This is a genomic window from Bradyrhizobium sp. USDA 10063, from assembly GCF_054063735.1.
In genome coordinates, this window is sequence record NZ_JBSSGP010000002.1 from 8,654,505 (window position 1) to 8,712,175 (window position 57,671).

General features: G+C 58.6%; 49 protein-coding genes (2 of these 49 cut by a window edge). 27 read left to right on the forward strand and 22 right to left on the reverse strand.

Annotated features, from left to right (window positions below; genetic code table 11):
• The 6 genes in view from ACVJGD_RS42475 to ACVJGD_RS42500 are tightly spaced (at most 8 nt apart) and all read right to left on the reverse strand, a layout consistent with a single transcriptional unit that may run on beyond the window.
• Positions 1-263 carry the 5' portion of a Na+/H+ antiporter subunit G gene (locus ACVJGD_RS42475; protein WP_456639644.1) on the reverse strand. 58 nt of this gene lie to the left of the window's left edge, so 263 of the gene's 321 nt are visible here — the first part of the coding sequence; the start codon lies at positions 261-263; its stop codon lies beyond the left edge, outside the window.
• Positions 264-271: 8 nt separating this feature from the next.
• The gene (locus ACVJGD_RS42480) at positions 272-541 is read right to left on the reverse strand and encodes a K+/H+ antiporter subunit F (RefSeq protein ID WP_456639645.1); all 270 of its coding nucleotides are present in this window, start codon (positions 539-541) and stop codon (positions 272-274) included.
• Entirely contained in the window at positions 535-1,032 is a 498-nt protein-coding gene (locus tag ACVJGD_RS42485; protein WP_456639646.1) for a Na+/H+ antiporter subunit E, read from the reverse strand. Before ACVJGD_RS42485 ends, ACVJGD_RS42480 begins: the two co-directional genes overlap by 7 nt.
• Complete coding sequence (locus ACVJGD_RS42490; protein ID WP_456639647.1) at positions 1,029-2,552, reverse strand: monovalent cation/H+ antiporter subunit D; 1,524 nt, start codon at positions 2,550-2,552, stop codon at positions 1,029-1,031. Before ACVJGD_RS42490 ends, ACVJGD_RS42485 begins: the two co-directional genes overlap by 4 nt.
• Positions 2,552-2,878, reverse strand: a complete 327-nt coding sequence (locus ACVJGD_RS42495) for a Na+/H+ antiporter subunit C (RefSeq protein WP_456639648.1) — start codon at positions 2,876-2,878, stop codon at positions 2,552-2,554. Before ACVJGD_RS42495 ends, ACVJGD_RS42490 begins: the two co-directional genes overlap by 1 nt.
• A 5-nt stretch (positions 2,879-2,883) precedes the next feature.
• Positions 2,884-5,685 carry a monovalent cation/H+ antiporter subunit A gene (locus ACVJGD_RS42500; protein ID WP_456639649.1) on the reverse strand — a complete coding sequence of 934 codons (2,802 nt, stop codon included), beginning with the start codon at positions 5,683-5,685 and terminating at the stop codon, positions 2,884-2,886.
• A gap of 366 nt (positions 5,686-6,051) precedes the next feature.
• Here ACVJGD_RS42500 and ACVJGD_RS42505 point away from each other — a divergent pair, with 366 nt between their 5' ends.
• Complete coding sequence (locus ACVJGD_RS42505) at positions 6,052-6,342, forward strand: DUF1488 family protein (RefSeq protein ID WP_456639650.1); 291 nt, start codon at positions 6,052-6,054, stop codon at positions 6,340-6,342.
• Between the two features lie 1,847 nt (positions 6,343-8,189).
• Positions 8,190-8,669, forward strand: a complete 480-nt coding sequence (locus ACVJGD_RS42510) for an MgtC/SapB family protein (protein ID WP_456639651.1) — start codon at positions 8,190-8,192, stop codon at positions 8,667-8,669.
• Between the two features lie 371 nt (positions 8,670-9,040).
• Here ACVJGD_RS42510 and ACVJGD_RS42515 read toward each other — a convergent pair whose 3' ends face one another.
• Entirely contained in the window at positions 9,041-9,478 is a 438-nt protein-coding gene (locus ACVJGD_RS42515) for a hypothetical protein (RefSeq protein WP_456639652.1), read from the reverse strand.
• A gap of 444 nt (positions 9,479-9,922) precedes the next feature.
• Between ACVJGD_RS42515 and ACVJGD_RS42520 the strand changes: the two genes are divergently transcribed.
• Both ACVJGD_RS42520 and ACVJGD_RS42525 read left to right on the forward strand, forming a co-directional pair.
• Positions 9,923-11,266 (forward strand): NfeD family protein, encoded by a 1,344-nt coding sequence (locus ACVJGD_RS42520; RefSeq protein ID WP_456639653.1) that lies wholly within the window; start codon positions 9,923-9,925, stop codon positions 11,264-11,266.
• Between the two features lie 10 nt (positions 11,267-11,276).
• Positions 11,277-12,083: a slipin family protein gene (locus tag ACVJGD_RS42525; protein ID WP_456639654.1), complete on the forward strand. Its 807-nt coding sequence runs from the start codon at positions 11,277-11,279 to the stop codon at positions 12,081-12,083.
• Between the two features lie 154 nt (positions 12,084-12,237).
• Here ACVJGD_RS42525 and ACVJGD_RS42530 read toward each other — a convergent pair whose 3' ends face one another.
• Positions 12,238-13,092: a formate/nitrite transporter family protein gene (locus tag ACVJGD_RS42530; RefSeq protein WP_456639655.1), complete on the reverse strand. Its 855-nt coding sequence runs from the start codon at positions 13,090-13,092 to the stop codon at positions 12,238-12,240.
• Between the two features lie 473 nt (positions 13,093-13,565).
• On the opposite strand from ACVJGD_RS42530, the gene ACVJGD_RS42535 reads away from it, so the two are divergent.
• From ACVJGD_RS42535 to ACVJGD_RS42565, 7 genes are all read left to right on the forward strand, one after another.
• Entirely contained in the window at positions 13,566-14,093 is a 528-nt protein-coding gene (locus tag ACVJGD_RS42535; RefSeq protein WP_456639656.1) for a superoxide dismutase family protein, read from the forward strand.
• Positions 14,094-14,529: 436 nt separating this feature from the next.
• The gene (locus ACVJGD_RS42540) at positions 14,530-15,207 is read left to right on the forward strand and encodes a cytochrome c oxidase assembly protein (protein ID WP_456639657.1); all 678 of its coding nucleotides are present in this window, start codon (positions 14,530-14,532) and stop codon (positions 15,205-15,207) included.
• A gap of 6 nt (positions 15,208-15,213) precedes the next feature.
• A complete protein-coding gene (locus tag ACVJGD_RS42545) occupies positions 15,214-16,371 on the forward strand; it encodes a c-type cytochrome (RefSeq protein WP_456639658.1) in 1,158 nt (385 codons plus the stop codon).
• The gene (locus ACVJGD_RS42550) at positions 16,368-17,372 is read left to right on the forward strand and encodes a cytochrome c oxidase subunit II (protein ID WP_456639659.1); all 1,005 of its coding nucleotides are present in this window, start codon (positions 16,368-16,370) and stop codon (positions 17,370-17,372) included. Before ACVJGD_RS42545 ends, ACVJGD_RS42550 begins: the two co-directional genes overlap by 4 nt.
• Positions 17,373-17,376: 4 nt before the next feature.
• A complete protein-coding gene (locus ACVJGD_RS42555) occupies positions 17,377-18,447 on the forward strand; it encodes a sodium:calcium antiporter (protein WP_456639660.1) in 1,071 nt (356 codons plus the stop codon).
• The gene (gene ctaD / locus ACVJGD_RS42560) at positions 18,444-20,987 is read left to right on the forward strand and encodes a cytochrome c oxidase subunit I (RefSeq protein ID WP_456639661.1); all 2,544 of its coding nucleotides are present in this window, start codon (positions 18,444-18,446) and stop codon (positions 20,985-20,987) included. The genes ACVJGD_RS42555 and ctaD overlap by 4 nt, the downstream gene beginning before the upstream one ends.
• A 63-nt stretch (positions 20,988-21,050) precedes the next feature.
• Positions 21,051-21,368, forward strand: a complete 318-nt coding sequence (locus ACVJGD_RS42565) for a hypothetical protein (RefSeq protein WP_456639662.1) — start codon at positions 21,051-21,053, stop codon at positions 21,366-21,368.
• 107 nt (positions 21,369-21,475) lie between these two features.
• Here the strand turns inward: ACVJGD_RS42565 and ACVJGD_RS42570 are convergent, their stop codons facing one another.
• The 3 genes from ACVJGD_RS42570 to ACVJGD_RS42580 all read right to left on the reverse strand — a co-directional run bounded on the left by ACVJGD_RS42570 (position 21,476) and on the right by ACVJGD_RS42580 (position 23,608).
• Positions 21,476-22,036, reverse strand: a complete 561-nt coding sequence (locus ACVJGD_RS42570; RefSeq protein WP_456639663.1) for a PRC-barrel domain-containing protein — start codon at positions 22,034-22,036, stop codon at positions 21,476-21,478.
• 310 nt (positions 22,037-22,346) lie between these two features.
• Positions 22,347-22,664, reverse strand: a complete 318-nt coding sequence (locus tag ACVJGD_RS42575) for a hypothetical protein (RefSeq protein ID WP_456639664.1) — start codon at positions 22,662-22,664, stop codon at positions 22,347-22,349.
• A gap of 578 nt (positions 22,665-23,242) precedes the next feature.
• Positions 23,243-23,608: a hypothetical protein gene (locus ACVJGD_RS42580; protein WP_456639665.1), complete on the reverse strand. Its 366-nt coding sequence runs from the start codon at positions 23,606-23,608 to the stop codon at positions 23,243-23,245.
• Between the two features lie 490 nt (positions 23,609-24,098).
• On the opposite strand from ACVJGD_RS42580, the gene ACVJGD_RS42585 reads away from it, so the two are divergent.
• The 4 genes from ACVJGD_RS42585 to ACVJGD_RS42600 all read left to right on the forward strand — a co-directional run bounded on the left by ACVJGD_RS42585 (position 24,099) and on the right by ACVJGD_RS42600 (position 27,651).
• Complete coding sequence (locus tag ACVJGD_RS42585; RefSeq protein WP_456639666.1) at positions 24,099-24,281, forward strand: hypothetical protein; 183 nt, start codon at positions 24,099-24,101, stop codon at positions 24,279-24,281.
• A 544-nt stretch (positions 24,282-24,825) separates the two neighbouring features.
• A complete protein-coding gene (locus tag ACVJGD_RS42590) occupies positions 24,826-25,857 on the forward strand; it encodes a DUF4142 domain-containing protein (protein WP_456639667.1) in 1,032 nt (343 codons plus the stop codon).
• Positions 25,858-26,016: 159 nt separating this feature from the next.
• Complete coding sequence (locus tag ACVJGD_RS42595; protein WP_456639668.1) at positions 26,017-27,138, forward strand: AI-2E family transporter; 1,122 nt, start codon at positions 26,017-26,019, stop codon at positions 27,136-27,138.
• A 261-nt stretch (positions 27,139-27,399) separates the two neighbouring features.
• Positions 27,400-27,651: an EthD domain-containing protein gene (locus ACVJGD_RS42600; protein ID WP_456640565.1), complete on the forward strand. Its 252-nt coding sequence runs from the start codon at positions 27,400-27,402 to the stop codon at positions 27,649-27,651.
• A gap of 112 nt (positions 27,652-27,763) precedes the next feature.
• Here the strand turns inward: ACVJGD_RS42600 and ACVJGD_RS42605 are convergent, their stop codons facing one another.
• From ACVJGD_RS42605 to ACVJGD_RS42630, 6 genes are all read right to left on the reverse strand, one after another.
• The gene (locus ACVJGD_RS42605) at positions 27,764-29,134 is read right to left on the reverse strand and encodes an adenylate/guanylate cyclase domain-containing protein (RefSeq protein ID WP_456639669.1); all 1,371 of its coding nucleotides are present in this window, start codon (positions 29,132-29,134) and stop codon (positions 27,764-27,766) included.
• Between the two features lie 311 nt (positions 29,135-29,445).
• A complete protein-coding gene (locus tag ACVJGD_RS42610; protein WP_456639670.1) occupies positions 29,446-30,879 on the reverse strand; it encodes a DUF1254 domain-containing protein in 1,434 nt (477 codons plus the stop codon).
• 504 nt (positions 30,880-31,383) lie between these two features.
• Positions 31,384-33,690, reverse strand: a complete 2,307-nt coding sequence (locus tag ACVJGD_RS42615) for a membrane-bound PQQ-dependent dehydrogenase, glucose/quinate/shikimate family (RefSeq protein WP_456639671.1) — start codon at positions 33,688-33,690, stop codon at positions 31,384-31,386.
• A 220-nt stretch (positions 33,691-33,910) separates the two neighbouring features.
• Positions 33,911-34,297 carry a BA14K family protein gene (locus ACVJGD_RS42620; protein ID WP_456639672.1) on the reverse strand — a complete coding sequence of 129 codons (387 nt, stop codon included), beginning with the start codon at positions 34,295-34,297 and terminating at the stop codon, positions 33,911-33,913.
• A gap of 630 nt (positions 34,298-34,927) precedes the next feature.
• On the reverse strand, positions 34,928-35,590 hold the full coding sequence (locus ACVJGD_RS42625) for a response regulator (RefSeq protein ID WP_456639673.1): 663 nt from the start codon (positions 35,588-35,590) through the stop codon (positions 34,928-34,930).
• Complete coding sequence (locus ACVJGD_RS42630; protein WP_456639674.1) at positions 35,587-37,602, reverse strand: ATP-binding protein; 2,016 nt, start codon at positions 37,600-37,602, stop codon at positions 35,587-35,589. Before ACVJGD_RS42630 ends, ACVJGD_RS42625 begins: the two co-directional genes overlap by 4 nt.
• A 217-nt stretch (positions 37,603-37,819) precedes the next feature.
• On the opposite strand from ACVJGD_RS42630, the gene ACVJGD_RS42635 reads away from it, so the two are divergent.
• The 3 genes from ACVJGD_RS42635 to ACVJGD_RS42645 all read left to right on the forward strand — a co-directional run bounded on the left by ACVJGD_RS42635 (position 37,820) and on the right by ACVJGD_RS42645 (position 41,922).
• A complete protein-coding gene (locus ACVJGD_RS42635; RefSeq protein WP_456639675.1) occupies positions 37,820-38,641 on the forward strand; it encodes a Crp/Fnr family transcriptional regulator in 822 nt (273 codons plus the stop codon).
• 65 nt (positions 38,642-38,706) lie between these two features.
• Positions 38,707-39,930, forward strand: coding sequence for an ABC transporter substrate-binding protein (locus tag ACVJGD_RS42640; protein ID WP_456639676.1), 1,224 nt, complete (start codon positions 38,707-38,709; stop codon positions 39,928-39,930).
• 714 nt (positions 39,931-40,644) lie between these two features.
• Entirely contained in the window at positions 40,645-41,922 is a 1,278-nt protein-coding gene (locus tag ACVJGD_RS42645; RefSeq protein WP_456639677.1) for a cation:proton antiporter, read from the forward strand.
• 266 nt (positions 41,923-42,188) lie between these two features.
• Here the strand turns inward: ACVJGD_RS42645 and ACVJGD_RS42650 are convergent, their stop codons facing one another.
• Entirely contained in the window at positions 42,189-42,398 is a 210-nt protein-coding gene (locus ACVJGD_RS42650; RefSeq protein ID WP_456639678.1) for a PRC-barrel domain containing protein, read from the reverse strand.
• 810 nt (positions 42,399-43,208) lie between these two features.
• The gene (locus tag ACVJGD_RS42655) at positions 43,209-43,397 is read right to left on the reverse strand and encodes a hypothetical protein (protein ID WP_456639679.1); all 189 of its coding nucleotides are present in this window, start codon (positions 43,395-43,397) and stop codon (positions 43,209-43,211) included.
• 435 nt (positions 43,398-43,832) lie between these two features.
• On the opposite strand from ACVJGD_RS42655, the gene ACVJGD_RS42660 reads away from it, so the two are divergent.
• The 3 genes from ACVJGD_RS42660 to ACVJGD_RS42670 all read left to right on the forward strand — a co-directional run bounded on the left by ACVJGD_RS42660 (position 43,833) and on the right by ACVJGD_RS42670 (position 47,659).
• Positions 43,833-45,476: a LuxR C-terminal-related transcriptional regulator gene (locus ACVJGD_RS42660; RefSeq protein WP_456639680.1), complete on the forward strand. Its 1,644-nt coding sequence runs from the start codon at positions 43,833-43,835 to the stop codon at positions 45,474-45,476.
• A 106-nt stretch (positions 45,477-45,582) separates the two neighbouring features.
• A complete protein-coding gene (locus ACVJGD_RS42665) occupies positions 45,583-46,392 on the forward strand; it encodes a class I SAM-dependent methyltransferase (protein WP_456639681.1) in 810 nt (269 codons plus the stop codon).
• Between the two features lie 349 nt (positions 46,393-46,741).
• Positions 46,742-47,659, forward strand: a complete 918-nt coding sequence (locus ACVJGD_RS42670) for a TRAP transporter substrate-binding protein (protein WP_456639682.1) — start codon at positions 46,742-46,744, stop codon at positions 47,657-47,659.
• Here the strand turns inward: ACVJGD_RS42670 and ACVJGD_RS42675 are convergent.
• A protein-coding gene (locus tag ACVJGD_RS42675) for an IS630 family transposase (RefSeq protein WP_456632516.1) occupies positions 47,629-48,571 on the reverse strand; the annotation gives its coding sequence in 2 pieces (ribosomal slippage) (positions 47,629-48,231 and positions 48,233-48,571; 942 coding nt in all). The two genes, ACVJGD_RS42670 and ACVJGD_RS42675, sit on opposite strands and share 31 nt — an antisense overlap.
• Before the next feature lie 159 nt (positions 48,572-48,730).
• Between ACVJGD_RS42675 and ACVJGD_RS42680 the strand changes: the two genes are divergently transcribed.
• From ACVJGD_RS42680 to ACVJGD_RS42690, 3 genes are all read left to right on the forward strand, one after another.
• Positions 48,731-48,943 carry a hypothetical protein gene (locus tag ACVJGD_RS42680; RefSeq protein ID WP_456639683.1) on the forward strand — a complete coding sequence of 71 codons (213 nt, stop codon included), beginning with the start codon at positions 48,731-48,733 and terminating at the stop codon, positions 48,941-48,943.
• A 96-nt stretch (positions 48,944-49,039) separates the two neighbouring features.
• On the forward strand, positions 49,040-49,645 hold the full coding sequence (locus ACVJGD_RS42685) for a TRAP transporter small permease subunit (RefSeq protein WP_456639684.1): 606 nt from the start codon (positions 49,040-49,042) through the stop codon (positions 49,643-49,645).
• A complete protein-coding gene (locus ACVJGD_RS42690) occupies positions 49,642-50,997 on the forward strand; it encodes a TRAP transporter large permease (RefSeq protein WP_456639685.1) in 1,356 nt (451 codons plus the stop codon). Before ACVJGD_RS42685 ends, ACVJGD_RS42690 begins: the two co-directional genes overlap by 4 nt.
• 1,667 nt (positions 50,998-52,664) lie before the next feature.
• Here ACVJGD_RS42690 and ACVJGD_RS42695 read toward each other — a convergent pair.
• Positions 52,665-52,907: a hypothetical protein gene (locus ACVJGD_RS42695; RefSeq protein WP_456639686.1), complete on the reverse strand. Its 243-nt coding sequence runs from the start codon at positions 52,905-52,907 to the stop codon at positions 52,665-52,667.
• Between the two features lie 687 nt (positions 52,908-53,594).
• Between ACVJGD_RS42695 and ACVJGD_RS42700 the strand changes: the two genes are divergently transcribed.
• The 3 genes from ACVJGD_RS42700 to ACVJGD_RS42710 all read left to right on the forward strand — a co-directional run bounded on the left by ACVJGD_RS42700 (position 53,595) and on the right by ACVJGD_RS42710 (position 56,190).
• Positions 53,595-54,047 carry a trehalase-like domain-containing protein gene (locus tag ACVJGD_RS42700; protein ID WP_456639687.1) on the forward strand — a complete coding sequence of 151 codons (453 nt, stop codon included), beginning with the start codon at positions 53,595-53,597 and terminating at the stop codon, positions 54,045-54,047.
• A 7-nt stretch (positions 54,048-54,054) separates the two neighbouring features.
• Entirely contained in the window at positions 54,055-54,660 is a 606-nt protein-coding gene (locus ACVJGD_RS42705) for a glycoside hydrolase family 15 protein (RefSeq protein ID WP_456639688.1), read from the forward strand.
• A gap of 1,323 nt (positions 54,661-55,983) precedes the next feature.
• Positions 55,984-56,190, forward strand: a complete 207-nt coding sequence (locus tag ACVJGD_RS42710) for a hypothetical protein (RefSeq protein ID WP_456639689.1) — start codon at positions 55,984-55,986, stop codon at positions 56,188-56,190.
• A 968-nt stretch (positions 56,191-57,158) separates the two neighbouring features.
• On the opposite strand, the gene ACVJGD_RS42715 is transcribed toward ACVJGD_RS42710, so the two are convergent.
• On the reverse strand, positions 57,159-57,671 hold the end of the coding sequence (locus tag ACVJGD_RS42715; RefSeq protein ID WP_456639690.1) for a sodium:proton antiporter. It continues 903 nt past the right edge of the window; the window shows 513 of its 1,416 coding nt (coding positions 904-1,416); its start codon lies beyond the right edge, outside the window; it ends in the stop codon at positions 57,159-57,161.

Here is a 57,671-nt window from a genome sequence, read left to right on the forward strand (position 1 = left end):
GCCTTGGATATCATGTGGGCGCTGACCGGCGCTGTTATGAACAAGAACAATATGATTGTCAGTTCGCGAAGCGTGAATACCCCATTTGCGTTGAAATGGACCAAGGATCCGATCACCATTGCCCCGACTCCGAGTGTGGTCGCCTTGGTAGGGCCGTGCAGGCGTGTGAACAGGTCGGGCAGGCGTGCGAGCCCAACGGAGCCGAGCAGCGCGAACGCGCCGCCGATCAGCACCAGCGCGGATGTGACGAGTTCGATCAGCATGGCATCTCCTATTCGATCAAGTCGCCAGTCAAGTAAAACTTGCACAATGCGGCCGTTCCCACGAAGCCCATCATTGCGAGGAGCAGTGCGGCTTCGAACGAGATCGCGTTTCCGAAAACGATATCGAAGAGGATGACAAGGGCTATGGCATTGATGGCGAGCGTATCCAGCGCGAGAATCCGGTCGGCGATCCCAGGTCCGCATGCGAGCCGCCACAGGTTCAGCGCCATTGCGGCCATGACCATGGAAAGGGCGGCAACTACCGCGATGTTCAGCATGAGAAGATCTCCCGCAGTGGTGTTTCGTAACGTTCCTTGATGTTACGGACGAGCGCCGGTGCATCTTCCAGGTCGAGCCCATGGACCAAGAGAACCCAGCGCTTACGGTCGATGTCGACGGAGACCGTACCGGGCGTAAGCGAGATCATGCTGCCAAGCAGCGTCGCCACGAATGTGTCGCGGAGGTCGAGCGGCACCTCAATGAAGGACGGGCGTAGGCGATCAAGCGGGCCGATTACGCGCCGTGCGACCGCAAGATTCGCCGCCACAATATCGTAGCTGAAGGCGGCGAACAGATGCAGAGCCGTCAACGGATGCGCTAAAGTGGGTCGTTGCGGCCAGAATGCCTGCGTCAGCCTCGGAATGGTAAATGCCGCTGCGAGGCCGAGAAGGACATGGCCGGCGCTGATGGTCTGCGCGAGCATCAGCCACAATGCCAACACTACAATACTGAGAACTGGGTACGGCAACAGGAGCCGAAAGGCGTTCATGGGCGGTCCTTTCGTTCGATGTGGCGATCGTAGCCAAGCACGCTCTGGATGTATAGTTGCGGCGAACCGAGCTGTTGCGCCGTGGCCTGCGCATATTTGGCGATCGGAGCTGCCAACACCGCAACGGTGATGCTGGCGAGCAGCAAGAGACCCACCGCTACACCACTCAGTCCCACTTGTGATTTTTCCTCGGTAGGCCCGGCATCGCCGGGCTCCCAGAACAACGTGCTCGCCGCCCGCGCCAGGACGAGCGCGGGCAACAAGCTGGACAGAAGCAGCGCCACCCAGACGGCGGCCGCCATCGGCGTGAACATGAGCGCTTGCATGATCATGATCTTGCCGATGAACCCGGAGAACGGCGGCGCACCGCAGATAGTGACCGAGAGAAGGAGGTAAGCACCGCCCAATACCACAGCGTTGCTCGGAGCGGGGCCAGGGCCGAGGAGATCCCCGGCTTTACCGCGCAGCACAGCGATGTGGCCGGCGAGCAGGAAAAAGGCGGCCGATACCAAAGTGGTATGGACCAGATAATAGAGTCCCGCCGCGATGGCCTCCCGCGCATCCACCGCGACAGCGCAGAGTAGTGTGCCGGTGGAGACGAGGACGAGGTTGGCGACAATGCCAGCAAGCCGCTGCGCGGCAAGTGCACCGATCGTGCCGGCGATGATCGTCGCGATCGCCAGCGGCGTCAGCCATGGCTGAAGCAGATCGGACGTGAGTGGCGCGGCTGAGAAGCCGGTCTCGGCCACGCGGAGAATGGCATAGACGCCGACCTTGGTCATGATGGCGAACAACGCGGCGGCCGGTGCAGTTGCCGCACTGTAAACATGCGGCAGCCAGAATGAGAGCGGAAGCAGCGCTGCCTTCAAAGCGAAGACTGACAGCAACAAGGCCGCTGCGGCGCGAACCAGTCCCTGATCGGCGGTGTCCATGCCTGGCAGCAGCTGCGCCACATCCGCAAGATTCAAGGTTCCCAGCGTGCCGTAGAGCAGGGCAAGCCCGACCAGGAATAGCGCGGAGCCCACCAGGTTCAGTACCACGTAAGCAATGCCGGCGCGTGATCGTGCAAGACCGTTGCCGTGCATCAAAAGGCAGTAGGAGGCAAGCAGCAGCACCTCGAAGAACACGAACAGGTTGAATAGATCCCCCGTCAGGAATGCACCGTTGATCCCGGCGAGCTGCAACTGGAATAATGGATGGAAATGACTGCCCGCAGCGTCGTCGCGATCGGCCGCGTAAAGGAGCACCGGGAGCGCCAGTACGGCGCACAACAGCATCATGAGAGCGCCAAGACGATCAAGCACCAGTGCGATCCCGAACGGTGCGCGCCAACCTCCCAGCGAGTAAACGTCAACGCCGCCATGGCTCGCCCGGTGCAGCAGATACGCAGCGATGGGAATCATGATGAGCGCGACAAGCAGTGAAACCAGGCGCTGCGCCTGGATGGTCGAGCGAGGCAGGGCCAGACAAGCGATCGCGGCGGCGAGCGGCAGCACGATGGGAAGTATCATCATGTGCATTATAACTGATCCGTTTCCGCATCCACGTGATCGCTGCCGCTTTCACCTTTTGCCCGCAATGCAAGCGCCACCAGATAAGCCGTCATGCCGAAGCCGATCACGATGGCAGTCAGTACCAGAGCTTGGGGAAGCGGATCGGTGTGATGCTCGATCCCTGCAACGATGAGCAGCGGTGCGTTGGCGAGAACGCGACCGCTCACGAACAGCAACAGATTGACCGCATAGGACAGGAGGGCAAGGCCGAGGATCACCGAAAAGGTGCGCTCCCTCAACAGAAGGTAGACGCCCGTGGACGTGAGAATCCCGATGCCGGTCGCGAGTTCCATGATGTCTATCCGTCTTTGACGTTCGCGCCACCCAGCTCGCGCCGGCTTAGACTCCCGAGCTCGGTGAGCACCAGCAGCGTGGCCGCCACGACCACAACGTACACGCCTATGTCGAATACCATCGCCGAGCCTAGCCCGACGTCTCCAATGAGCGGAAGATCGACGTGGCGGTGCGTGCTCGTGAGGAACGACGCACCAAATGCCCAGCTTGCTGCGCCGGCTCCTGCCGCGATCGCAAGCCCGGCAGCGAGCAGGTTGCAGGGCACGAAGCGCAGCCGAGGGGCGGCGAAATCGATTCCGCTCGCGACATATTGCAGGATCAAAGCAACGGCAGTGACTAGCCCGGCGATGAAGCCGCCGCCTGGCAAATTGTGCCCTCTGAGCAGGAGGTAGAGCGAGACCACAAGCGTGAGCGGCAGCAGCGGTTGGACCAGCATCGCCAGCATGATCGGACGCCGATCCGCATCCGACGCTGCCCGTGCGGCGTGCGGGACTAGGCGAAGCCCGGCGAGGAGAGCTTGCAGGCCGAGCGCGGCCATGGCGAGCACGGTGATCTCGCCGAGCGTATCGAAGCCGCGGAAGTCAACCAGGATCACATTGACGACATTCGTCCCTCCGCCGCCGGAGACGGCATTGTCGAGATAGAACGTCGATATGGTCTTGAAGGGCCGAGTGAGCATGGCATAGGTCAATGCCGTTACACCGCTGCCGGCGATAACAGCGATCCCCATGTCGCGCGCGCGGCGCAGCCTTGACGGTGTGTCTGCGCCGTTTGCCGGAAGGAAGCGTAGGGCCAGGAGCAGCAGCGCGATCGTCGCCACCTCGACCGAGAGCTGCGTCAGCGCCAGGTCCGGTGCCGAGAAGAGCACGAAAGTCATCGAGACGACGAGGCCGACCACGCTTAACAAGATGATCGCCAGGATGCGTTGGCGATGGAGTGCCGCAGCTCCAAAACTGCCGAAGGCGAGCGCCATCAGGCCGGCGAGTGTCACCGCGCTCGCGGGTGTGCCGGAATGCGTTTCCGGCGGGCCTAGCGTCGGGCTGGTCCAATAGGCCCACGCCGACAGTGACAAGGCGAAGACCAAAAACCCCGCTATGTAGCGCTGCAAGGAACGATTGTCCCACACCGCCACGGCCCGGGCGGCCTCCCGGGTCGTCCAGCGATATACGCGCTCGAACGCCACCGCAGTCGGCAGCCTGGGAACGTAGCGCTCGTGCAGCGTGAACAGGAATCGTCGGTTAAGATAATAGATGATGCCAGCGACGAAGGCGGCAATGCTCATCGCCAAAGGCGGAGTGAAGCCATGCCAAAGAGCCAGAGTGTAGTCGGGAACTCGACCCGGCAAGACCGCGCCTGCTGCGGCATGGAGCAGTGGGCCAACTGACCATTGGGGCACGATGCCGACAACGACGCAAAGTAGGACAAGAATGTCGATCGGAAGGCGCATCCAGCGCACCGGCTCGTGCGGCGAGCGGGGCAGGTCAACCGGCTCGCCATTGAAGAATACGTCGTGGACGAAGCGGATCGAATAAGCAACTGTCAGCGCGGCAGCAGCGGTCGCAAAGATCGGCAACAGACCGATCTCCGGCGGAGAATGCTCGATGGTCTCGGCGAAGAACATCTCCTTGCTGAGGAATCCGTTCAGCAGAGGTGCGCCCGCCATCGATCCCGCCGCGACAATCCCGAGCATCGCGGTGTACGGCATGTATTTGAACAGGCCATTGATGCGACGCATGTCCCGCGTGCCGCATTCGTGATCGATGATACCGGCGGCCATGAACAGCGACGCTTTGAATACCGCGTGATTGATGATGTGGAACACGCCTGCGACGGCACTTAACGGTGTATCGAGGCCGAACAGCAGTGTAATCAGCCCCAGGTGGCTGACCGTGGAGTAGGCGAGCAAGCCTTTGAAATCGTGTTTCAGCATCGCCAGATAGGCACCGTACACCAGCGTTACCGCCCCTGTGATGCCGACCAGCCCAAACCACAGGTCCGTGCCTGATAGTGCCGGATAGAGGCGCGCCAGCAGGAATACGCCTGCCTTCACCATAGTTGCCGAATGCAGATATGCACTCACCGGTGTCGGTGCAGCCATCGCGTTCGGCAGCCAGAAGTGAAACGGAAATTGCGCTGACTTGGTGAACGCGCCGATCAAAATTAATATCAGCGTCAGGGGATAAAGCGGATGGACCCGTATCTCTGAGCCGCGCGCCAGCACATCCGAGAGCTCAAAACTTCCGGCGATGTGGCCGAGCAGCAGGAGCCCGGCCAGCAGCGCAAGACCGCCGCCGCCAGTCACCGCGAGTGCCATGCGCGCAGCTATGCGCGCGTCATGCGCTTCGTATTTGTACGCAATGAGAAGGAAAGAGGTGAAGCTGGTGATCTCCCAGAACACCAGCATCAGCAGGAGGTTCTCGGACAGGACCACCCCCAGCATGCCGCCAGCGAAGGCAAGCAGAAGTGCGAAGAGGCGCCCGAGCCGATCGGTTTGCGGCATGTAATAAGCGCTATAGAGCACGACCAGCAGGCCGATGCCGAGGATCAGCAGCCCGAACAGAAGTCCGAGACCGTCAAGACGAAACGCGACGTTGAGCCCCCATTCGGGCAGCCACGCCCAGGTGGCCACCGCGACAGTTCCGGACATGACTCCGTAGGCCGATGGTGCAAGCAGAACGAGTCCCGCCAGCATCGTGGTGGCCGTGAACCACGACGCGTGAGCACGCCCGAGCCTGGCCGCAGCTGGCACAACCGGGACAGCAGCAAACATGAACAGCACGGCAATGAGCAGGAGAGAGGAGGCCATAGCACATCATGCCATCAAAGGTCGCTGCTCGGAATCAAGACCGCCGCCTTACGGATGGGATACATGGCCGCATCGAACTTTCGATCGCCGTGCCCAGATGCCGATCAGACGCGTCCCACGGTTGGGTAATGAGATTTCGTTGGCACTAAGATCGGGCCAGCAGAGCAATCGCACTTGATCCGCATCATGGCAGCTAAGGCTGAAGGAGGGCAATCAAGGCTACTCTTCAGGGCTGGCTGCGACCAATTCTCGCAGCCCGAACTCGGCTATCGAAAACGTTGCAGTTCACAAACTTTCTCTGACATCGATCCTCGCCGGATTGCGTGCGCTTGACCTGATTCGTTCAGAGTTGAAGGAGGAGATCACATGACGCTCACACAGGGTCGCTTCATCAGCTACGAATACGACAGGATGATCGTCCTATTCTCGATGCTTGCCGGTGAAAAGGAGATCTCCTGCGCGATCTCGACCTCCGCTATGGATGAACTGGAAAGCCGAAGCCTGGCGCGATTGCAGCCGGATCAGCGCGAGGCGCAGTTCATGCGGCTGCGCGATCGAATCGAGGCGTGCGCCGTCAGCAAATATATGGCATCTGAGTTGGAGGGAACGCCGCCCGGCATCGTCCTACGCAGCATCGATTTTCGAAAGCCGCGATAGAACGACGATGCTTCCGAATCCGATTATCCAGGGTGACAGGGACAGTCCAACGCCGAGCGAACTAGTCGCAACATCGTACCACGTCGCCCTTGGCCAAGTCTTGATGATCGACCATCCGACGATCGATCGTCACTCATGGCGGCGAGCGCAAGAAGCCGCTGCGATGTGCCGCAGTGCCGCAGCAGGATTGCCGTGCCCATTAATCAGGTGCGCTTGACAGCCAAATTGCAAGCCTCCTACGTTTAGGACATTTTCGAATGCTGTAGTTCAAACGATTTGTGACGAAATAGTTGCAGCAACGCTTCATACGCTACCGTACATGGCAGCGCGCTGCTGCGGTTAGACGGACTTCGCGAGCTGGTCAGGCTGTCAAGGTTGCGCTCTCAGGCACAGCCCAGAAGTTGTCTGACGTCGATTGTGATCATACACCCAATAGGTTTGTTGTGGGGCGAGGCGCTCTTCTGACGATGTACAAGAAGAATGGGGCAATCGTGTTCCGATGCTGGTGGCTTGCCTCTAGAACCGGACGAAGTTGCCGAGAGCACCGCGCGAAACCGCAATTCGAAAGCCGGAGTGGCGCAGACGGTGCGTTCCTAGCTGCAACCGTTGGTGCGTTCCAACGGAAGGGCGGCCGATAAGAAGATGCCGGCCGATGCTTGTCTCTGCGCTCGCTGTTATTGGACTTCAATGAACGATCCTCGCGGCAACTTCCGGCTGACCCATTGCGATCAGGTACTTTCTGCACGATTGCCTCCATAGAAGGTTGAGGATTAATTGCATAATTCGGTCTCCGCACTCCGTGAATGGGGGCAACTATCCTTTCGAGAGCATCTGTAACGCACGATGAGTCTTAAACTATGTCGATCGTTCACTCAGCACCTGGTTGTGTGTGCAAGAGAGCACTGATGGCATTGCGCCCGCAGCGGCCCGTGCTTTTGGTCCTTTCCATCGATCTACCTCTGTGCGCCGCGCTGGCTGACCGTCACAGAGATCAGGCGCCAATGATCAGGCGCGAGAGCGAATGCGAAGAACGCAGGAAGCTCATCTGTAAGTGCGGCGAGCAAACATCTAGCTCTAGTATAGGAATTTCGCGTTCCGGCTGTTCCTTGCTGCGTTTCTGATGTTTGTCCGGAATCGTACAGTTGTAATGATCGTTGGGCGCTAGGCATTGCGCGTTGCGCGGTGCGCGCATCCGCATCACGACTTGAGCTCAAATCAGATCGTGGCGTTGACGTTGAGCACTGGAGGTTAGCAGCCGATCGGCGCCGGTTGACCGCACTGATCTAAGAGCAATGTGTCACAAAACGGCGGCAACGCATTGCCTGCCGTTCTGGGTCCGAAGCAAGGGCAGACCGTCTTCTCCTCCTGCGGCTAACCTTGACGATTATGCCGAGCCACCCGGCGGCCTTGCATATCTGCACGGGCTGTGTCGGCCAAACACCGTCCATGGCTCGGTTATCGCTTTCAGGTCCGGAGAAAAGGCTTCCGAGATGAGCAATCGTTCATGTCAGCATGTGAGCCGTCGAATCCGTCATAGAGTACCGTATCGGACAGTCAGCCGGAACGCGGATGCTATCCGTGCCTTATGTTAAGGCGAAGTGTGTGCCCGCCCCCGTAAGCAGCTGGGCCGGTGCTCACTCAAACCACAGAGATGAGTTGATGATGCGCTCAAACTGGTATGTCCTTGTAGAAAGCCTGACGAGGAAAGCAGCTGCCGAAATAGGCATAGGATGTGTAGTGCGCCGCAAGTCGATCTTTGCGCCGCGACAGCGCATACGTGAGAAGCACATGCATCATATCAGGCGAACTTGGCGCATCAGCGAGCCCTCCGCGGAGCGCGGTGTCTGATGGAACAGGTTCTGCAAGACTCCACGTTCACGACCAGCCAAATCGCCCTTCGCCTCGGCGTCGCACTGCTGCTAGGCTTGATCCTAGGACTTGATCGCGAACTGCGCAGAATTTCTGCGGGGCTGCGCACTCATGCGTTAGTCTGCACCAGTGCATCAGTGATCACGATATCCGCCTTGGATCTTTACGGAAACGTCAGGGCGCACGGCGGAGACGCCGATCCTTTGCGCGTAATCCAAGGTCTCGCCCAGGCAATAGGATTCATCGCAGCAGGAGCAATCTTTGTCAGTCGCGGAACCGTTCAGAATCTCACTACGGCGGCGAATGTGTGGCTCACCACTGGCGTAGGCATCGCGGCCGGCGCGGGGCAGTATCGTCTTGCGGTGATAACCACGGCAATTGGAGTACTGGTTGTGACGGCCATGCGCGTGCTGGAGCGCTTTGTCCCCAGAACAAGGAGTGATGACGAGCGTCGGTAAACTGAAGATTCACGATGCGGCGGTCCCACCTCGGATTCGCGGCGACGATGTCGTTCGGCTTCGAGCGTATCGCCGGCACCTCCGTCGAATAGTCGACATTGAAGGTAACTGCGCCGATGATGGCCGAACTCTCCCTGCTCCGGCTTTTTGGAGTGGGTTTTCGATGAAGTAGCTTAGAGGGAGAACCATCTGCGCCGGTCCCGAGCCCTCGCGAGATGAGACAATGAACGCCGGCTTCGCGTGACCGGATCAAGCTCTGCAGGATGCAACCTGCTGGTACATGCTGGCGCTGCCGAGTCGCATTGCTGATCAAACGACATGCGGGGCAAACTCATTCCACCAGCATGCCAGAGTGAATCTCTGCTGCGGGCCTACTGAATGGAAGTGCGCTTCTCGCGAGGCTGCAACTCTTTGTTCTCTGGAGGGAGCTCCATCGCCGCGAGACGCTCAGCGCAGCGTTCTGCAGCGGCGGTGACCGGCTTGTCCAAGCCAGGCAACGTGGCCCAGCCTCCCTCTTCGATGAAATCATCACGCCGCCAAGAATCCGTTTTCTTTAGTGCCGCGAGCTGAGCGCGCGCATCGGAGGCGTCGACGAAACGCTGAACGCAAACGTTTGCCGCCAGTTCAGCGCGTGCATCTTGAACGGCTTTGCCGACCATCTGCCTCGACGTCGCTCCGGTCACCCAGCCGCCCCACGTGAAACCAATGACCAGCGCGACGAGTACAGAGGCCACGCAGCTCCAGAATAGGGCTGCTTTTGAAGGGCGATACTCTCTCCAACGCTGCTGCAGTGATTGGTAGCCAGCCATATGCTTTTGACCTCCCTCGCTACTGGATCGGTCCTCGTCTGTTTCTTGATGCCTCTTCTATCGACAGACACGTAACCTCTCGGCAGCATAACTCCGATCGCTAAAGAAAGGTCTAGCCTTGTGCGGATAGATCGTCCGCTAGTGTACGCACTGTCACGTCCAACTTAGCCCCAAGCGGAGGGCGGCCGCTGGGCAAGAGAACGCCGGCTAAGAACCTGCATGGCTCGGCTGGTATCCCCAGAGCACAACGGCGGGCTTTCTGATTCGGGATGAGCACTGAGGCCGGTAGACCCGCAGCCGCCAGAGCTCGTCGGACATATCGACGCTCCCACGCATCCGATCCGGCGGCTCGTGCGTTGACCATTTGGTGACCATGTATGAGCTTGGTGATCGTGTATAGGCCGCCGCTCTAGATCAGGCCGAGCCGCGGGGCTGGACAAGTAGATGCTGCAACTCGCCTCCAGTCTCATTGTCGTAGCAGTCCTGGCGTTCTTGCCGTCCCCGGTTTTTGCGCAGGCCACAAAGAGCGCTGCCCTCCTGGAGATCGAGAGGGCGATAGGGCCGGCGACAACCGAGTACATTCGCGACGGTTTTAAGGAGGCACGTGAACGCAACGCAGGGCTTATCGTCCTCCGACTAAACACACCGGGAGGTCTGGCTTTGGCCATGCGTGACGTCATCGGAGAAATACTCGAATCGCCTATCCCCATAATCGCTTACGTAAGTCCAAGCGGCGCACGGGCTGCCAGTGCTGGCACCTATATCGTCTATGCAAGCCATCTCGCCGCGATGGCTCCCAGCACGCACCTCGGGGCAGCCACGCCTGTCCAGCTGGGCGGCGGATTGGGACGCCGAGAGGACGGGAAAGAAGGTGAGAACCCATCACCATCCGCCGCCGAGGCGAAGGCCATCAATGACGCGGTCGCATACATCCGCGGACTGGCGGAACTTCGAGGGCGGAATGCCGATTGGGCCGAGAAAGCGGTCCGGCAAGCAGCGACTCTCACAGCCTCTAATGCGCGTGCGGAGCGCGTGATCGAGATCATTGCGCCGGATGTATCTGATCTGCTGGCGCAGGCTAATGGCCGGTCTGTGCGAGTCAAGGATGAAGAGCAAAGGCTCGACACCAGCGGAATGACTATCACGCCGATCAAGGCGAATTGGCGGATCCGTTTTCTCGAGACGATTACCGATCCAAACATCGCGTACATTCTGATGCTGATCGGACTCTACGGATTGCTGTTCGAGTTCATCAGTCCGGGCGCGGTATTTCCGGGTGTGATCGGCGGAATCGCCCTGTTGGTCGGGCTGTATGCATTGAATCTTCTGCCGATCAACTACGCCGGTGCCGGCTTGTTGCTGCTCGGCATCGCGCTCATGATCGCAGAGGCATTTCTTCCCTCCTTTGGTGTGCTTGGGTTGGGAGGCATCGCCGCGTTCGCAGTTGGCTCGTTGTTTTTGTTCCGTGGCGCAGGACCCGGCTTCCATCTATCATGGCCGGTCGTCGCCACGGCCACAGCGGCCAGCGCGGGATTTCTGGTGATTGCGCTGTCTGCGGTCTGGCGAGCACATCGACGTACCGTCACGACCGGCGACGCGGCTCTGCTTGGCAGCACCGGACAGGTCTTGTCCTGGGCGAACGGGGAAGGGGATGTCGAGGTGAGCGGCGAGCGTTGGCGCGCGAGATCGGCCGCTCAGCTCAGCCCCGGTCAGCGCGTGCGCGTCGTGGAACGACGAAATCTCACCGTGTTTATCGAGCCCGAATCGAACATTACGTCAAAGCCTTAAGGAGTATGCCATGCCTACATTCCTAGCAGATATCCTGCCCTATGCGGTGGTCGTGGCCGTCATCTTGGCGGTTCTCTTGTCTGCGATCCGCATTCTACGGGAGTATGAGCGCGCCGTCGTCTTTACCTTTGGCCGCTTCTCCGGCGTGAAGGGTCCAGGCCTCATCATCTTGATACCGATCGTCCAGCAGCTTGTCCGAGTCGATCTTCGTACCCTCGTGCTCGACGTTCCAAGCCAGGATGTAATCTCTCGCGATAACGTCTCCGTCAAGGTGAATGCCGTGATCTATTTCAGGGTGATTGACGCCGACAAGGCAGTTATTCAAGTCGAAAACTTCATGGCCGCGACGAGTCAACTTGCCCAAACAACGCTTCGATCAGTTCTTGGCAAACACGAGCTCGACGAGATGTTGGCGGAACGGGATAGACTGAATCGTGATATCCAAGGAATTCTAGACAACCAGACCGATGGATGGGGCATCAAAGTCGCCAACGTTGAAATCAAGCACGTAGACATTGATGAGAGCATGGTGCGCGCGATTGCGCGCCAGGCAGAGGCCGAGCGGTACCGCCGCGCCAGGATTATAGGTGCTGAAGGAGAACAGCAGGCCGCGGCGAAGCTTGTCGAGGCCGGAGACATGCTCGCGACAAGGCCGGAGGCCATGCAGCTAAGATACCTCTCAACACTGCAGGACATCGCAGGTGAAAACAATTCAACAATTGTGTTTCCCCTGCCGGACTTTCTGCAGAACCTTGTCACACAGTCGCGAGGTCAGCGTGACACGGCGGCTCGCCGGCCACGAGCGGAAGCCGCATGACGGTGATCACACTTGTCGTGGGTAGCAACCGGTGGTTCAAGGTAGACACGGTGGCGCTTTCTTGAGAGCGACATCGGAGCCGACAAGTTGCAGGCTAACTGAGTGTTGGCAGATGGAAGGTGCGGCGCGAGCAAGCGTGTCGGCATGCGTGACCCTAAATCTCTTTCATGATCTGTGCGTATGAAATCAGGGCGAACAGGGCAGTGCCACCGATAGCGTTGCCGAGCAGGACCGGCACTGTGAAATCGGTGATCATCGTCCAAACTCCCAATTGACCATTTGTTACGAGCAGAAAGGCCTCTACGCTGCCCGCAACGATATGGGTGAAACCGCCGAGGGCGATCAAGTAGGTCATCAGGGTGATGACATGGAACTGCGCGCCATTTGCGCTTGGTATCAGCCACACCATGGCCGCGATCAGGAAGCCGGCGGAGATGGCCTTGAAAAACATCTCGCTCCAGTCGTTTTCCATCATATGGCGGCTAATGTCGATCATATCCGCGCGCAGCTCCGGTGCGATTACGGGTGTAAACGTGCAAAAGCCAGCGGCGAACAGAGTTCCGGTTATATTCGCCACAAGAACGATCCCCCACATTCGAACCAATCGAGCTGCGTTTACAAAGGTCAACTCCGCCATCACCGGGAGCACGACCGTGATTGTGTTTTCGGTAAAAAGCTGCTGACGTGCCAGCACAACCATCAGAAAGCCGACAGAGTAGCCAAAGCTGCTGACGAGAGGCCGCCACGTCTCATCCGGCAAATGCATCTGCAACAGCGCTTGGGCGAGCAGCGAAAAGCTGATTGATAGACCCGCTGCTACCCCCGACCACCACAGGGATGTGATCGGCCGCACCATTTCCTCCTCGCCGTGCTTGCGCACGATTTCATAGATGACGGGCGTGCGCGGACTCGATCGTTCCTCAATATCCTCGATTTCACGCCGCCTGATGTGATCGTTGGAGCCATCTCTTGCGCTTTGCGATCGGCGCGGCGGGCGAGAATCAACCATCGTTCGTCCTCCTCAAGAATGGATGTGCGACCGTACTCGGTCGCGATGGCGCCCAAGACAAGCCGTCCTAGCGGAGTCGCGGCGTACTCCTTCCGCTTAGATGTCTGCGGGTTGTCGCGCTTAGAGGTCTTCGCATCTGAGACCGCCGCAACTCTGTGGGCCCACCGTGAGGACCACCAATGGCGGAGAAGGAGTCCAACCTCCAACATTACTTCACTTCGTCCCAACAGACCTCCCTCCGCCAGCGCGCACGAAATCCGTCATACGCGGTGGAACGGTTGATGGCCGCTGAGTTTAACCGCTGATCTCTGAGCGGCAATCGCCTGGGCGCTTCATGTTGCACGGAGCGGTCGGTCTTGCCTACACAATCGCAGATGGGGGACGTGAGGTCCTCCGCAGGTATACGCACTGCGCCAGACGCTACGGGTCGAATCGGGAACGCGTCAGCAATTTCAACTCGAAAGGAGTAGGTCATGACATCCTGGCTAGCCGGTACGGGGACAGTTGCAGTCTGCGCGATGCTCGCGATGGTCCAAAATGTAAGCGCCGCAACTACTGCAAAGGCGACGTTCATCGGTTCGAAAGGGGACAAGATTGGGACAGCAGTGCTGATGCAAACGCCCAATGGCGTTCTGGTTCAGGCTGACGTGGGCGGCGTACCGCCAGGCGAGCATGCGTTCCACATCCATGAGGTGGGGCGATGCGACCCGTCCACTCAGTTCAAACCTGCGGGCGATCATTTCGCGCCACGCGGCAAGAAACACGGATTTCGAAGCGCAGATGGTCCCCACGCCGGGGATATGCCTAACCAATACGTTGAGTGGGATGGGCGTCTCAAGGCCGATTTGATCAATCCTTATGTGACCCTCGACGAGGGCGAAGCGTCGCTCCTCGATGAAGACGGATCAGCACTCGTCATTCATGCAAAGGGTGACGACTATCACAGTCAGCCGTCCGGCCAGGCGGGCGATCGGATCGCATGCGCCGTCGTTCAGCGATAACAGAGACAGTAGGTGCTGCGCCAGTCGGGGCGTGCATTGCACGCTTGCAGACGGTTACGGGTACGCTCGCGAACCAATCGAACGGGTATCGGTAGCTGCCATGTCCAAGATGGGGAACCTTCGTGGTGCCATTCCGTTGGGGCAGCACCGAGCTGCGAGTGGGAGTGACTCCAACAGGCAGCCGAAGCATTATGAGGCCAGATTCTCGAGCAAGTGGATGGAGCCGGCGGCCTCGCGTGTGGATCGATTCCGACGGCGACCAGGATTGAATGGCGGAGGTCCGTGCTCTAGGCGTCCTTGTCCCGCGATACCGCCATGTATCCGTCGTATGCGGTGGGCTGGCCCCACGGGAGCAAGGGTCAGGTGAGAAAGGCATCGAGTGCGAGCTATGCCCTTGGCCCCGCGCGAAAGATCCTGGCAGGACGTCAGTGGTTCGATGGATCGCAAGGGACACCATCGTCTGCTCGCCATTGCGCTAGCAGGAATGGGCCCGCCGCTTTTCATCGCCATCGAGGCGAGCCCTCTTGCGACGCTCGGTCCGCTGACCGGCCACATGAGCCGACATATCCTGCTTATGAACGTGCTGGCTCCACTGCTGGCGTTGAGCATGCAGGCGGCTAGCCGTACGGCAAGCGGCGTTCCGTCTGTTCAACCAATCGCAGTTGCATCGATCGCTCAGGTCGCTGCATTATGGGCAGCGCACGCGCCAGCCATCTTGAACATCACAATGGCCGTTCCCGCCGCGCACGTGCTTGTTCAAACCTTCCTTTTTGTGACGTCACTGTGGTTCTGGTGGACGTTGTTTGCACAAAGCCGTCAGCAGCTTTGGCGCTCTATTTTCGCGCTGCTGATCACAGGCAAGCTCTTTTGCCTTCTCGGAGTGCTGCTTGTGTTCGCGCCGCGCGAGCTCTATCGGAGCGGCTTTCATTCGGGCGTTTCGCACGAAGGTCTCTCCTCTCTGGCCGATCAGCAAGTGGCTGGGCTGCTCATGCTGATTGCATGCCCGCTCAGCTACGTGCTGGCGGCAACCGCGCTTGCGGCGCGATGGTTGCGAGCATTGGCCGCCGACGGCGAAAGTTCGGATCCGCGACCGGCCGGATGCAACCCGGGTTGAACCAACATGGCGGACGGGAGACTGTGGCATCTCAAACTTGCAGCTTTTTGGATCGGCGGCACTTTGCTCACGCTCGCTGTGATCGCAGCTCTCGGCGTGGCCTCGGGGCTGTACAGTGTCGCGGCGAGTCGTGGACATTTCGCCCTGATGCGCTGGACGCTGGACTTTGCGATGCGTCGCTCCGTAGCCACTCATAGCGTTCTCATTAGGGCGCCTCCGCTCGATCGACCCGACATGGTTAGCCTCGGAGCCGGGCATTTCGACGGTGGATGCGCACCCTGTCATGGATCGCCAGGCGAGCCGAGCAATCCGACCGTCGAGCGCATGCTGCCGCCGCCTCCGTCGCTCTCACAAGCGGCCTCCAGCTGGTCCGACGCAGAGCTGTTTTGGATCGTCAAAAACGGCATCAAATATACCGGCATGCCATCATGGGTTGCCCTCGAGCGGGAGGACGAGGTGTGGGCGATGGTTGCATTCCTGCGAGCGCTGCCGGGAATGCGCGCTGACGAGTACCGAAAGTTAGCGCGCGTGGCCGCACCCGGCGAGGATCGAGCCGGAAGCGAGCTTGCTAAATTCGGGAGCGGCACAAAGGCTATCTCGGTCTGTGTGCGGTGTCATGGCAACGAGTCCCAGCCCCCATCAAGCCGTCTCGTACCGGTGCTTTCCGGGCAATCGGCCGTCTATCTCGAGGCTGCTTTGCGCCAATACGCAAACGGCTGGCGGGTCAGTGGAATTATGCAGCCTGTTACAGCTGAGCTTGGAGATGGTGCGGTTGCAAAGCTGGCTGAATATTATGCAGGTCTGGCTGCATCCCGGGTAGCGCCTCACGCCAGACCGGCGCCGGAGCAGATTGCGCGCGGAAAGTCGATCGCGACGGCCGGAATACCGTCCGAAGGCATTCCCCCTTGCCTTGCTTGTCATACCGGCGCCGCTGCAAGCTTTCCTAGGCTTGTCGGTCAACACGCACCTTACATCACAGAGCAGTTGCGGCTCTGGCAACGCGGATTGCGGAATCGCACGGCTCATGGCGCCATCATGGCTGCGATTGCGCGGCGTCTAAGCGAGCAGCAGATCGAGGATGTCGCGGCGTTCCTCGAAAGCGCAGACGTCGAAGCGACCACGAACGACAGCAGCACTCGCAATCGATTGGAGGCGCCGCCATGATCGCCGCATTCGGCGCTGCCCGACATTTAAATCTCGTGCCCGCCGGCGCCGCCGCGTGCGTGCTTGCCGCCTGTGATGGCGTGCAATCCAGTCTTGCCCCGCAGGGGCCGGAGGCAGAAAGGGTGCTTCTGCTGTTCTCGGTACTGGCTATCGGTGGCGGGATCATACTGCTTGCAGTTATCGCGCTTGTAACTATGGCGCTGTTTGCGAGCGGCGCGCGCGCCTGGCTTGCCACGGAGAAGCTGATTATCGGCGGCGGAATCGTGTTCCCAATCGCAACTCTCACCGCTGTGCTCGGCTACAGCCTCGTGGCGACCCGCGCGGCATCGAACCCTGCTGTCATTGGCGAGCCTCTCCGAATATCCGTTATCGGCGAGCAGTGGTGGTGGCGCGTGATCTATGCCGATGCCGGACGTCGCGTGGAAAGCGCTAACGAACTCCGCATACCGGTCGGACGGCCGGTCGAGATCGAGCTCTCGTCGGCCGACGTGATCCACAGCTTGTGGGTACCGAAACTCGCCGGCAAGCTCGATATGATTCCGGGGCGGAAGACCGTTCTTAACTTGGCCGCCACCACGCCGGGGGTGAGCCGCGGTCAATGCGCCGAGTATTGTGGCGGGGCGCATGCGTTCATGTCGTTCTACGTCGTAGCATTGCCCAAGGCTGAGTTTGAGAGCTGGCTCGATCGTCAGGCAGCGCCAGCCAGAGCGCCGGTGGATGCCGACCAGCGGGCAGGCCAGTTGCTGTTGCTGTCGCATGGCTGCGGCAGCTGCCATACAATCCGCGGCACCTCGGCTGTGGGTACAATCGGCCCTGACCTGACCCATGTCGGTAGCCGGATGTCGCTTGCGGCGGGGGCGCTATCGAACGACGCCGCCGCGATCGCGCGCTGGATAACCGACAACCAACACGTAAAGCCACAGAATCGAATGCCGCCCTTCGGCATTTTCACGGAGAAGGAGCTGACCTGGCTCTCTTCCTATCTCGCAGAGCTGAAATGAGCGCATGGTCGACTTCACTGAACTAAGTTTGTTCACGAATTTTGCGATCTTCTCGGTCGCAGCTTGTTTCGTCTGGGCCGCGGGTACGAGGCTGTCCAGATATGCGGACGTGATCAGCAGTCATACTGGTCTCGGTCATGCGCTGCTCGGTCTTCTCCTTCTCGGCGGCATCACCTCACTTCCGGAAATGGCCGTGAGCGTCAGCTCGGCGCTTTCAGGCAATGCAACGCTTGCGGTAAACAATATTCTCGGCGGCGTTACCATGCAGGTCGCCATTCTTGCCGTTGCCGATTTCGCCATCGGACGTCGCGCTCTGACAGCCGTGGTGCCGGATCCCATCGTCTTGTTGCAAGGTGCCCTCAACATTGTGCTGCTCTGCATCGTGCCGGTTGCGATCCTGGTCGGCGACGTTCCATTGCTCGGGGTCGGTCTCTGGGTCTGGGCGATTGCGGCGCTCGCGATCTTCAGTTTTCGCAAACTTGGAGAATCGGAGGGACGCCGTCCCTGGCAGCCCACCAAAACGGCGCCGGCCCAGGAGTTGGACGGGAAGCCCGGCGGCCAACCGAAAGCCGATCGCGATTCGACGAGGCAAGCCGCGCTGCCTGTCGTCCTCAGCAAGACGCTATTTGCCGCCGGCATCATACTCGTGGCTGGCTTTCTCATCTCGCGCACTGCAGAGGCCATCGCGGAACAGACAGGCCTGGGCTCCAGTTTTGTCGGTGCCGTGTTGGTTGCGATCTCGACGTCGCTGCCCGAGGTGAGCACGGTACTATCGGCTGCTCGCCTTGGGCACTACACCATGGCGATATCCGATATTCTCGGAACCAACCTGTTCGACGTGGGATTGCTCTTTGTGATCGATGCGGCAGCTTCGGGCGAGCCCGTCCTCAACCGTGTCGGTCCGTTTGCTGCGGTGGGCGCCATGTTGGGGATAGCAGTGACCTCGCTCTTCATCGCCGGGCTGGCAGAACGTCGCGACCGGACAGTACTACGCATGGGAGTTGATTCAGTCGCGGTCCTGCTGGTCTATTGCGGGGGTCTGGTCCTGCTTTACAGCCTGCGGACTGCATCATGATCAAGATCGCGGCCAATCAGTTCTTGTCCAATCCGGGACCACGGCCGGACGGAGAAATCGACGAGCTCAAGCAAATCTGGGCCACGCCGCGAGGCTGGCGCATGTTGACGGCAGTCAACAACACGGTCGTGGGGTTGATCTATATCGGCGCGGCGTTTCTGTTCTTCCTGCTTGCCGGTATCCTGGCGCTCGTCATGCGCGCTCAGCTTGCAGTCGGCGATACCCGGCTGGTGAGCCAGGAGCTGTACAATCAGCTCTTCACCGTGCACGGCACGACGATGATGTTTCTGTTTGCTGTTCCGGCGATCGAGGCCCTCGGCGTGCTGTTGCTGCCGCAGATGTTGGCAGCGCGCGACCTGCCGTTCCCGCGCCTGAGCGCATTCGCGATCTGGGCGTACATCATCGGCGGGCTCGTCTTCTTTTCAACCATATTCTACGACCTCGCTCCAAACGGCGGATGGTTCATGTATCCTCCTCTGACGCTCACGGAATATTCGCCAGGCGACAATGCCGATTTCTGGCTGCTGGGAATTGGCTTTATCGAGATCTCGGCGATTGCCGGCGCAGTCGAAATCGTGGTCGGCATCCTGCGGACCCGTCCGCCTGGCATGTCGCTCGACAAGATGCCGATTTTCGCGTGGTCGATGCTGATTTTCGCCGGCATGATCATCTTCGCCTTTCCCGCCGTCATTCTCGCGACGATGTTGCTCGAGATCGAGCGGTCGTTCGGCTGGCCGTTTTTTACCGCCGCGAAGGGCGGAGACCCCTTGCTGTGGCAGCACCTCTTCTGGTTCTTCGGTCATCCGGAAGTCTATATCATCTTCCTTCCGGCAGCCGGGCTCGTGTCGATGATCATACCGGCGATGGCTCGAACGCGGCTCATCGGTTACGAGCTGATCGTGGTTGCTCTGATTGCCACCGGCTTCTTCAGCTTTGGCCTGTGGGTCCATCACATGTTCACCACCGGAATCCCGGCGCTAAGCCTCAGCTTCTTCTCCGCCGCAAGCATGGCTGTGGCCATTCCATCGGGCATCCAGGTGTTCGCCTGGATCGCAACCATTGCCGCCGGCAAGGAACGATTCCGGATAACAACGGCATCGCTCTTTGTCCTCGGCTTTCTGTTCATCTTCACTGTCGGCGGTCTCACTGGAGTCATGGTTGCCGTCGTTCCGTTCGATTTCCAGGTTCACGACACTTATTTCGTGGTCGCCCATTTCCACTACGTGCTCGTCGGCGGGATGGTGTTTCCGCTGTTTGCCACCTTCTACTATTGGATACCGATGGTCAGCCGCACCATTCTTTCGGAGAGGCTTGGGCGCTTCGTTTTCTGGCTGATGTTCACAGGCTTCAATGTTGCGTTCTTTCCAATGCACATCACAGGTCTGATGGGAATGCCGCGGCGGGTATGGACCTATCCGAGCGACATGGGCTGGGACACACTCAACATGATCTCCACAGCCGGAGCCTTCGTACTCGCGGCAGGCGTCTTGCTCTTCGTTGTTGATCTCGCGTTACACTTTCGTCCGGGCGAGCGGAAGAAGGCCAATCCCTGGCAGGCAGGCACGCTCGAATGGCTGCCGAGCGACGTCTACTCGACGCGCAGCATTCCGCATGTCACGAGTCGCGAGCCGCTGTGGGACCGCCCGGACCTGCCCGACGAGATCGAGGCCGGACTTCACTATCTGCCCAATGCCCCCACGGGGAGGCGAGAAACTATCGTGACGTCGGCTATCGAAGCGGAGCCTCAATACATCATTCAGATGCCCGGTCCGAGTTGGATGCACTTTCTAGCCGCCGTGTTCACGGCGGCGTTTTTTTTGTTGCTGACCGTCAAGCTGGTCGTTCCGGCGCTGATCTGCGGTATGCTGGCGATTGCGTGCTGCCTCATTTGGGTATGGGAGCTCGATCCGGGGCCCGGGCGCGGACCGGTGGAGATCTGCGCCAGCATCCGGCTTCCGGTATACATGACGGGTCCGAGCTCCCATTCATGGTGGGCGATGGTCGTGTTGATGCTGGTCGCCGGCTCGCTCTATATCGCCTACGTCTTTTCGTATCTCTATCTATGGACCGTGTCCCCGCACGTGTGGGCATCGGAGGGCTCGCCGTCGCTTCCGTCACCCGGCTGGCCCGCAATTTCCAGCGCTCTGCTGGCGGTTGCCGTCGCTGCGGTGATGCTGGTGGATCAACGGCTGCCCGCCCCGGGATTGCGGAATTTCGGAGTGCCCGTCGGACTTTTTGCAGGTGCGGCGTGCGTGGTTATGGCAGTCGTCGTCGAGATTGCCGGTCATTGGCTATCGGGCCTCCGTCCAACCGGCAATGCGTACGCGGCCATGGTCTACATGGCAAGTGCGCTCACCGGGCAATTGGCCTTCGCGATAGCAATCATGGTAGCTTTCACGATGGCGCGCTATTTCAGCGGCCTGCTGCATGCGCAGCGCCGCGCGAGCTTCGAGAGCACGGCGCTGCTAATCTACTACACGGCCGCGCAGAGCATCGTAGGGCTGCTGCTTGTCCACGGATTTCCCCGATTGATCGGGTGACGAATGCATGGAGACGGATCCCGAGAAGAGTCGCGTCGGCCTGAGGCTCTCACGAAGCAGATCATGTTTCTGTTGGTTGGGCCAGCCGTCTGGGCGCTGCACCTGACGGCGATCTACGGCGCGCATGCCCTTCTCTGCGCGCGTGGAATTGCCGCCGATACTGCCACTGCTGTGATCATGATCGCCACCGGCGTAGCGCTCATTGTTCTGATGTCCGGCGCGGGCGCGGCATGGCTCAAGTTGCGCAGGGGTGGCGCTGAGACTGCCGCATCCTCCTTCCAGGCGAGTGTCATGAGTCTGTTGGCGGTGCTGTCCGCGATCGGCATCGCTTGGGCTGGCGCGACAGCTTTGTTTGTGACGCCGTGCGTCGCCTTGCGCTGACAAAAGGCTATGGAGAGTCCCTTTGCAGGAGCGGAAGCATTCCTCCGAGCATCGCCAGCGTGCCTGAGCGGAACTCAGCAGGATCGCCTGCGGTAGACTGCGCCGCGTCATCCTGCTCCGGTGTCACCGTCGCTGCGGAAGCGTGTCAAATCGACACGGATTGCCGCTGCATCAGCGTGCTCCGCCGTCGCATAGGGCAGGCCATAGTAGGTGGCACCTGCGTTCCACCGCTCCACGGGATGTTCGGGGAAGCCGAACGCGTAGGTTCCGCCACCGGCCTTGGAGTCTCGGGTGATCAAAACGGCTATCAGATCACCGGCACGTGTGAACACGGCATCCGAGACGTAGCCGTAGCCTTGGCCCGCCTGTAGGCGCGCATAGTCGCCGGTGACCTCTGTTACGGCAAACTCTTCCGGAAACTGTTGACCGTCGTTGCCGAAGATGCCGTACAGCGGGTGACCCGCCGGGTTGATATCGGCGATCAGCCGGCCAGGCAGTTTAGCGGCCTCCACGTGCTGCCATGGAATGCGGAACATGAACTCGCGCAGCGGCGTGCTTGGATCGCCCTCAACTATAACCGCCGTGATCTGTCCGTCCTTGCCGAGGATCAGATTGCGTACCGTGCCGAGATTATTGCCGGCTGCTGACGTGATCCGTTTGCCCAGCACTCGTGATGCCCGCCAACCCCGATACAACTTCTCCGCCGATAGCGGGACGATCTGGATCCTCTGTCGCTGCTCCTGACTTAATTCTGGCGCGCCGACTGGCTGATTCTGGGCTGCGCCGACTACCGCCGTTCCAGCGAGGAGAACTACTGTGGAAGCGAGAACGAGACTACGTATAATCATGAGTTCCCTCCTAGCCATGCTCGAGTCGAGCTTCAATCAGACACAGAATTCGCTACTGTCCCGGTGGCATGCTCGCCCGAGCTTGGCTGTGGGAGCGACCGATGCTCGCCGGGGCGGCCGCGGCTTCCGTCTATTTGCTGGATCCCTTTTCGCTTCCCGACGTTTGCTGCCGTCCGCTGTCGTCGGAAGAGACCATGGTGAACACGGTCATTGAGTGCGGCCCCAGGATCATTGTGACCGGATCTCCATCCTTGTCCTTCGCGCTTACCAGGAACGAGCCAGGCACCACCTGCACGTCTGTGAATCCCTGGTCCTTGAGCTTGTTGCGGATCTGCTGTGGCAGGCTCTGCGAACCTGCTTGCGCGCTCTGGCCGTCTGTCGCATTTTTGGCGTCGGATGCGGCGGTCTTGTCCTGAGCGTAGCTCGCCTGCGAGAAAGCGATCGACATTATTGCGGCTGCTGCGAGTCGTCCGTACATCTGTATCTCCTTTCATTGGCTTCGCTCGCCCTTGTCGACCCAACCAGAATCTTGCGCGCCTGTTTCTTCTGGCGTGCGTCGTTCGTTGCGACTGAATGGCGCACGAAGCAAGGCAATGCGCACTCAAGGAGACGCATGGTCGCGCGACCGTACATCACACTGTGCAGATGCAACGAACGCTTGGCACGCTAGCGGACCAACGTGGTGCTCCCGCCAAGAACACGACTAGCGTCCGTCGATCGCCTTCCAAAACAGGCTCTCTCCGTAATGCCTTTGCGTTCTCGCCGAGCCACGGCGAGCAATCGCCAGGTTGATCGCGGTAATCGCTTCTGGCGCACCTTGAGTGCTGGTCAGATCGAAGCTTGCGATTGGGAGATCTCATTCGATTTGATGCGCAGACCACCATCCCCGTGCAGACGGTCAATGAGTTTTGAGCGGGTCGAGCAGTGGACACCTGCGCGCCGCACGTGAGTCGCTTCGTCGTTGCGCCCTGATGCAGCTTCGGGACACATCAAGGGTAAGCACGACCGGCGCTCCGATGCGCCCGATCAGTAAGATGGTCGAATGAGCTTATAGCTGATCGTCTGCATGATGATCTTCCCACTGCGGATCACGAAGCTGTCGAAGCCGTCTTCGACCTTGTAGCGCTCCGATTCTGCTCTCCAGGCCAGAAACGCGTACTCGTCAGCCACTTTTGTTGTGGTGAACGTAAACGAAGCGTTGGGAAGCTGAAGGCCAAGGCGCTTGGCTGAGGTACGAATTGCATCGTGTCCCCGGAGCACCGCAAATTTGCACAACAGCACGATACCCGGCGCGTAGTTGTGTTGCAGGTCCTCCTCGAGCTTGGCTCCTGCGCGTAGTTTCAGGTGATCTTCAAAGACTTCTCGTGTGGTTCTTTCCGATGCTTCTGGCATGCAGCTAACTCCAAAGCAGCCAATCAGCCCTTCTGGGCAAAGCGATCAAGTCCTATAGTCAACCGACGGGCCGTCTCCACCGCGTCGGATATCACGAGGTGTTCCGGTGACGCGCAGCAGATTGATCCCGATCTCCATTGACCTGCGCAGTCTTGAGAATGCATCGCACCGCGGATCAAGATCCAAATGGCGTCTGCATTCCGTACGATAGCGTGCCAGGAATCGTAAGCACCCGTCGGTACGCACTCCCAAAACACTGTTGAGGAAGTTAATTTTCTGAAGTTGGGCGATCAGGGCACGGGACGTCTCAACGGGCAAGTCGAGCCCCCAGAGGCGGTAAGACTCGGTGTTCCTATTCGTTCGACATCAAGAACGGATAGCTGCCACAGCTCGCCCAGAAGACCGGTGCTGGCATCGACGACCTCGACACCGAGTGCGCTGCACGGACGACGGCAGAGATTGGGCGTGGCTCGTTCAAAGGATGATGGATATGGCTTTTGGACTAGGACTGATTATTGCGGCGCTAGGTCTTGTCTATCTCGGAATGCCGGATAGCGATGGCAACAGCCCGCGATTTCTCCGTTCTGGAGCGGCACGGGCTACTTACCCCGCCATCATTCTTGCCTTGTTTGGGTTCGGTGCTGCTGAGTTTGTGTTTTCGGCGATGCATTGACGCGATCTCTTGTGCCGAGAATGTCTCAGGCGTGTCCGCGTTCGAATTGGACATGAGCGGAGTGGACGAGTTTGGCCTTCTTCTTATGTGACCCGCATGAATCAATCTGAGCGATTCCGCATCAACGCGCAGAATTGTGAGCTATTGTCGGAGGAGGCGACCAGTCTTCCAGCTCGAAAGCGCTTTCGACGCATGGCACGGGCCTGGAACGCCTTAGCGAGGCAACAGGCGTGGCTGGATGGGGAGGTGGCGCCTTGTCAGCTCGAGGCTGGTGATCGGGCCGACCACGAGTAGCCACCCTGGCATGAACGTCTGACCTTTGGTTGACGTCTAAGTGGCGCACTTGTCGCGCAGTAAAGGTACGACCTGCTGCTGACAGGGGTTCGCGTCGCCTCGCTGTCGGCCGGAGATGGTTCGATAGCGCGGAACGAAGATGTGGCGAATCCATCTGCGACGTGTGATCGCAGACAACACGCAGGAACGGGGCTGTTAGCATTGCATTGCTTTGGGGAACGTCCACAGAGCAATCGAAGAGGAGTCGTCGATGAACCGAGTTTGGATAGCACTCGCAGCGACCACGCTGATTGTACCAGCGTACGCTCAAGCCCCCGCGCAACAGGAGTCCAAACAACCGCAGTCCAAAGTCGAAAGCGCATCGGAAGTACGTGTCAGCGCGGCGACAAAGGATTTCGTCGAACATGCTGCAGTTGGGAACATGTATGAAATTCAATCGAGCAGGTTAGTGCTCGACAAAGTGCACAATCGGGAGTTTCAAGATTTCGGAAAGAGAATTGTCGATGATCACACCAAATCAACTGATGAGCTCAAGTCGATCACACAGCCCGTGACTGGCCTGGAGCTTCCGACGGACCTTGACGACAAGCACAAGAAGATGATCGATCAATTGCGATCCGCGTCAGCCACTGAGTTGGCGCCGCAATTTAAGTCGCAGCAGATCCAGGCGCATCAGGATGCCATCAAGCTCTATCAGGATTTTGCCGCTCGGGGCGACAATGCGCGCCTGCGCCAGTTCGCCGAATCTACATTACCGACATTGAAGGAACACTTGCGTCTGGCCCAGGACCTGCCGGACAATCCGCAGATTGCGCAGGAGACAATGCGCGACAAGGCTGGCGCGGTGCAAGCGCAACGAAAGCCGGCCGATCAACGTCGAGCCGAATCCGCGAGCGAGGCACAAGGCGGACAGGCGAACGCTATCATCGCGCAACCGGGTGCGAACCACATGCTCGGATCGAAGCTGCGTGGTACCACCGTGTACGGTTCCAATGATTCGAATGTCGGCGAAATCAATGACATCGTGCTAACGACTGATGGCCGAGTGGCTGCAGTGGTTGTAGGGGTTGGCGGCTTTCTTGGAATTGGCGAAAAGAACGTCGCAATCCCGTTCTCCAAGATTGATATCCGTGAATCGCGTGGCTCTACAACAGGCATGGCAAGCCAGGACCGGCAGAATCAGCCCTCCGGCGGGCCTCTCGAGCCACAGCGCATCTACTTGCGCGATATGACAAAGCAGGAACTCGAACAAGCGCCCAGCTTCAAGACGGGAAGCAAATAGGGAACCCAGGTGCGCGGGCCATAGGTGATCGCAACTCTCGCCCGTGGGGCCACCTTGGGATTAGGTTGCCCCGCGGTGCCTCAGGTCTGCAGTGATTCGTCACCTGACGACCCAGCTCGCTCCTGCTACGTCCAACCTTTATGCCGCTTGTTGCAAGAGGTGCGGGACAGCACCCTCTTTGGTCGGTTTGCTGCTTTCGTGCGTTATCAAACAGAACGCGCGATAGAAAAGGACAATCCCCTGGGCCCGCAGAATCTCGACTGGCTGTTCTTTCGTCGCCTCCTGCAGGTCGCTGCGGTGGTCGGCCTTGTGGTGTTGATCTGGCAGCTGACATTCATACTGCTGCTGGTCTTCGCCTCGATTCTTGTTGCCACGCTGTTAAGCGGTCTTGCTGACGCCTTGATGCGTCATGCCTCTCTGACGCGACGCTGGGCCCTTGCCGCGGTCATTGTGGGCTTTGCCCTTCTAGCGGTCGGGTTTCTGGTGCTGTTCGGTGCCCGCCTTACGACGCAGCTGATAAACGTGTTCGAGCGCGCGCCCGGTGCGATCGATGCCGCCGGCGAGTGGATGGGCATATCGAATGCCGCGGATCGCGCGACCCAGGCACTGACACAGAGCGGCGTGCGTCACTTCTCGCAAGCGGCTACAGCCGGATACGCACTGCTTGGTGGGGTGGGACAGTTGCTGCTGGTCGTGATCGGCGCGATATATTTGACGGCGAATCCTTTGCTGTACCGCGATGGCTTTGCAAAGCTCTTCCCGATCGCTATGCAGGAGCGCATAGTTGAGACTATGGGCACAGTGGCTTCCGCACTGCGCCTATGGTTCGTCGGCCAGTCTTTGTCGATGCTACTGGTCGGCACCATGTCGGCGCTTGCCTTTTGGCTCATCGGGCTACCTATTCCCCTCGGGTTGGGTGCCATTGCCGGCGTCACGAACTTTGTCCCGATTGTGGGGCCGATACTTGGTTCGATGCCGGCGGTACTATTTGCGTTTACGATCGACATTGGAACGGTTGCCTGGGCGACCGCTGCTATCGTCCTCATCCAGCAGATCGAGGGCTACATAGGAACGCCTCTGATCCAGCGGCAGGTCGTGGCTCTTCCACCCGCGCTACTGCTGTTCTCTCTGGTTGCGCTTGGTGCTCTGTTTGGCTGGCTCGGGATCATCCTGGCGGCACCCCTGACCGTAACGGTGATGGTGCTCGTACAGAAGCTGTGGGTGCGCGGGGTCATCGGCGAAAAGGTCAACGTGGTCGGCGAAGCGGTACGGCGCCGGTGAACGGTCCCCATCAAAGCCAACGTAACTTCGCTTGAGAGCAGGACTCTCTCAGCACAGTGGGCGTAGCGGTGAGTCAATCCGGGCTTTCAGGACGGCAGTGAGCGCGAATGTTGCCGAAAAAGGAGACTTGTCGGCTCCACAGCCGAGCTGTTGCGCAATATCGACGCTGAAAGCCGAAGTTCGGTAGGCTCTGAGCCTGATTTTTTCGCATCGCGCATCAATGACAGAAGCAGCCCACAGGGGAGCGAAAATTGCAAAGTCATGTTCATTCTGCGGAGGCGGCAAGAGGTAACACACGCGAATTCCTCCGATACTGCAACGGTCCCGTCCACACGTTATCAGGGGTCCGGGTCTATCGAGGTGGGTCCAAATCACGTCATTGGCCCTCCTGGTCAGTCACCGTGTGATGGTGTCGGCGAGCTTTGGTTTAACAGGGACGAGGCCATGACGAATGCCTTGAACTCGCCGGAGATGGCGGCGGCCGCCGAGACGCCGGGAACGTTCTGGACATGAGCCGGACCGGCCTGGTCCTCGTTGAGGAGAAGATCGTCGCGTGATTTCTGGTCTGGCAAGCCGTTCAGGAGGGCTGCTGGGCCCGCTGGCTGCGCCGACCGGATCGGGTCGGCTAAGCGAGGGGCGGGCGGCTCCGATTGCGCGGAGACCATCTCTCGACGGCGCGAAAGATCTGCCATTCGTCCGGAATGCCTTTCAGGGAACAAGCGCCAAAATTCTCGAACCTGATGTCAGAGCCCGCGACCAGGTCCTTCACGGTGCGCGAAACGAGGACGTCATCGGCGCAACCGAGATCGGCGACGCGCGAAGCGATATGCACGGCGATCCCGCGCAGGTCGCCATCGGTCAGCTCAACCTCGCCTGTGTGCACGCCGATGCGCACCGGCACATCCAACCGCCGCAACGAATTGCGAATTGCGCAGGCGCAATGAATCGCCCGTGCAGGACCATCGAAAGTGGCCATAAAACCGTCGCCAAGCGTCTTAACTTCCATCCCCCGGAAGTTTGAAAGCTCCTGACGTACCGTCTTGTTGTGGGCTTCAAGGATGCTGCTCCAAGCGAGATCGCCTCGCGAGCCTGCGCGCTCCGTCGAACCGACAATGTCGGTAATCACGACGGTGGCGAGCACGCGATCGGTGACAGTTGACGACCGTGACCCCGTCAGGAATTCCTGCATCTCCGCGAGGATCCAGTCGCCGGCATCGAGGAAGAGAAGGTGGTCCGTTCCTGGATGCTCAGCCAGCCGCGCATGGGGGATGCCGGCCGCCAACTCGCGCCCGCCTTCGATGCTGATCAAGGTATCGTCCGTCAGGTGGAGAACCAGCGTCGGAACTTGAATGGAATGAAGAATTCCGGAAATGTCGATCTCACGATTCATGCGCATCAGCGCTATTGCGGCAGACGGGCTGGCGCCGAGCCGCTCGAACTTTCCCCACCAGTGCTGCAGCGCCGTGTCATCGGACTTGGAGGGGGCGAAGCTTGGCAGACTCGCGCCGCTGCCCCAGTGTTCGTCGATGTAGCTGATCAGAGCGTCGAAACCTTCGTCGTTCGCTATCCAGTGGAGGAAACGCGCAAATGCTCCATAGAGAATGAGCGAGTGGGTCCTCTCAGGATGACTGGCGGCGAAGAGTGCCGCGAGCGAGCCGCCTTCGGATATGCCGAACTGGACCGCGCGCTCGATGCCGACAGCATCCATGACAGCGCGCACGTCATCCATTCGCTCGTCCATGGCGGGCAGGTTCGCAACACGGTCCGACAAGCCGGTGCCCCGTTTATCGAACAGGATGACGCGACAAAAACTGCCTAGTTTGCTGAGCCAGCGGGCAAAGCGCGGCTCGTCCCAGTAGTTTTCGATGTGAGAGACGAATCCTGGCGCCATCACGAGGTCGCGGCCCTCGCCGAAGACCCGGTAGGCAACGTAGACGTCGCCGCTCTTGGCATAATGCGTAGTGGGCTGTCGAATACCTCCCTCGGATTGCTTCATGCGTTCCCTTGATCTCAGGCTAGCACTGCGTCCGCCCCGGGGCTGCGAACACCAATGGTGTACGCCTTCCTTGTGCCTTGGCAGAGGCCTGATTTCGTCGCAGGCTCAGCCTCGCTTCTCGCCCGAATTTTGCATGCACAGCTGGCAGCCTGACCCCAAGTCGTGCAGAAATCGGGCCGCCGCTCGAATGGACCGGGATATCGTGTTGGCCCGCCTCCTCAGAACTAGAAGGCCAGCTTCGAGTACATAGGCCTTGATCGCCCCGATCTGCGCGGGCCAGGAGTTCCGCTCGGCTTCCCACGACGGATACTCTATGAAACGCGTTTCACGCCGGGTGGCTGCCACATTCCCTTGCCGATCGGCAGAATCGAAGGCGGTTCGGTTTTCGGCCAGTACAGGCGCAGCGCCAATAGCATCGGTCCGTCTGCAGCAGGCAGCCAGTTGGCCTTTCTATCAGCGGCTGGTGATGTGTGCTGGATGAAGATCGTTAGCGCTTCATTCGCATTTGTCTTCATCGTCGGGAGCATTGAAGAATTGATCAGGTAGCGATTGATCGAATTTCTGATCAGTAGCCCGGATTTGCTGTCATACATGGTCAGGGACCAAAACGCGTTCACCGGCGGCAACCGGTCCTCCAAAAAAGTTAGCGTGTAATCATGTTTGCTGCCGTCCAATGGCTCCCCATCCTCGTCGACTTGAGTAAACAGAAAAACCGCCTCTGCGGGGTCGTTGCCGTAAAAATCGGTCTTTGCTGCGGCAGCACGCAGCAGCCAATCGCCGTCGTAGAAGGCGCTATCGCCGAAATGCGCAGCAATACGCCATCCGTTCACAACAACGTTCGCATCGGCGACAGCTCGATCGATTTTGCGGTCACCTGCTCGAATTCCCAAGGTGATCGCGAGCTTTTCTTTCAGCGAGAGATCCCAGAAGTCGAACGTCGTACCTGGCCCGACGCCCAATCTCGCAAGGTTTGCGTGAGCGTCTGCCTCGATGAATTGACTTGGCGCAAACTGCAAAGAAAATGCCAGGTGCTGAAAGAAGTTCTTCCTCAAGTGCTTCTTTCTGATCCACTGAAACTTGATGGTCGGGGCGGGTGGGGGTGCAGGTTGTTGCCTGTTCTTGGAAAGCATCTCCAATCTGTATCCGGCTTGGACTTTCCTGACATTCTCGATATCATTCGGGCTAAAGAGCTGTGTACGGTAGAATGCAATTGAAAATTGGGTGCTCGAGCGGAATACCTTCTTGATGGCGGATGGGATTTCGCCGTTCCAGCCAGGCCCAACAACCATGTAATCGCCAGCTTGGTTACCGGTGGTACGGGATCCTATGTAGCCGTAGTTGTAGAAGTTGCCATCGCGCAGCATGATCGAGTAATAGCGCTCGGTGCTAACCGCAGGAACGGAGAGGACGATCGGCTCAGCCCGCAGGTCCATCCAGACCAGCGAGCAAGCTGTATCGTTATTGGGCAGAACGACAGCCGTGTTCCTATAGGTAAAAACGCGGTCTTCATTCTTCATCCGATTGAAAGGCGCCTTGAATTGCCCCGAGCGACGGTCGACTGCGCACTCGTACATCATGGCGTAGCTCATCACGATAGGCAGACCATAGACGAACCCTGCCTGGGCGGCCGCCCTTGTCGCGAGAAAGCCGTAGCGCTCCGTCTGTGCCAATGCTGGTGCAGACTTGCAGGTGGATACGATTGCAGCCAACGCAGCAGTGTGAAAAAGCTCACGTCTGGTGAACATAGGAGGCCTCCCGCAGGTCGTTTCGCTAGCAAAGCTGCGCGAGCAGCACGGAACATTCATATAGTGCCGGTGCCCGTAACTCATGGAGCTGGGTCATTGATGAAAGTTGGTGCGAAGCTGTATTAAAAGGCATTGTCCGACGAGTCATATCAGGCCGACAGGATAGCGGTGATGCGCGAACATCGCACCTTGTCGAATATCAGCTGCAACACATCGCTGCAGAGAGAGCTCTGATGGGAGTCTCTCGACCGCATTTGAAGCTCCAGCCAGCATTTCCAACCGATGCCGGGGCGGAGCATCGCTGTTGGGTTACGTGGTGACAGGCGGCTAGCCAAGCATAGCTGGCTTGCTAACAAAAGGCGGCATCGCCAATAAGCGCAATACGCCCTCGTGTCCTGCTATGCCGGCTCTCGAGATCAATACGGTCTTCGCTCGCATACACGCGAATCCAACTCCACCAGAGTCGACGCCGCGACCTGCCTTTTCCTGCCAATCGTGGAACGCTCAGCGTGAGCTTAGTGCATATGCCACGAGCGAATCGCCGACGGGCGTCTCCATGAAGTGGTGCCCGCCCGCCATCACCACGACGTATTGACGGCCGTTCACTTCGTAGGTCATCGGCGTCGCTTGGCCCCCGGCCGGAAGCGTGTCGCTCCAGACGGTCTTTCCGCTTTCGATATCAATAGCCCGGATCAGATTGTCTGTTGTTGCAGCGATAAAGATCAAGCCTCCGGCGGTGACCACCGCCCCGCCGTTGTTGGGAGTGCCGATCCGAATGGGCAACATGGATGGAATTCCGAACGGACCATTCGTGCGGGCTTGTCCGAGTGGGCGATCCCACAGCGTCTTGCCGCTTTTCAGGTCGATGGCACGGATGCCACCATATGGCGGCTGCTTGCAAAGCAGACCAGTCCCCGGCAAACGCCAGCCCGCATTCACATTAATGGCATAGGGTGCGCCGATTTGCGGATCCCCAGCCCCCTCGGGTCCGCCGATTTCTCCCCGCGCCTGGTCGCGCGGCGTCCAACCTCTTCGATTAGCCTCGTCTCGCGGCACCAGCCGGTTGTAGTTCGGCATGTCATTGTAGTTGGCGATCAGCACACCGCGAGTGGGGTCGACAGCAATACCGCCCCAGTCGGATCCGCCATTATAGCCGGGGTACTGGATCCAGTGCGGCTCGGTGGTTGGCGGGGTAAAGATGCCGCGATAGTTCGCAAGCCGAAATTGTATCCGACACACCATCTGATCGATCGGCGACATGCCCCACATGTCACGCTCGGTCAGGTCAGCCTGGCGAAGCGTATGGTAAAGCGAAAATGGTTGGGTCTTGGCGCGTTGCTCGGGTTCGACTCCGCCCTGCGGCACTGGCCTCTCTACGATTCCGATGAGGGGCTTACCGGTGCGGCGATCGAGCACAAAGATGTCGCCGCGCTTGCTTGGCAGAACGAGCGCAGGGACAGACGTGCCATCTGTGAGTGGAAAGTCGACCAGCGACGCCTGCGATCCGAGATCGTAGTCCCAGACGTCGTTATGAACGGTCTGAAAGTGCCACACCGGTTTGCCGGTTGTGACATTAAGCGCGACGAGGGACGTCGCGAACTCCTTCTCGATTTCCGAGCGGCTGCTGCTCCAGTAATCGACCGCCGACACGCCGAGCGGAAGATAAACCAATCCGAGTTGTTCGTCGCCGGACGCCGTGGTCCACATGTTGGGCGTTCCGCGCGTATATGTCTCGCCGACTGGAGGAGGGACGCTCATGTCGGGTTTGGCCATATCCCACGCCCAGCGCAGCGCGCCGCTGACGGCGTCGTAGCCCTGAATCACTCCTGAAGGCGCATCACGCTTCTGTCCATCGAGCACCTGATGCCCTACGACGATGACCCCACGTACGACGGTCGGAGCCGACGTGATCGAAAACATGCCTGGATCATGTTCACCGATGCCGATGGTCGTATCGACCTGCCCGCCGTACCCGAAGGAAGGGCAAGGTTGACCGGTCTTGGCATCGACCGCGATAACGCGCGCGTCGAGTGTGCCCTCAATGATCCGCGTCGCGCAGAGCTCGGAGGCCTTCGCGTCAGGTACCGCGTAATAGGCAACGCCGCGGCAAGCCGCTGTATAGGGAATATTGACATCCGGTACCTGCGGGTCATAGCGCCATTCTTGCTTCCCGCTCTGTGGATCGACCGCAATGAGAATGTTCTTTGGAGTGCAGAGATAGAGCAAATCGCCGACCTTCAGCGGGGTCGTTTCTGCTCCGTAAGTGCCTCGGGTATCGTCATTTGGGAGGTCGCCGGTATGAAATGTCCAGACCTTCGTGAGATTCGCGACGTTGCTGTGGTTGATCTGGTCGAGTGGGGAATAGCGCCGCGCGCTGTTGCTGCCGCCATAGACGGGCCAGTCCGCGCCCGTTCTCAGCAGAGATGGGTCAGCCATCTTCACGTCTGGCGAAGGAACGTTCGGCTGCGCGGCCACGGCTCCATTCGATGGCGCGAACATGATGAATGCTGTTCCCAACAACAGCAGTACGCCGGCAGTTATCGTGGCCGGAACCTCGAACGCGTATCGAAAGGCGCGCAACTTCGGGGTAAGCGCCATAACGCAAATCAGAAGTAGGGCGGGTCCTACCGTCCTGGGTACCAGTGCCCAAGCGTTATTTCCGACCTCCCACCAAGCCCAGATGACTGTGAGCAGGAAAAGCAGCAGGTATAGCCAGGCCCCCTCTGCGCGGCGGCGTAAGAGCAAATAGCCCGACGCAATCAGGGCGACGCCCGCCGGCAGATAGTAAAAGGATCCGCCAAGCGCGACCAACCATCCCCCTCCTATCGCTAGGACCGCGCCGGCCACGATCATTACACTTCCTAACGCGAGGGCCCCCCAATCGGCCAGAGACTTGTCTCGGAGCATGATGACACCTCATTCCTTGGTGGCATGTCGCCCGTGGGTGTAGTCCTGAGCAGAACGGTCAGGATTCCGGTGTGAGACCTTTCACGTATTGCTCGAACGCGCTTGGGCCGCCTAACGTGTCCTCTTACGGACAGGGGTGACGCTGTCCGTCATAGCCCAGATATGTTCCCGACCGCGGATCATACGATTTGAATCGCCGCGAACAGTATGCGTCGTTTTCCAGAGCCTGGGCGCGACTGTTGGCAATAGCTCCTCCGATCGCTGCACCTGCTGCAAAGCCGCCGATAGCCGGTCCCCAGCCATAGTGCCGCTGATACCGGTATCGCCAGCCATCATAATGCCGCCCGTAATGCCAGCCACCGCCTCGCCAGCCGGCGGCCACGACATGGCCCGCATCTCTCACACCGCCTTGCGTTTGCACCGTCAGCGGAGCTGTCGACCCTGCCCCGGCGCTCAACAAGGACGCGACGAGGCCGATAGCCGCGATGCGCAAGCTGCGATTGAATTTCATGTGCTATCTCCGTTGTCGTTCACTGCATGCGACCAATTCGCAGGCGCTCAGCCGGTTGCAACCAGCGCCGGTACAGATGCGTACGGATGTGAAAAGAACGGTCAGCTCCAAGCGCGCGACTGTTGCGGCTCGTTGATATCAAGATCAAAGATGGGGCTCACCACGATAGCCGAATGGACAAGAATGGGCGGGAACGCCGCGACGATGGAGACACTGCGCTAGACTCATCTGTTCGACGATGACTTATTCACGCCATTAGTATCAGGAAAGCCCGCAGAGGCCGTCAGGAATTTCCTGACGAGACGACGCATTGAGAAGACCATTAAGAGTGCGAGAATACGATTAAACTAGGAGAGGTATAGATCGAGTACTATGATTTCTACCATCGCACTGGCAATTCTAGTCATCATCATGGCGCTCATCTATATCGCCGGACAGACCTATTGTGACGCTTCCACCCGTTGGCGAATCAATCCTGCGCAGCTGTTCTACTCGCGGATAGTTCTGATCTGCTTAGGTTTTGGAGTGGCCGCGCTGCTAAACTCATTCCCGAACTAACCAACGGCTGGCTTCGATTCTCAAAAAAGAGGAGCGGCCACGCCGACGTCCTTGATCGTCCCATGGCCGAGGTCAATTCTTCGGCAAATGCTCAAGCCAGCCCTGTGACACACCGTAGCGTACGATGTCGGCCCGCGTAAACAGTCCGAGTTTTTCTACAGCCCGGGATTTGTGCGTTTCGACCGTCTTGATACTGACATCGAGGCGCGCGGCGATTTCCTTGTTACTAAACCCCTGGGCGATGGAACGCAGGACGTCGGTCTCGCGGGGCGTCAGTTCGAGCTGAGCAGCTCTACCCGGTGAAAGATGTTCCCCGGAGCCGGAGGGGAGAGCTTTCTCGGCAATAGCAGGATCAAGGTAAAGCCCACCACCGGCGACCGCGCGGATCGCGCGCACCAGTTCGTCCGCAGCCGAGCGCTTCAGAAGGTAGCCGCGCGCTCCGGCCTGCATCATCGGCTGTACGTAGGCACGGTCCTCATGCACCGTCAGGGCCAATAGCCGAACATTCGGGAAATCAGCCGAGATTCTTCGGGTGAGTTCGATCCCGCCGAGACCCGGTAGCGAGATGTCCAGGACAGCGATATCGGGCTTCGCCTGACTGATGATCTCTATTGCAGCTTGCCCGTCAGTCGCTTCGCCCACAATCATGATGTCCTCGACCGGTTCGAGCAGCGCCTTCATGCCGGCCAGCACCAGCGGATGATCATCAGTCAGGGTAATGCGGATAGAGTTCACGGGTCGGATTCCCTTCCACCCAGCGGCACCATCATGAAAAGCGTCGTACCGTGCGTCGGCAGAGACTCGATGGTGAGCGATCCTCCCAACAGCGCCAACCGTTCTTCTATAACAGACAGGCCGAGCTTTGAATTCCTAAGTTCAAGACGCCCCAGCTCCTGCGTGTCAAAGCCACAGCCGTCATCTTCAACTATGATCCGGAGCTCGTGGTTCCGACGATCCAGCACAATGCTGACGTTTCGGGCGCTGGCATGCTTTACAACATTGTTGAGCGCTTCCTGAATGGCGCGATATACGGCGATCTCTGCATCAGGGGCCGGTCTCTCGATACTTCCCAGAACCTGTAGATCGACGTTCACTCCGAAGCGCCGGCTCCATTCGGAGCAGTACGCTTCGAGCGCCCTGTAAAGCCCCAGGTCGTCCAGTGCGGCGGGCCGGAGATCGGCGGCGATCTGATGAATATCGCGGCCGATCGCACTTGCGAGACTTTGGAGCCAGTGCAGCTTTTCAATGCGCGCTGAGCGGGCCGGCATGTCCCCAAGCGACTGCTCAAGATTCTTGAGGCCGAGCAGCAGGCCAGTCACCGTTTGCCCGATTTGATCATGCAACTCGCGCGCAATTCGCCTGCGTTCATTCTCCTCAGCTTGTCCAAGGCGCCTCAGCAATTGTTGGCGTTCCAGTTCCGCCCGCTTGCTCTCGTCGATGTCCAGGAGGACAGAGAAAACCGAGTCGGAAGCTGAGTGGTTAAGACGCGATATGCGACCGCTTGCTCGCAACCAGCGACCGTCCGGCGGAGCAGTCCGGAAATCGGCCACAACAGCTTTGCCGTCACGACACAGAAGGAAGGACGTCTCGAAGGCCGCGCGATCGGCCGGATCGATGCTGGCCAGCAACCGATTGAAAGACAAGCTCGTTTCGCCCGCACCAGAAGTCGCTTGCAAACGAAGCATTTCCAACGCTCGCGCGGAGGCGACCACCTCGCCGGTCCTGAAATTCCAGCTGAATACGCCGAGATCGGCTGCATCGATCGTAAGTCTCCGCCGTTCTTCGCTTGCCTTGAGCGCGAGAGCGGCCTGCGCCTCTTGTTCTTTGCGGCGCTGCGATATGTCCCGGGCCGTAAACCACACCAGCGCCAGTGCCAATGCCAGGCTGACCGCACCGCCACCGGCAAGGAATACGGCCGAACGCCGAACCGGTGCATCGAGTTGATCGGTAGGAATACCGAGATGTACGGACCATCCGCTCGTACCGGGAAGCTCCTTGTAGATCGAATCAACTTGATGTCCTTCGAGAGTCGTTCCGATGTAAGCTCCCTCGGGCCCGCGAGCGATTGCTTCGCGCACAGACCGGCTCGCCGGACGCCCCAGCTCGAATGGTTCTCCTACAGTTCGCGCGACGATGTTGCCCTTTGCGTCAACGACAACGCCGATCCAACCGGGAGGGGCGCCAGCGCCCTTCAATATTTGGCTCACTGCGTCGGGAACGAGTGCAATCGTGAGAACGAATTTGAGTTCGTCGTTGCGTTCGACCGGCGCCCGGAGAGCAACCAGGCGCTTACCCGAGATCGGTCCGAGCGGGCCTATTCCACCTATGGCCGCCTTGCGCGTCCTCAGTATTCTCTCGAAGTTCTCGCGATCAGCTGTCGCACCGAGGTCAGCGCCAATCGGGCGAAGCAAATTGAGGACCTGATTGCCTTCGGGATCGACAAGTTCGATTGTCTCCCACAGGGGTCGTGCTTCTTTGACGCGCAGAGCCTCGAGATAGAACGAGCTCAGGTCCGGCTTGTCCAGTGTTGCCGAGGCTGCGAGAGTTTCAGCGATCTGGACCTGCAAACTCAGCTCTGATGAGAGACGGGTCACGACCCGATCCAGCGTTTCGAACGCCGCAATCCGGGAATCATTACGTTCCTGCCGAGCGTTCAAGAACACGACCCATCCTGCGAACAAGACAAGGGGGATTGCCGCAGCCATCACCAGCAGGATCAGGGGACGTCGTGCTGCACTCTTTGCCATGCTTGCCACGGATACTTCGGACCCACTCATCTTGCGACCAGACGTACTCCTCCTTGAATGCATTGGCTTCTTCAATCGTAGCATGCGGCGAACCCGGCCTGCCGAGGGCGAGGGTCAGGTTTTTCCTGACGGGTCCTGACTCTTAGCCCGACTGCCGATAGCGGCCACCTGGCCCCAACCTTGAGGCAAAACCAATACCGCTTTCCAGGAGATAATTATGTTGAGGCTCGATCACACGGTAGAAGCAAGAACGAGGAATCAAGAGGGGATTGGTGCGCCACTGAGAGCACCTCACCACCCGTGGACCGGCGAGCCGGGTTGCTCAAACGCCAACGATCTCGTCAGACGCCTCTCGCCGCAATCACGCAGCCAACTGCTTAGCCGTTGCGAAACAGTCCGCTTGCTTCCGCGGCAAATGCTGCAGGAGCGGGGGGTTGAATTGCGGTTTGCCTATTTCATCGAGGCTGGCGCCGCTTCCCTCACCGCCCGAGCGGGCGATTGCCCGCCGGTTGAGATTCATACATTGGGCCAAAAAGATTTTGTAGGTCTACCCCTCATTCTTGGAATGCGGGTTTCTCCGCATCGCTGCACAGTGCAGGTCGCGGGACAAGCATTGCGCTTGCCAGCCGACGATATCGTGCACCTTGTCAAAACCAACGTCGAAATTCAGAAGCTTCTTTTGGGATACGTGCAAGCAACGTTGATACACAGCTCACAGCTCGTTGCGTGCAATTCGCGGCATAACCTAAACCAGCGTCTCGCGAGGTGGCTGCTGGTAACGAAGGATAGATTAGGGTCCAGTGAGATTGCTCTTACGCATCGCGCGATGGCGCAGGCACTGGCAGTACGCCGCGCTGGGATCACGACGGCCATTGGGGAGATGGAGCAAGCGGGTATGATCCGGCGAACCCGCGGAAAGACCGTTATTGTCGACGAGGGGCGCCTCGAACGGGCATCCTGTGATTGCTACCATGTGATTCGATCCGCTCACGATCGTTCGCTCAATTGGCCTCCGGCGATTCGGATTTCTCATTCGTAGATGACAGAAATGTTCCTTGCCAGTCGGCAACTCTAGCACTTGGAAGCGTATACAAGGAGAACAACATGAAAGCCATTACGCAAAGCGCCATCGCTCTCATTGCCGCAATGACGCTGGTCTCATCCATAAGCGTCGCTACCGCGCAAAAAAAGTATGACACAGGCGCATCCGACACTGAAATCAAGATCGGCAATATAATGCCCTACAGTGGGCCAGCCTCAGCCTATAGCGTCATCGGTCGCACTGAAGCTGCGTATTTCCGAATGATCAACGAAGAGGGGGGCATCAACGGCCGCAAAATCAATTTCATTTCATACGACGATTCATACAGTCCACCAAAAACGGTCGAACAAGCAAGGAAACTGGTCGAGAGCGATGGTGTATTGTTGATCTTCAATTCGCTTGGGACGCCGACCAACAGCGCCATCCACCATTACATGAACCAGAAAAAGGTGCCGCAGCTGTTCGTAGCGACCGGCGCGACCAAATGGGCGGATCCAAAGGAATTTCCGTGGACGATGGGTTGGCAGCCGAACTACCAGACAGAAGCAAGGATCTACGCGCACTATATCCTTGACCAGAAGCCAAACGCGAAAATCGCCGTGCTGTATCAGAATGACGATTATGGCAAGGATTACCTGAAAGGTTTGGTTGAGGGGTTAGGCGACAAGGCGAGTATGATCGTCGCCAAAGACAGCTATGACGTATCGGAGCCGACGATCTCATCTCATATCGTCAATCTGCAGGCCAGCGGAGCCGACGTTCTCTTCACCGTCGCGACGCCGAAGTTTGCCGCGCAGACAATCCGAAAGGTGCGTCAGCTCGGTTGGGATCCACTTTTCATTCTCAACAATGTGAGCGCGTCTGTCGGCGCGGTTCTGGAACCTGCTGGATTAGAGAACGCCAAAGGGATCATCTCGGCCGCGTACATGAAGGATGAAACAGATGCCAAGTGGAGAAGCGAACCAGATTCAAAGCAATGGGCCGCATTTCTTGACAAATATATGCCGGACGCCGACAAATCCGACGCAGGCGTTGCTGTCGGCTATTCTGTTGCGCGAACGCTTGTTCACGTCCTCAAGATGTGCGGCGACGAATTGACGCGTGAGAACGTCATGAGGCAGGCCGCCAACCTGAAGGATTTCGATCCCGGATTGCTACTGCCCGGAATCAAGATCAACACTAGTGCTTCGGACTTTTCGCCAATTCAGCAGTTGCAACTGATGCGGTTCAACGGCACGTCTTGGGAGCTATTCGGGCCTATCAGGGGTGACGAGAGAAGCTCGTAGTAGCGTCGCCGGTTGACTGACGTAACCAGGCATCGTGGCGTGCTACTAGAACTAACTCGCGTGTGGCGTCTGTCCGGCCGGTGCCTCATTCTCAAGTAGGTTGGCGCAAAACGTGTCGCGGTCAATTCCCGCAGCGCAATCGTTGCGCATTGCCGATACGATCGTGCCGGTACGATCGTGGGCTATCGGGCGCGGCCGGTGATCGCAATAGAAAATACATCTCCTGCAACGTGATAGGGATCGAACAGTTGTCGTCAGTGACGCTGATGATAGCTCTGCTTTGGCTGTTCACACGCTGCACTCGGGACATATCGGTCGCGTTACCAGGCGGCCTTCAACCGCCAATCTCTCATGGACGTGTGCCGTGGCTGCCGAGGAGAAATGCAGAACGCCACTCCCATTGATACTGGACATGCTGGGCGCCTTTCTGAGCACAATTGTCCGTTGATCACAATTTCACGTATTCTCCGGCCGGATGGATCTTGTCCGACAGAACGACGAGATTGGTCCGGCAGTGCGCCAAGAACGATGGTTGCAGACCGCCAATTCAGCAGTTGAGCGGCAGGAGGGCACCGGAACAATCAGTCGATAATTCGGCCGGCGCTATTGAGACGGTGGATCGTGAGCCAGAACCTTGCCTTGAGGAGATAACGTTGTCCTTGGGGCCATGAGCATTTTGTGCGTCCGCGCACGCGTGGCGAAAGGAGGTGTCAGTTGACGTTTTCGCTCTTGGACCTAGGCGCCATTCTTCTGACGCTCTCCGCGCTGTTTGGATGGCTCAATCATAAGTTCAGTCCTCTGCCGCACACGATCGGCTTGCTGGTCATGAGTGTCGCCGTATCGATTGTTTTGGTGATTGTCGACGTCGCTGTACCAGGTCAGCATCTTTTCGAACCGTTGTCGGCGGCATTGTTGCAGATCGATTTCACGGCGGTCGTGATGAACGGAATGCTCGGCTTCCTGCTGTTCGCCGGCGCACTACACGTCGATCTCGACAAGCTGCGCAGCCGAGCTCTTCCGGTCATAGTACTGGCCTTGTTCGGCACAGTAATCTCGGCGGTCGTCGTGGGCAGCGCCTTTTATGTCGCCGCGCGAGCGATTGGGCTTTCCGTGAGCTTATCGTGGGCGCTGGTGTTCGGAGCTCTGATCAGTCCTACCGACCCGGTTGCGGTTCTTAGCACACTAAGGAACATCAGGGTGCCGGCCGGTCTAGAGGTCGAGATGCAAGGTGAATCCCTGTTCAACGACGGGATTGGCGTGGTTCTCTTTACTGTGCTGCTACGTTTTGCTTTGGGCGGAGGCCAAGGCACTACGCCAACCGGGATTGCCGAGCTTCTGCTGCTGGAAACGGGCGGGGGCATACTACTTGGTTTGATTACGGGCTACATTGCCTACCAGGGAATGCGGGCGATCGATGACTATGCAATTGAGGTGCTGATTTCGCTGGCTCTGGTGACAGGAACCTATGCGTTGGCGCTCCGTAGCCATGTGAGCGGCCCACTCGCCGTAGTCGCGGCGGGATTGCTGATTGGCGAGCGTGGTCCGCGCTATGCCATGAGCGAGCAGACTCAGCGGTACGTGTTCGGTTTATGGACGTTGATCGACGAGATCCTCAATTCCGTGCTTTTTCTGCTGATTGGTCTCGAAGTGTTCGTGTTGCGCTTCGAACCCTGGGCGCTGGTAGGAGCCGCGGCTGCAATTCCGATTGTTCTCGCCGGCAGGCTGTTTGCGGTCGGGCTGCCGCCGGTCTTTTTTGTGTGGACCGACTTGATGTCGGTCCACAATGTTCCATTCATGACATGGGCAGGCGTCAGGGGCGGCATATCCGTGGCGCTTGCATTATCGTTACCAGACAGCCCTGCTAGGCCTCCGATCTTGGCCGCAACATACGCGGTGGTACTTTTCAGCGTCGTCGTGCAGGGGACAACGCTCGGCACGGTTGCCAGACGAACCATTCGGACCGGAGTGAATGAGCCTCCAACCGAGGGGTAGGAAAATTGCCGATTGGTCGTGCATGTAGTTTTGGGACGCCATAGGAACATGGTCCCCACTACAGACGACCTCGTTATGCCATACGCTGCTTGCAGCCTCGTGATGGCGAACATCAGGATGGCTCAACCGATCGGGAATTGCGATTGCGAGATAAGGCCAACTCGTGCGAGCTTTGTCAGATAAGCTGGACGGACGGACATCGCGATAGGAGCTTCCGCCTCTTGCAGGTTCAGCTATCCGCGACTCTGCACCATGAAGTTCTGGGGTCAACTCTGAATAAGCTTGATCGTGGAAACAGGCCACTTTCCAGAGTGGCCGCTAACTGAAACGCGCAAGCCATGCAACTCGTCAAGGAAGAGCCCGTCGATGGTGCCTGCTTTCCCATCGCTGAGCACAACCGTTTTCCCGATCAACTCGGTTTGTGCATGTTCGTACTCCAACAAGATCGTGTATGCGCGGTCTTTGACAGGCGGCATCAATCTCGCCATGACGTGATGCACTATCAGGAGGTACTACTCGGGGTGATGCGACGTTGTTTGTTCTTGTACTTGCGAGGTCGTGCAAACGAGTCGCAAGCGTCATCAGCACCGCCGGGCTCGCGACGAGAACTTATCGGCACGCTCTACCGAACGGAATCGAACATGGGACGGCTCCTCCATTATCCCTTTGGCAAACGTTTCAAACTCCCCAGTCGAAGGTGAGGCAACCCCACACCGGCAAAATGAATTGGTCCGACAATGTACCGACTTTTTGCCATCCAATAACAATGATCACGATCCAACTTTGAAGGGACGCTAACCATGCATGTGCGGGAGTGGCTTCGGTTATCGCGCTGCTCCTCGGGCGCGTACTGACCGTATGTACTTCCGGTAATTGACCGACCCTGCGCAGATGACTTGATGAAAAGATCGAACGAAAACGCACAATCTCTCGCGTAAAGAAGTGTTCGCGCAGAGGTCTCTCCGGACCAAAACTTGAAGTGCATGACAAAGCAAGGAGGTGTTTCGAATGTATGGCCCAAGCAGCCAATCCGAATTGTTGGCGAGTTCGTCCAGAATGCCGTTCATCGTGGCGGGAGACCGGCGGCAAGCAGTTGCGACAGCCTTCGCTACTGCGCAGTCGGTTGCATTGCTCTGTCCGCATCCGTACCGAATTTGTCGGGGCGGAGGAAGAGGGCCGGCTGGGGGCTCTATTCATTTGCTGGCGGGCCGGCCAAGCTAAAAAGACGGGTGTTCGATATCCCGGGACTGAAGATTATAGATGAGCCGGATCCGTCGCTCGTCGGTTTAGATGCGCGTTCGACGATAAGCGCGATGCTTCGCCGCGACGTCATCATACAAGGCATACAGCATGAGAAGCGTACAGAACCCGACGATAATCATCAGCGGTGTAGCGGCCACCTTCCAGGCGAGAAAGCCGACATACGAGATCGCCAAACCTGCGCCGAGGACAGATGCAATGATATCCAGAATCACCAGGTCCTCCACTCCTGACCCGAATTCCTAGTGGTCGGTCTGCTGCCCGACCGTGATGCATCAATCCTACGATTGCAGCCGGCAAACGACATTTATAGCCGGCTTTAGGTCGCGATTGCAGATCGCAAATTGCTACTCATCATTTTCGGTCCTCCCGATAAATTCATCAGCGCCTGCTCGGGATCGCGTCCGCCAGCAGTTCAACACACATTCCATGCTAAAGTTGCTGTGAAGGTCCGAAAGCGTACAAACCGGTTCGCCGATAAGATTGTTGGCTGTGGACGGTAAAGGTTGCGCGTTGCCGAAACGATTGCAGTTGTCATGAGGACCAAAGCCAATCGGGTAGATGGCGCCGTGGCGCCCAGGCCATTGGTGGCTGAAGAAATGCTAGGGCAAAAGTGCCTCCAGCGGCGCCGGACTGTGTGAGAGTGGACTATGGTTTCGTCCGACAGGATTGATCAGGTTAGAACGGCATTCGATCGTCAGCAGGCCGCGGGCGGCCTCGCTGAGCTATCATCGGAGCAGATATCGTCGCTCGACGCCGACGACCTGGAGCGTTTGGCGACTGCGTCCTACCTGGTGGGTCAAGACAGCGAGGCGGTGGCCGCTTGGACACGACTTCATCATCTCTGCGTCGACCGGCGGGCCCTCGACCAGGCCGCTCGCTGGGCCTTCTGGATCAGCCTGTCCCACCTTCTCGGCGGGAAACCGGCGCACGGGACCGGCTGGTTGTCGCGCGCCAAGCGGCTTCTCAATGATCATGCCATGGAGTGTGTCGAGCAGGGCTACGTGCTTGTCCTCGATGGCCTCATGGCCATGCTCGGAGGCGATGGCGAGACGGCTTGCGCGGCATCCGATAGGGCCCTCGCATTGGCCAACCGTTTTGCCGACAGCGATCTCTTGGCTCTGGCGCTACTGGGCAAGGGCCAGGCAATGATCGGATCGCGACGGCCCACCGAAGGGGTCGCGCTGCTGGATGAGGCAATGGTCGGCGTTTCGGCAGGTGATGTCTCTCCGATTCTGGTTGGGATCATCTACTGCGCCGTTGTCTTGACCTGCCAGCGCAGCTTCGACATTGCGCGCGCCCGCGAATGGACGAAGCAGTTCAACGATTGGTGTACGTCGCAACCCGACCTCGTACCCTTTCGCGGCCAGTGCTTCGTTCATCGGTCGGAAGTCATGCAGCTCCAAGGCGACTGGTCCGGTGCATTGGAGGAAGCGCGGAATGCATGCCGGCATCTGGCTGACCGTTCTGAGGCCGTGGTCGGCCGCGCCTACTACCAGTGCGGCGAACTCTGCCGGCTGCGTGGCGACTTCGACGAAGCCGACCGGATGTTCCGGAAAGCAAGCCGTCATGGCTGCGAGCCGCAGCCGGGTCTCGCTTTGCTGATGTTGGCGACCGGCAAGGGCAATGCCGCCGCCTCAATTCGTGGTGTCGTTGGCGATCTCAGCGATAGGCAGGAACCACCAGCAGGCTTATCGTACCCCAGATTGCTCGGAGCGATGGTCGAAATCCTGTTGGCCGGAGGTGATCCCGAAGGTGCACGATCAGCGGCCGACGAACTGGCTCTCCTGGCGAAGCCAAGCCAGGTACCGTTCCTGCTAGCGTCGACGGCTCAGGCCGCCGGCGCGGTTGCCCTTGCGGAGGGTAAAACCGACGAAGCGCTGGCGCAGCTCCGAGAAGCCTGGACGACTTGGCAGGAGCTGGAAATGCCGTATGAATCCGCCCGCGTACGTGTTCTTGTTGGTCGGGTCTGCGCGGAGACCGGTGATCACGGGTTAGCCCAAATGCACTTTGACGCGGCTCGTGCGGTGTTCACCAGGCTCGGTGCAACACCCGATCTGGCCGAACTGGCCCGCGTGACCAGCTTGGATGGCCGGGCAGATCATGGGCTGACGAAAAGGGAGCGCGAGGTACTGGCCCTCGTCGCCGGCGGAGCGTCGAACCGTCAGATCGCCGGTCGTCTCGATATTAGCGAGCATACGGTTGCGCGCCACGTGAGCAACATATTCGACAAGCTCGGCGTAAGTTCACGGACCCAAGCCGTGGCGTATGCTCACGCGTGCAATCTCCTCTAGTCAAAACTGGTTAGGTGAAGCATGTCGCGCCCATGGCCAATTTGGGCGATGCACGGCCCTCGTTTCAGTCCTACGGTTGACCATCTTCAACCGAAAGGAGGATACGATGAACGAGAGAAGCTTGTACCAGGCTGTGGACACGTCCGTGCCGGACAACTACGAGCGCTACTTCGTACCCACGATCGGCGGACCGGCGTCGAAAGGTCTCCTTGCAGTCGCTCAGCTCAAGGCGGGGGAACGCGTCCTCGATGTCGCCTGCGGCACCGGCGTCGTCACCCGCGCAGCGGCCGATGCTGTCGGGCCGAGCGGCACCATTGCTGGCCTCGACATCAATCCGGGAATGCTGGCCACGGCCCGCAAACAAGTCCGGTCCGGCAGTTCAATCGATTGGTACGAGGCGAGCGCCGAATCGATGCCACTGCCGGATCGCTCATTCGATGTCGTGCTATGTCAAATGGGACTACAGTTTATGCCCAACAAGCCAGCAGTCGTTACCGAAATGAATCGTGTTTTGAGGCCCGGCGGACGAGCGCTTGTTAGTGTGCCGGGACCTGAGCCCGATCTCTTTTCCATCATGAGAGACGCGCTCGGTCGTCGAATCGGTCCGAAAGCGGCTGAATTTGAGCGCACCGTCTTTTCGCTCCACGACGAGGCCGAGATCCGCAAGCTGTTTGAGGAGGCTGGCTTCGGCAAGGTGGAAGTGGAAGCCGCCACGGCCCGGCTCGGCCTGCCTGAGCCGCGGGACTTTCTCTGGCAGTACATCAATTCGACGCCGATGGTCGACATGGTGATGAGGGTCGACGAGGCGACCCGAACCGCCTTCGAACGGGAGGTCACGGACAAATGGCAACCGTTCCGAGCCAACAGCGGCATGACTTTCGAAGTACGGATAACAACCGCCTCTAGCTGGGCCTAGCATCGCCATCGTCGGTCGGTTGGCCGTTCGTGATACACGATCCTGTCGTTGCGCAGGCAATAACCTGCTTGCGAGCGTAAGGCTCGTTTGCAAGTGCACAACCTGGCACGTGGCCCAGAACTCCGGATGCCATCGAGTGCACGTCAACGAATTCGTTGACGGTAAAGTTGCTGTGAATGTCCGACAGCGTACAAACCAGGCGCTGATGAGATTGTTTGCTCCACGGAAATAACTAGCCGTGGAAGAGCCTCGATTCCGACCAGCATCGCGCTTTGAACTTGCTTGTGTCGGGCAAGATGCTCGTCACACGCAAGCGCATAAATGAACAGCTTGAAGGGAGGAGGAAGCCATGAGGGAATTCCGGAAACGCGAACAAACGACGACGCGACGCATGCTCCTAACGGCCGCAGGTGCGGGTGCTGCGGTTGTGGCAATGCCCCAAGTATCTCGTGCCGAGACGGTCACGCTGAAAATGCAGGGATCGTGGGGGGCAGGCGATATCTTCAACGATTACGCCAAGCAGTACGTTGACGTCGTCAACGAGATGGGGGGAACGCGGCTGAAGATCGAGTATCTCAATTCCGGTGCGGTGGTCAAACCGTTTGAAGTGCAGGACGCTGTGCACAAGGGGGTGCTCGACGGCGGACATCTCGTGCCTGCATATTGGTATGGCAAGAATCGCGCTGCATCGCTGTTTGGTACCGGACCATGCTGGGGTTGGAACGCTCACCAATTCCTGGCGTGGTTCTACAATGGACCCGGCGAGGAGTTGTACAAAGAGCTGACGCAGAAGGTGCTCGGACTGAACATCGTCGGATGGTTCCTGATGCCGATGCCGACGCAACCACTTGGCTGGTTTAAACAGGAGCCAAAAACGACCGATGATCTGAAGAATCTCAAGTACCGGACTGTCGGTCTCGCTTCGAACGTGATGCAGAGCATGGGACTCAAGGTTACCCAATTGCCGGGTGGCGAGATAGTTCCAGCGCTGGAAAAAGGGGTAATTGAGGCATTCGAATACAACAATCCGACGTCCGATCGTCGCTTCGGCGCCGCCGATGTCGCGAAGGTATACATGCTGAGCAGCTATCATCAGGCATCTGAGTGCCTGGAGATCGAATTCAATAAGACCAAGTTCGAATCGTTGGCAAACGAGCAGCAATCCATTCTGCGGCATGCTGTCGAAGCAGCGTCGTCGAGGAACATGTGGCTAGAGCGTTTTCCACATGATGTGGATCATTTGGTGTATCCGGCATGTCTAAAGTAATTGGCGCACATCTGCGGCGCAAACGACCTGACGAGCTTGCCGATGAGTTTGAGCAGGGTGTCGACCGTGCGGGCGGCGCCTTTGCGCAGCGCTGCCTTCAACCGGGAGAATGCCTGTTCGATTGGATTGAGGTCGGGCGAGTAGGCCGGCAGATAGCGCACGCGGGCGCCGAGAGCCTCGATCGCCTCGCGGACGCCGACGATCTTGTGAGTGCGCAAGTTGTCCATGAAGACGATGTCGCCCTTGCGCAAGGTCGGCGCCAGAACCTGCTCGACATAAGCCAGGAACGACGGCCCATCCATCGCACCGTCGATGACATAGGGCGCCGTGAGGCCGTCGATGCGCAGCGCGGCAACAAGCGTCAGTGCCTTCCAGTGACCGTGGGGTACGTCAGAGACGAGGCGCTTACCGCGAGGAGAACGCCCATAGTGCCGGACCATCTTCGTCGTGACCGCGGTCTCATCGATAAAGACGAGGCGCGGCGTACGCAGCTTGGGCTGCTCAGCTTTCAGCGCAGCGCGCTCGGCAGCAACGTCAGGCCGATCCTGCTCGGCGGCGTGCAATGTTTTTTTTGAAGGTGATGCCGTGACGGTCGAAGAAGCGCCAAATCGAACCGATGCCGGCCTTTTGCCTTCTCTGGGAGCGCAGACGCACACGGATCTCCTCGAGCGTCAGGTCCGGCTCCGTGGCGATCAACTCGGTCAGCCACTGCTTGTGCTGCTCCAACGGCGAGCGGCTGTGCCCGGCGCCGGGCTTGGCCTCGACATTTCCGGTCTTCCTCCAGCGATCCATCCATCGGATCGTCGTCGAAGCGCCGAGGTTGAGAATGCGCGCCGCCTCGCGGGCGCTTTCGCCGGACTCGATAAGCTCAACCGCACGCACCCTGAGGTCATTGGAGTATCCCTTCGCCATCGTATGACCCCGCATGTTGCCGCAGGTGACACCGAATCTGATTTGCAAGTCCAAGGGAATCCCCTGTGACGCTCTGATTCACATCAACTGGAAACCGCTCTAGCCTACGATCACTATCCGAAAGATCTGCAGGCGCTGATCCACAAGGACAATGTGCAGGTGCGCCGAACACCCGAGCCGATACTGAAGGCACAGCTGGCCGCCTGGGACAACGTCGTTGAACAGTACAGCAGTGATCCATTCTTCAAGAAAGTGATCGACAGCCAGAAGTCGTGGGCCAAGGACGTCGCCTATTACGAGCTACTCAATTCGCATGACACAAAGCTCGCCTACGAGCATTACTACGGCAGTGAGCAGCCACTCGGTTATTGACGCTGAATCTGGCTGACGACGCAAAATTGTAAGGTGCGCGGTAAACGAGTCGTTTGTGCGCGCCTTACCCCTCTTTCTTCGAAGCAGAATGCTTGTATGCGCAGCTGCATCAACTTCACAGATCTGCTGAGTACAGCCATTGGGAAGGCATTCGGCTGGTTCATCGTAATTCTAACGTTCGGAACCTGCTACGAGGTATTCGTACGCTACGCCCTCAACAATCCGACCGTCTGGTCCTACGATCTATCCTACAACATGTATGGCGCCTTATTCATCATGGCGGGCGCTTACACCTTTTCGCGCAACGCGCATGTGCGCGCGGATGTCGTCTATCGCCTGCTGCGGCCTCGCACGCAGGCCGCAATCGATCTGTCTCTGTTCGTACTATTCTTTTATCCCGGCATCCTCGCGCTTACGGTATTTGGGTTTTTCTATGCGGCGGAGTCCTGGCGCTACCAGGAAGTGAGTGTGTTCAGCCCTGCCGACATTCCGATTTTTCCTCTGAAGACGCTAATTCCAGTAGCTGGCTTGACATTGCTGCTGCAAGGCATGGCGGAGGTCTTCCGTTGCATTCTGTGCCTCAGGGACGGAACGTGGCCGGCGCGAAGGCAGGACGTCGAGGAGATCGAGAGCGCGATCCTGCATGAACGACGATCTCTCGGGCACAGGCGACCAACGGGCGCTGCGGAGGCCGGATCATGACCGGCGGCGAAATAGGCCTGATCATGATCGGCATCTTCCTCGTGGCGATCCTGCTCGGATTTCCGATTGCGTTTACCCTGGTCGGAATGAGCATATTCTTTGGCTATTATGCGTACGCGACTCCGGACCAAATTCATCACATCTTCCAGAATAGAATATTCGACCTGCTGGTCCAGAACACTTTTAGCGTCATCAGCAACGACACGCTGACCGCGGTGCCGCTGTTTCTGTTTATGGGATATGTTGTTGAACGGGCAAATATTCTCGATCGTTTGTTCTTCAGCATCCAGCTCGCTGCCCGCCGTCTTCCCGGATCTCTGGCAATTGCCACCCTGATTACCTGTGCGCTGTTCGCAACGGCGACCGGCATTGTTGGCGCAGTAGTGACCTTAATGGGCCTGCTCGCGTTGCCCGCCATGCTGAAGGCCGGCTACGATACCAAACTAGCTGCCGGTGTTGTGTGTGCGGGAGGCTGTCTCGGCATCCTGATTCCGCCCAGCATCATGCTCATTCTGTATGCCGCCACAGCGGGCGAGTCGGTCGTCAAGATGTATGCCGGCGCTTTCGTGCCGGGGTTCATCCTTGCCGGCCTTTACGTCGTCTACGTAATCGGCCGTGCACTCATCAATCCCAGGCTGACGCCTGCATTACCTGACGATCAGAGTGTCGTTACGCTGCCGAAGATGTTTTTTGCATTGCTCACCTCGTTCGTCCCGCTTGTAGTCTTGATCCTTTCTGTGCTTGGGGCGATCCTGTTAGGTCTTGCCACGCCGACGGAGGCAGCTGCAGTTGGTGCGTTTGGCAGTCTAACGCTAGCAGCGGTCTATCGAGAGTTCGACTTTCCGAGGCTCAAGGAAGCGGTGTACCTGACGGCACGGACGACCGCGATGGTGACCTATTTATTCGTAGGCTCATGGACGTTTGCGTCGGTGTTTGCCTATTTGGGCGGCCAGGCGCTAGTGGAGGACTTGATTAGCGGCATGAACATGAGCCGGGTCGAGTTTCTGCTGCTTTCCCAGTTCATCATCTTTCTCTTGGGCTGGCCGCTCGAGTGGACCGAAATCATAATTATCTTCGTGCCCATCTTCTTGCCGCTACTCAAGCATTTCGATGTCGATCCCATTGTGTTTGGCATCCTCGTAGCCCTCAACATCCAGACATCCTTCAATACGCCGCCTATGGCGATGGCAGCCTACTATCTCAAAGGCGTGGCGCCACCACAGGTTCGATTGACACAGATCTTTCGCGGATCGCTTCCATTTGTATTCATGGTCTTCATTACAATGGCACTTCTCTACGCTTTTCCGCAATTGGCGTTGTGGTTACCCGACCAGCTCTACGGAGGACGATAAGAATTGCAGGCACATAGATCAGGAAAATCGGTCCGCGTGACATCCGCGATCGTCGACTGACCTCTGTTTCTTGCGCCGGCATTGAACGTGAGACGTTTTAGTGGATTTACACGTAGATCGGCTTTGGTCGATTAGAACGCTCATTGAAGTGAAACTGGAGTTTGATATGGCGAAGGATAAGAGAACTGGGGGGCAAAAGCCCGGAAAACCAGGCGAGAACGACCCGACGCAGCAACCGAGGCCAACTCCGAACCCAGATCCCGACGAGAAGGCGAATAAGCCTCCGGAGAATCCGCCGAGCTAGGTGCAGCCGGTAGAATGTCGGTATCAAAACCGCATAAGACGCCACCGCGCAAACATCACGGCATTTGCCAAGCCGCTGAAGTGTAACGGACTCTGGCCAAGATCTCTGGCCCGGAGTTAGACATTTGAGCCGAGGTAACATTTTTGCCCAGAGAAGCCCGACCTCTCGGGACCAGCGCGAACGCAAGCTCTTGCCTGATATTGGTACGGAGTCGCACACGAACAGAACTGCGAAGGCTTGCTGGAGCCTTGGAATAGATTGAGAGTGGCTTTTGCCAGAACTGCGCGGATCCGCAGCGCAGATCTGGCACCGCAAAACGCCGCACGGGCCTCAGTTCTGTTCCCCCGGGGCTGAGGCCTGCGGCGGGTGCCGCAGGCACGTTAAAGACGGGTCCTCTTTTGCTTACTGGTTGGCAAATCCGCACGTAGGGCTTCATCGCGCAGTTCCATTCGTTCCGGCATTTTCTCGAGCGCTCGTCTTGAGCATTGCTAGCCGTTGCCATGCATCAGGGTTCAAAGCGGGCAGAGGGCCGCCAGCACGATCGCTCGCGTTAAGCGCCACATCGAGTGCAGAGAGAGCACGAGTCCTATTCCCAATTGACCGGAACTGAGGCGATAAACGAACCGCGATCGAAACGGGCTCGCTGTTCTTGGACCGCTCGTGTCACGCGGCTGTGGACGGCAATGAACGCTGCCGACGATCCCGCTCGAATTGCTTTTGCACGAAGCAACGCGTGGTGTCGTTTTATGGTGGCTCGCCATTCTTGATCGTCTTGTAACCGGACAGACTGTCGATACCCGACGGAATCGGAGCGGTACCGTACCAACCGTCCAAGATCGGCAGAAAACATCTTAGACACCCGGGCGTTTCGAACGGAAGGGCATATACGGAAAGGAGCCTGCCATGAGGAATGTGAGCGGGTCAGCTATATTGGCTGCCACGGTGATGCTGTGGACTGTGAGCACGGTTGTTCCGGCAGCGGCTGCAAATCCCAAGATCACTATACAAACGTCAAGCAAGGCAGGTTCGGCGCTCAAGCCAAGTGAATTCAGCGCACAACGCCGGCATCATCGGCATGTCGGTCACATCCGCCACCACCGACGAGCTTTCGCTTTGTATCGTCCGTACCACTATCGTGCTTACTACCGACCGCGTTATCGGGCGTATTATCGGCCGTACCGTGCATTCGGCTTCTACCCGCCGTGGTACCGTCCCTACGGGGCCTACTATCGACCCGCGTATACGTATTATCGGCCGTTAGGCTACGGCTGGCCTTATCGTAGCTGGTACTATGGGCCACGGACCTACGTATCAATCGGCTTTGGCCCGTTTAGCTTCGGATTCTTCTAGGCAACCTGCGGCTCTAGTCGGGCACGAAGAGCGCCCGCTGTTCGCCTTGTAGCACTTCCGCAGTCTGCTTCATCTTCGGCCCGCGGAAGTCGCGAAAATCCAGGCCATAAGCGCCGACAATTGCGCGACGTACAGCTGTGTCGCCGAGATGCCGGGATGATCCTGTGGGATCTCGCAAGGCTTCTCCGATGAGCGTTGCAGTGTCGCGCTCTCGCGCGCGGGTACCGACCGCCACGATGAGCAGCAGCCACTTCAATGGTGCTGCGGTATTTGAGATTCAGTACAGCGAAACCGAGAGCCTCTCCAAGTAGCTCCGACGGCGCGGCCGCGTCCAGCATGGTTAGTATTCGCTTGGCTCACTCACGGCACGCTAGGCGTTTGGTTCGTTGGCATCGCCCACGTTCAACGGCTGCGTGCACAGAACTGCCATTGATGGTTCTTTTCGCGACTTCGTTTTCGCAACCAAGCCGAGTCGTTGCCGGCCACAAACTAAGCTACATACTCCATCACCAGCTCAGCAAAATGCCTCCTCCCGCTTCCACCAAAGCTCCGCGACGTCCGCCCTGCGGCATTAACATCTTCTCCTACCAACGCGAACCGCAACAACAGGGGGAGACAACGACCCCGAATGTCGTCGTCAAATAGGGCCTCGACTTCAGTTTCGATATGCAGGTCCCTCGGAACAAACGGACTCAGCACCGCTACCGGGGTTCAGTTGAACTGATCAGTGCGACAAAGGCCGATGCAGCGGTTAAGTCATTGTGCCAAAATCCGCGAGCACCGCGCTCACTTTCCAGTGCCGACCGCTTTGCCGAGCTTTAACATAGCAATTGGACGGAGCGGAGGACGCAGCCGAGGCGGGAGAGTTGTGCTATCATCGGGTTGCGGCAGTGTGCCAAAGACCGCGCGAGGGCTCAATTTTCCAACTGTCCCGAAACCGCCGATGCCAAATCGCGACAACCGTAAACCATCTGATATCAAGGATTATGCCATTATTGGCGATTGTCGGACGGCAGCTTTGATTTCGAGAGAGGGATCGGTCGACTGGCTGTGTCTTCCAGCTTTCTCCAGCTCCAGCGTCTTCACCCGTCTGCTAGATCCGTCTGCTGGGCACTTCTCGATCAGGCCACGGTCGGGATTCGCAACCAGACGAAGGTACCTGCCGTGCTCCGCAGTCCTGGAAACGATCTTTGAAGCCGAGACCGGGTTGGCCATGCTCATCGATCTCTGCCCGATTGTTGATGGCCTCGGATCGCTCGAGCCCATGCGAGAAGTATTGCGCATCATCGAAGGCGTGGAAGGCTACGTTGATCTCGAGATCGAATTTGCGCCCCGCCCGGACTACGGCCGCGTGCAGCCCGAGCTGCGACCATGTCTGGCGCTGCGGATGGAATGAGCTGCTGTTGCTCAACAGCAGGGTTCGTCTCGTCGAATGCGGGTCATCGCTACGCGGAGCGGTTCGTCTGAATGCCGGAAGGCGCGAACATTTGAGCCTGGCTTACGTCGCTCGCGACATTGGCACCATCGCTCCATTGGGCGCGGAAGCTGACAGGCGCTGCGAGCGCACAATCGCGTGGTGGCGCAACTGGAGCAAGACGTGCCAATTTGACGGGCTGGAGAAAGAGGTTGTGCTGCGGAGCGCGATTACTCTCAAGCTCCTGACCTTCTGCCTCTCCGGCGCGGTCGTTGCAGCGGCAACGACATCGATACCGGAAACGATAGACGGGCAGCGCAGTGTTGACTACCGCTACTGCTGGCTGCGCGATGCCGGATTGACGATGAGCGCTTTCCTCGGATTGGGATTTCACCACAAAGATTCAATGTATCTTGGTTGGTTGCTACACGCCACACGCCTCAGTCGACCAGACCTTAGTATTCTCTACGACGTCTACGGGCGCACAAACCTGCGACAACGGACGCTGACTTGGTTGACCGGCTATTACAATTCGTCTCCCGTTCGAACCGGGAACGACGCAATCGAGCAGGTTCAGCTTGACGTCTATGGCTAGGTTGTTGCGGCTGCGCAATGCTACGCCGCATGCGCGCGCTTCGATCGGATCGAGCTCATGAGGATGCGTCCCAGCGTTCGGCAGGGCGCGCACGAAAGTACAGCAGAGCCTCGAGATGAGCCACAGAAGCAATTGGGCGGGGAAGTACGTCCTTGACCTCTTCTGACAGGGCCTCGTCGGACATTTGCGACCTGATTTGAGTAGCTCGGAAAACTGAGGAATTCCGGCGCACGCTGCAAGGCTCCAAAATGTCGGTCCCACAATGTACGCTACCATACTCCCGGATCAACTCCATCATGGGCAGCGCACTGGGTCATGGCTGCACGACTTCAAAGGGGGCACGACGACCAGGCGCGTGTTCTCACGAGACTTGTGTCAGCCTGGTAACGTGCGGGCGCTGCCCGGCCAACGCCTCGTCTCCTCCCAGCCAGAAGCGGTGGCCTCTACCGCTGAGCAGAATCAGCGGTCTCCACGCCGCGCTTCGATCGCGATCCGCTTGTACCGACGCCCCCGGGCTTGTGGAAGATGCACTTGTCCTCGGAACTCTCGTTTCCCTTGATTTCGCAATCGGGCGAAGGGGGCGTGCCTCCAAACGCAGACGAAAGCAGCTGTGAAGCCTCCTTCTGATCGAACTGTCCTCTTCCGAGGATAGTTGCGTGCCAATTGTGCTGCCTCCAATCAACAGGTGCGATGAATGCTCTCGACCATAACCCTGCTGCAGAGGCGCGCGCGAGCGCTTCGCTTTCAAGATAGGTGACCGACCCGGTCGTCGAAGCGATGGCCCATCCGCTCTGTACCATTTGCCTGCCAATATCCTCCCCATTCACCTCGCAGTGCCCGAATAGGAGACCAGACGAAGTCTGACGCACGGCAGTGCACACCCATATCCTTCCGCCAGCTCGAGTCTCCAGGCGCTCGCGAGCTTGTACCCCACATTTTAAGCGGAATCCTCGCGCATCCAGGCAGGATTGATCGAGTTGAGGTGCATCTATTCCGTTGAGTTGTAGCTTTGCGCCTCCGAACTGAACCGTGTCTCCATCGATGATCCTTGGGACGCCCTCGAACTCCGTGACTGCCGCCGCGCCGCTGCCGTTGAGAAGCGCAACAAGATAGAGTGCGGTGTTAATCAATTGTACCCTTCGCACGATGTGCCTTTCCGGATAGTCCAATCGATCGAGTGACACGCAAGAAATGCAGTGAAAGCAGAGTCGAGTTTGGCCGGCTCGCCGAAACAGGGTACGGACACGTACCATAGCGGGTCGTTCTCGGCGCCCACACGCTTGCTCAACAGGATACCGAGGCGGATATTGCGAGGGCATTCCGATGAGCAAATTGATTCGACCGGCGACGCACTTTTTTCCGCAGGCGTACTGCATCTTTTGCGCCGAAAAGACTCCTCACCGGCATGAGCGATTAGCTGTTAATGGAAAACAAGAGGCGCGCGCGGTCTGCCTCACTTGCAAGAAGGAACGCGCCACAAATGAATCCAGCAAAGAACTCGCCGAGATAGGTGGTCTGGGCAGCGACTGAGCGCTCATTCAGATCGAGTTCTCGGGCGCCTGCGCGCTCGTCGGATCTCAAGTCCATTTCGGGGAGCGCTCCTGTGTTCTCTCTGAGAACGATCGGCGCTACTGGTTCGCTCTGTAACGAAAGCCAGGCCGCTCCTCTCAACCGACCGCGGGCGCCCGCAGCCGGCTTGGTATAGTGCTTTAGCAGTTCGAACGGTCCCGAATGCGAACCGCGGCAACTTGCTCGCTAGACCTCCTGAAGCCGATTTTTGGAAACGAGGGTTTGCAAGAGTTCGGCAAGACGGTCGAAAATGCTATCCGGACGATAGTTTTACAAATATCAGCAGGGGCGGAAATGGATTTTTGTCGCTGCATTTCCTGTCCCAAGCAGCCGCGGCCACTCCTATCTTGTCATCCTGACGGATATCAGCTGTGCGACCGCCAGATCAAGCCGGGTTCTGGCGTATCTCCTCGCTTCGCTGGCTGGCGTCGTTCTAGTCCTGATGGTCGGCACGATCATTTTCGCGGTGCTCATGCTGCGAAGCTGGACAGCCTCCCTGAGGCATGCGGTTGAAAGAGGTGCGGCAAGGCGCTCCGCGGATCGCAGCCCCAGGTCAGAGGATCGACCACGAAATTTATAACTGTTGCGCGAAGCGGAACACCTTACGCTATCAAACCAGATCGATTGCGCGCCAAAGTCGCTCCAGGAGGTGCTCCACGGAGCCCTGCGCGCTAGGCGCCCTCGCACAACCGAAAATAGGCCGTCACCCCAGCGCCAATGAAAGATCGATTTGACCTTCATGGCGCTAAACTTTGCGCACCTTCTGAAGTGGTAGTCGCAAATTTCGCAGATTTTCTTCGTGTAACTCTCAGCAAAGTGGGTCGAGCCAACGACGTCGCAAAAAACCACCACCAGTTGGCGCCGTTTTCGCTCCAGTTGCCGGACCGATCGGGGCTCTACCGCAATCCTCCACGCCGCTTCTACGCCCTTCACCTGAAAAAGATGAAAGTGAGCACCACAAACAATGGAAGCAATATTCCGCCAGACCAGAGTATGTAGCCGAAGAAGCTCGGCATCCGAATGCCCCGTTCTTCACAGATGGCCTTCACCATGAAGTTCGGCGCATTTCCAATATAGGTATTGGCGCCCATGAACACAGCGCCTGCCGAGATGGCGAGCAGCGTATTGAACAAGGGCCCCATGAGGCGTTGCGCGTCGCCCCCTGCGAGATTGAAGAAAACGAGATAAGTAGGTGCATTGTCGAGAAAACTTGACAACGCTCCCACTAGCCAAAAATACGCGGCCTCGTTCGGACGGCCGTCAGGTTCGGTGACGAGCGCCAAGAGCGGGGCCAACGCTCCCTCGCTTCCTGCGCGAAGGATCGCCAGCACAGGAATGATGGTGATGAAGATTCCGGCGAAGAGAAAGGCTACCTCTTGAATGGGGGTCCATGCAAATGCGTTTTCGACACGAATCGACCGAGGGGTTGTGCGCCATGAGAG

What these genes read in the sequence shown, in the direction of transcription:
- ACVJGD_RS42480 (WP_456639645.1), bottom strand. Translation starts at nt 541, where the DNA reads ATGCTGAACATCGCGGTAGTTGCCGCCCTTTCCATGGTCATGGCCGCA.
- ACVJGD_RS42485 (WP_456639646.1), bottom strand. Translation starts at nt 1,032, where the DNA reads ATGAACGCCTTTCGGCTCCTGTTGCCGTACCCAGTTCTCAGTATTGTA.
- ACVJGD_RS42490 (WP_456639647.1), bottom strand. Translation starts at nt 2,552, where the DNA reads ATGCACATGATGATACTTCCCATCGTGCTGCCGCTCGCCGCCGCGATC.
- ACVJGD_RS42495 (WP_456639648.1), bottom strand. Translation starts at nt 2,878, where the DNA reads ATGGAACTCGCGACCGGCATCGGGATTCTCACGTCCACGGGCGTCTAC.
- ACVJGD_RS42500 (WP_456639649.1), bottom strand. Translation starts at nt 5,685, where the DNA reads ATGGCCTCCTCTCTCCTGCTCATTGCCGTGCTGTTCATGTTTGCTGCT.
- ACVJGD_RS42505 (WP_456639650.1), top strand. Translation starts at nt 6,052, where the DNA reads ATGACGCTCACACAGGGTCGCTTCATCAGCTACGAATACGACAGGATG.
- ACVJGD_RS42510 (WP_456639651.1), top strand. Translation starts at nt 8,190, where the DNA reads ATGGAACAGGTTCTGCAAGACTCCACGTTCACGACCAGCCAAATCGCC.
- ACVJGD_RS42515 (WP_456639652.1), bottom strand. Translation starts at nt 9,478, where the DNA reads ATGGCTGGCTACCAATCACTGCAGCAGCGTTGGAGAGAGTATCGCCCT.
- ACVJGD_RS42520 (WP_456639653.1), top strand. Translation starts at nt 9,923, where the DNA reads ATGCTGCAACTCGCCTCCAGTCTCATTGTCGTAGCAGTCCTGGCGTTC.
- ACVJGD_RS42525 (WP_456639654.1), top strand. Translation starts at nt 11,277, where the DNA reads ATGCCTACATTCCTAGCAGATATCCTGCCCTATGCGGTGGTCGTGGCC.
- ACVJGD_RS42530 (WP_456639655.1), bottom strand. Translation starts at nt 13,092, where the DNA reads ATGGTTGATTCTCGCCCGCCGCGCCGATCGCAAAGCGCAAGAGATGGC.
- ACVJGD_RS42535 (WP_456639656.1), top strand. Translation starts at nt 13,566, where the DNA reads ATGACATCCTGGCTAGCCGGTACGGGGACAGTTGCAGTCTGCGCGATG.
- ACVJGD_RS42540 (WP_456639657.1), top strand. Translation starts at nt 14,530, where the DNA reads ATGGATCGCAAGGGACACCATCGTCTGCTCGCCATTGCGCTAGCAGGA.
- ACVJGD_RS42545 (WP_456639658.1), top strand. Translation starts at nt 15,214, where the DNA reads ATGGCGGACGGGAGACTGTGGCATCTCAAACTTGCAGCTTTTTGGATC.
- ACVJGD_RS42550 (WP_456639659.1), top strand. Translation starts at nt 16,368, where the DNA reads ATGATCGCCGCATTCGGCGCTGCCCGACATTTAAATCTCGTGCCCGCC.
- ACVJGD_RS42555 (WP_456639660.1), top strand. Translation starts at nt 17,377, where the DNA reads ATGGTCGACTTCACTGAACTAAGTTTGTTCACGAATTTTGCGATCTTC.
- ctaD (WP_456639661.1), top strand. Translation starts at nt 18,444, where the DNA reads ATGATCAAGATCGCGGCCAATCAGTTCTTGTCCAATCCGGGACCACGG.
- ACVJGD_RS42565 (WP_456639662.1), top strand. Translation starts at nt 21,051, where the DNA reads ATGTTTCTGTTGGTTGGGCCAGCCGTCTGGGCGCTGCACCTGACGGCG.
- ACVJGD_RS42575 (WP_456639664.1), bottom strand. Translation starts at nt 22,664, where the DNA reads ATGTCGATCGCTTTCTCGCAGGCGAGCTACGCTCAGGACAAGACCGCC.
- ACVJGD_RS42580 (WP_456639665.1), bottom strand. Translation starts at nt 23,608, where the DNA reads ATGCCAGAAGCATCGGAAAGAACCACACGAGAAGTCTTTGAAGATCAC.
- ACVJGD_RS42585 (WP_456639666.1), top strand. Translation starts at nt 24,099, where the DNA reads ATGGCTTTTGGACTAGGACTGATTATTGCGGCGCTAGGTCTTGTCTAT.
- ACVJGD_RS42590 (WP_456639667.1), top strand. Translation starts at nt 24,826, where the DNA reads ATGAACCGAGTTTGGATAGCACTCGCAGCGACCACGCTGATTGTACCA.
- ACVJGD_RS42600 (WP_456640565.1), top strand. Translation starts at nt 27,400, where the DNA reads ATGTTCATTCTGCGGAGGCGGCAAGAGGTAACACACGCGAATTCCTCC.
- ACVJGD_RS42605 (WP_456639669.1), bottom strand. Translation starts at nt 29,134, where the DNA reads ATGAAGCAATCCGAGGGAGGTATTCGACAGCCCACTACGCATTATGCC.
- ACVJGD_RS42610 (WP_456639670.1), bottom strand. Translation starts at nt 30,879, where the DNA reads ATGTTCACCAGACGTGAGCTTTTTCACACTGCTGCGTTGGCTGCAATC.
- ACVJGD_RS42620 (WP_456639672.1), bottom strand. Translation starts at nt 34,297, where the DNA reads ATGAAATTCAATCGCAGCTTGCGCATCGCGGCTATCGGCCTCGTCGCG.
- ACVJGD_RS42630 (WP_456639674.1), bottom strand. Translation starts at nt 37,602, where the DNA reads ATGGCAAAGAGTGCAGCACGACGTCCCCTGATCCTGCTGGTGATGGCT.
- ACVJGD_RS42635 (WP_456639675.1), top strand. Translation starts at nt 37,820, where the DNA reads ATGTTGAGGCTCGATCACACGGTAGAAGCAAGAACGAGGAATCAAGAG.
- ACVJGD_RS42640 (WP_456639676.1), top strand. Translation starts at nt 38,707, where the DNA reads ATGAAAGCCATTACGCAAAGCGCCATCGCTCTCATTGCCGCAATGACG.
- ACVJGD_RS42650 (WP_456639678.1), bottom strand. Translation starts at nt 42,398, where the DNA reads ATGCCGCCTGTCAAAGACCGCGCATACACGATCTTGTTGGAGTACGAA.
- ACVJGD_RS42660 (WP_456639680.1), top strand. Translation starts at nt 43,833, where the DNA reads ATGGTTTCGTCCGACAGGATTGATCAGGTTAGAACGGCATTCGATCGT.
- ACVJGD_RS42665 (WP_456639681.1), top strand. Translation starts at nt 45,583, where the DNA reads ATGAACGAGAGAAGCTTGTACCAGGCTGTGGACACGTCCGTGCCGGAC.
- ACVJGD_RS42670 (WP_456639682.1), top strand. Translation starts at nt 46,742, where the DNA reads ATGAGGGAATTCCGGAAACGCGAACAAACGACGACGCGACGCATGCTC.
- ACVJGD_RS42685 (WP_456639684.1), top strand. Translation starts at nt 49,040, where the DNA reads ATGCGCAGCTGCATCAACTTCACAGATCTGCTGAGTACAGCCATTGGG.
- ACVJGD_RS42690 (WP_456639685.1), top strand. Translation starts at nt 49,642, where the DNA reads ATGACCGGCGGCGAAATAGGCCTGATCATGATCGGCATCTTCCTCGTG.
- ACVJGD_RS42700 (WP_456639687.1), top strand. Translation starts at nt 53,595, where the DNA reads ATGCCAAATCGCGACAACCGTAAACCATCTGATATCAAGGATTATGCC.
- ACVJGD_RS42710 (WP_456639689.1), top strand. Translation starts at nt 55,984, where the DNA reads ATGAGCAAATTGATTCGACCGGCGACGCACTTTTTTCCGCAGGCGTAC.